Genomic DNA, 57,671 nt, shown 5'->3' on the forward strand with positions numbered 1-57,671 from the left:
TAGGTTCGAGGTGGAAGCATGGTGACATGTGGAGCTGACGAATACTAATAGATCGAGGACTTAACCATATAATATGAAGCAAATGTTATCTAGTTTTGAGAGAACATAAAAAACTTGTTGACTTTTAAAATCAATCAAGTATAATAATGTTTGTCTCAAGTGAATATAGTCTGGTAATGATGGCAGAGAGGTCACACCCGTTCCCATACCGAACACGGAAGTTAAGCTCTCTAGCGCCGATGGTAGTTGGGACCTTGTCCCTGTGAGAGTAGGACTAGGACGTTGCCAGGCTAATATTATTCCGCAGTAGCTCAGCGGTAGAGCTATCGGCTGTTAACCGATCGGTCGTAGGTTCGATTCCTACCTGCGGAGCCATTGGAGAGCTGTCCGAGTTGGCCGAAGGAGCACGATTGGAAATCGTGTATACGTCACAAGCGTATCAAGGGTTCGAATCCCTTGCTCTCCGCCATAATATTTTTGGCCCGTTGGTCAAGTGGTTAAGACACCGCCCTTTCACGGCGGTAACACGGGTTCGAATCCCGTACGGGTCACCAMTTTTGGAGGATTAGCTCAGCTGGGAGAGCACCTGCCTTACAAGCAGGGGGTCGGCGGTTCGATCCCGTCATCCTCCACCATATAAAATATTAAAATAGTATCGTCGCGGGGTGGAGCAGTCCGGTAGCTCGTCGGGCTCATAACCCGAAGGTCGCAGGTTCAAATCCTGTCCCCGCAACCAAATGGTCCCGTGGTGTAGTGGTTAACATGCCTGCCTGTCACGCAGGAGATCGCCGGTTCGACCCCGGTCGGGACCGCCATTTATTTATGGCTCGGTAGCTCAGTCGGTAGAGCAGAGGACTGAAAATCCTCGTGTCGGCGGTTCGATTCCGTCCCGAGCCACCATTTTAACTAAATACGCCGGCTTAGCTCAATTGGTAGAGCAACTGACTTGTAATCAGTAGGTTGGGGGTTCAAGTCCTCTAGCCGGCACCATGTAAGTTTCGGAGGGGTAGCGAAGTGGCTAAACGCGGCGGACTGTAAATCCGCTCCTTCGGGTTCGGCAGTTCGAATCTGCCCCCCTCCACCATTTACATTTTATATAGGGGTATAGTTTAAAGGTAGAACAGAGGTCTCCAAAACCTCCAGTGTGGGTTCAATTCCTACTACCCCTGCCAAACACAACATGGCGGTTGTGGCGAAGTGGTTAACGCACCGGATTGTGGCTCCGGCATTCGTGGGTTCGATTCCCATCAGTCGCCCCATTTTTATTTTTAAAATTTGTAAATAAAATAATAGATACTTACATATAATGAATTAAACCTTCGGTGGGCTATAGCCAAGCGGTAAGGCAACGGACTTTGACTCCGTCATGCGCTGGTTCGAATCCAGCTAGCCCAGCCATTTTGCGGAAGTAGTTCAGTGGTAGAATACAACCTTGCCAAGGTTGGGGTCGCGGGTTCGAATCCCGTCTTCCGCTCCACTTTAATTTCATATGGCGGCATAGCCAAGTGGTAAGGCAGAGGTCTGCAAAACCTTTACCACCGGTTCGAATCCGGTTGCCGCCTTTCTTATTATGCCGATGTGGCGGAATTGGCAGACGCGCACGACTCAAAATCGTGTTCCTTCGGGAGTGTCGGTTCGACCCCGACCATCGGTACTTGAAAAACGAGTTTACTCGTTTTTTTTATTTGTCTTTTATTATCAATCATTTGAAGAAATAGTGTGATATTAACGTGTATAAGCGTTCCTTACTTACAATAGTAAAGAACGCTTTTTTGTTCATACTATGTGTCATCATGTTAATTGAGGTATAATATAACTTGTTGAACCAATGTAATAGTTTTAATTCATATTATTTGCTAGTAATATGAAACTGTAATAAACTTCTTATAGTTAATTTGAAAAAATGTTGAATAAGCAGTGTATTTTATATTAATATTTTTATGTAGATTTAAAGTTGAAAGAGAGTGGAACAGTATGGGCCGTAAATGGAATAATATTAAAGACAAAAAGGCGTCAAAAGATGCAAATACAAGTCGTATATATGCAAAATTCGGACGTGAGATTTATGTAGCAGCAAAACAAGGTGAACCAGATCCAGAATCAAATCAGACGTTAAGAGTTGTACTAGAACGTGCAAAAACGTACAATGTACCAAAAACAATTATTGATCGTGCAATTGAAAAAGCAAAAGGTGGCTCAGAAGAGAATTATGATGAGCTTCGCTACGAAGGCTTTGGAACAAATGGATCAATGGTAATAGTGGATACACTTACAAATAACGTAAATCGTACTGCAGCGGATGTACGAGCTGCATTTAGTAAAAATAGTGGTAACATGGGTGTAAATGGATCGGTGGCATATATGTTTGATGCAACTGCTGTTATTGGCCTTGAAGGTAAAACAGCAGATGAAGTGCTTGAAATTTTAATGGAAGCAGATGTAGATGCTCGTGATATTCTAGAGGAAGAGGAAGCAGTTATCGTTTATGCTGAACCTGATCAGTTCCATGCGGTACAAGCAGCACTTAAGGATGCTGGTATTACTGAATTTACAGTTGCGGAATTAACAATGCTTGCACAAAATGATATAGAACTTCCAGAAGATGCACAAGTACAATTTGAAAAAATGATTGATGCATTAGAAGATTTAGAAGATGTGCAACAAGTTTACCACAATGTAGATTTAGGTGAATAGTATATGAAAAAAAGAGACCTTTTGTCCGACAAAAGGTCTCTTTTTTTCATACCAGGATAGCATAAAGGATATTCTTTGAAAGCTAATGAGTGGAAGAGACAACACGTAAGCACGTTATTGCAGTTTTAGTTTATTTAATAAACGAGCGTAATGAAGTACTTTTAGTGATAGAAATGTCTAATATACAGTTAGAGAGGTAAAACTAAGAGGAGTATATATTAGTGTAGACTCTATCTAAAAACAAAATTAAGTAATAGATATATGTATTGATTTTCGGAACGTTTGTTCGTTATAATAGTTATACGGTTTTAATAAAAAGTAAATTCGTATATCAATTCTTGAAGCATTGCCTGAAGAGGTAGGTTTGTTAGAAGCATAAAAAACTAAAAAAACATAAGATGGTATAATAAAAGAAGGATGGATGCTTCATATTTAAGTTTTCATAAAGATAGGAGCTTAACATGTATTGAGATAGAATATGTATTTCATAACTTACAACATTGTAAGGTATGTGTAAGAGAAATCGATTGGATATTGTGTTAAAAAACGATATTCTTAAGATAAGAATTAGATATGCTGTAGGGAAAAGAGGTGTATTAGATGAAAGAACGAGTATTGTCTAGAGTAAACTATCATCAAAAGGTTTCATTCAATCCAATTACAAAATTTCTTTATAGAGCTATTATTTTATTATTACTATTAAGTTGTGCATTATTATTTATCGGAAATGTAATGATTGAACGAAGTGATATTAGTAAGCTACATGTACCTACGAAATTAGAGGTACCTGAGTCTTTATCTCATGCATTTATTGCGACAGAAGATAAAAGGTTTTATCACCATAACGGTTTAGACTATATAGCAATTGTTCGAGCTTCTATTGAAAATATAAAAGCCGGTGGTGTTGTACAGGGCGGAAGTACAATTACGCAGCAACTTTCAAAAAATGCTTTTTTAACGAATGAACGTACATTTTCACGAAAGTGGAAAGAAATTTTTTATACAAAAAAAATTGAGCGTACATTTACTAAAAATGAGATTTTAAAATTATATGTGAGCAATATTTATTATGGAGAAGGTGCATGGGGAATCGAAAAAGCAGCACAGCAATACTTTGGTAAAAAGGTAAATCAATTAACATTGAGTGAAAGTGCAATGATGGCCGCTGTGGTAAAGGCACCTGCTTACTATTCACCTGCACAGAATTATGATAAGGCAGTAGAGAGACGAAATGTTGTTTTAAAATTAATGGAGCGAGAAGGATACATTAGTCATGATGAGTATATACAAGCAGTAAGTGAAAAGTTAGTTATTCGTCATAAGATTAAACAAGAACATTCCATGCAAAAAGCAGCACGTGAAAAAGCGGTAAGTTAAAAGAAGTTCCTGTATAGGAGCTTCTTTTTTTGAATAAAACGTGTAAAAAGGGGACACAATATTGTCACATTTGTCGTATTTTTGGAAATTATGTGAGCGTGTTCATTGCACGACCTGTATAAGTATTGATATTATGTGTAATGTGTACAAAAATGTATACAGAATATGAATTTAAAGAGGAATGTATATGAAATCATCGAACAAAATCATGGCTCTTGGTATTGTTTTTTCTATCGCAGTATTAATTGTAATTGGAACAATTGTGTACAGTATCATAAATGATAAAAAGGATAAAGGGAATGAGATGTTTGCTTATTCTACACAGCAATCTTTGGGAAAAGAAGATGCTCCTGTTAAGGTTGTTGAATTTGGAGATTTTAAATGTCCAGCTTGTCGAACATGGGATGCAACAGTATTACCCCGTTTAAAAGAAGAGTATATTAATAAAGGAAAAGTCCAGCTATATTTCATTAATTTTCCGTTTATTGGAAAAGACTCTGATTTAGGTGCTGCTGCGGGTGAAGCGATTTATAAACAGGATCAAGAATCTTTCTGGACATTTTATGATGAAATTTATCAAAGTCAAAAGAAAGATAATGAAGAATGGATTACAGAAGAACTGCTTCTTAATATAGTGAAGGAAAAACTCCCGAAAGTTAATGTAGAACAGTTTAAAAAAGATTTGCATAGTAAAGAAATCCAAGATAAAGTACGGAAGGATTCAGATCGTGCACAAAAACTGAAAGTACAAGGTGCTCCTTCAGTTTATGTAAATGGGAATCTTGCAAATCCTGATTATGATAGTATGAAGAAGGCAATCGATAAAGAATTGAAAAAGTGATGAGTATTCGTCACTTTTCGACTTTTTTCGATAAAAAATTATTGATTAGGTTTTTATTACATGCTATACTACTTTACATAAGTTATTCTAATAACTTATGTTTTTTCATATTTGCGGGTGTAGTTTAGTGGTAAAACAAGAGCCTTCCAAGCTCTGGTCGAGGGTTCGATTCCCTTCACCCGCTCCAAATCTCATTTCATATTCTCATAATAAATTGTGATCAACGCAGTGTTTCGTTTCTAAGATAAACGAGGCATTGCGTTTTTTAATGTTTGAAAATGATGATTTTATGCGAAAATAGAAGTAAATAATATGATTACGAAGTGAATTGCTAACCAACAGTAGGTGACTACTTGGTAGATGATATATATATTCATCGTAGAAGGAGGTTAAGCATGGATTTTGAACAATTGAAACAAGATGTAATAGCTTATAGTAAAACCATAGGAATAGATAAAATAGGATTTGCGAGTGCTTCACCGTTTGAGGAGTTAAAGCAGCGTTTAATTCAGCAACAACAATTGAATTATCAATCTGGTTTTGAAGAGCCAGATATTGAAAAGAGAACAAATCCACAATTGTTATTGCCTGGTGCAAAATCAATTATTGCAATTGCATTGGCGTACCCATCAAAGTTGAAAAATGCACCATTAAGTAAACGGGGGGAACGACGTGGTATCTTTTGCCGTGCGTCTTGGGGACAAGATTATCACCTTGTTTTGCGTGATCGTCTACAAAAATTAGAGGCATATTTAATTGAAAAGCTTCCAGATATAGAAGTGAAATCAATGGTGGATACAGGGGAACTGAGTGATCGTGCTGTTTCAGAAAGGGCAGGTATTGGGTGGAGCGGCAAGAATTGTGCTATTATTACACCTGAATTTGGTTCTTATGTGTATTTAGGAGAAATGATTACAAACGTACCATTTCCACCTGATCAGCCGATAGAAGATCAGTGTGGTAGCTGTACAAAGTGTATTGACATATGTCCAACGGGAGCACTTGTGCAAGGTGGACAATTAGATTCGAAAAAATGTATCGCATTTTTAACACAGACAAAAGGTTTTTTACCAGAAGAATATCGTGATAAGATTGGAAACCGTATATATGGATGTGATACGTGCCAAACAGTTTGTCCGAAAAATAGAGGTAAAGATTTTCATAATCACCCTGAGATGGAGCCAGATCCGGAACTTGTGAAGCCATTATTGTTACCACTTTTAACGATTAGTAATCGTGATTTTAAAGAGAAATATGGTATTATGTCGGGGGCATGGCGAGGAAAAAAACCACTGCAAAGAAATGCAATTTTAGCACTTGCACATTTTAAAGAAACAGCGGCAATCCCTGATTTAATTAGTGTTATGAAAGATGATCCAAGGCCCGTAATCCGAGGTACCGCAGCATGGGCGCTCGGGAAGATTGCTGGTGAAGGAGTAGGGGAAGCAATCGAAAAAGCGATGGAACGTGAGAAGGATGAGGAAGTCCTTCATGAAATGAATCGAGGACTTGAATTGTTGGCACAGAAAAAACAGTAGATAATGTCTCTTTTTTTCATATCGTAATATGGGAGGGAGAGACAATGTTAGTAAAACAAAAGCTTGAAAAACAGATGCAACAAATTTTAGCGTATATTACAAATAAACGTGTAAGCGTTGATGAAATTCCTACGGATTTACTACAAGTATTACAGCGAAAAAGAAATTTGTTTCAAAACCGTAGTGCCGAAATAGTAAAGGCAACAGCGGATATTTCTTTTATTAGGCAAATGAATAGTAGGCACTATCAAGAAGTTGATTATCAAGTGCATTTGAAATATTTAATTCATCATCGAGAATTATTTTACGTTGAAGAGGAACAATTAGAACGACGTGTCCGTCTGAAAGATGGATGTATTGTAGAAGATCATATTGTTGAACAGAAAGAAGTACAGCAAAATGATGGAACGCTAGAGCGAGAGGGAACAAAAAGCAAGTATGATTCATACCAGTATAATCGTTTAGAGGCTGTTAAATACGCAGAACGTTGGTGGGATGATCGGAATCCGGCATATCGTAATTTTCCGGATAATTGTACGAATTTTATTTCACAATGTCTTCATGCAGGAGAAACACCAATGACTGGATATCCTAATATTCGTAAAGGGTGGTGGCAAAGGGAAAATCAATGGAGCTGGAGCTGGGCAGTTGCTCACTCATTTTATTGGTATTTATCGGGAGCTACAACAGGGCTTCAAGCTAAAGCAGTAGAAAAACCAGAAGACCTTATACTTGGGGATGTAATTGCTTATGATTTTGAAGATGATGGTAGATGGAATCATACGACGATTGTGGTTGCAAAAGACGCTGATGATATGCCGCTGGTAAATGCTCATTCGGCTAACAGTCGCCGTCGTTATTGGAATTATGAGGATTCTAGTAAATATACGCCACAAATGAAATATAAATTTTTTCATATAATTAATGGGTAGAGATTTTTGACTCAAGTGGTATAATACGTAGTAGACAAAAGATTGAGGTGAATATCACGTGGGAGTACATGTTGTTTTATATCAACCAGAAATTCCAGCAAATACAGGGAACATTGCACGAACTTGTGCAGCAACTGGGGCAGAATTACATTTAATTCGACCGCTTGGATTTTCAACAGATGATAAAATGTTAAAACGTGCTGGTTTAGACTATTGGCAGCACGTGAAAATTACGTATTACGATTCAATTGAAGAGTTTTACGAAAAGAATAAAGACGGTGAATTTTTCTATTTAACAAAGTATGGTGAAAAGGCACATACGGCGTTTAATTATAGTAAGCCCGAGAAAGATTATTACTTTGTGTTTGGAAGAGAAACAAATGGATTACCAGCAAATATAATCGAAGAAAATTTCGATCATTGTTTACGTATTCCAATGACGGACAAAGTACGTTCGTTAAACTTATCAAATACAGCGGCAATCCTCATTTATGAAGCATTCCGCCAACAAAATTATCCTGGTTTAGATTTACAAATCGTGTACTAAGAGCCGTCATTTGACGGCTTTTTTTCATGGAGACAATAATATGCAATCATACATTTTTAAAAGGTGGCATATTCATATACAATGAGATATATGAATAAAATATAAGACAGGTTGAGACAGATATGACAGAAAAGTATAATAATCAAAAAAACTTTTTAAGTATGATAGATATGGATTTAATTCATCAAGGATTGTTACATGCAATTCAAGATTTGGTGTTCATCATGAAAGTAAATCGAAATCAAACATTTGAGTATGTGTATATGAATGAAAGAGGGATGAATTATTCGGGATTAGATGAAAGGTGTTATGGGAAAAATTTCGAAGAGGTATTACCCGCTGAAATAGCACAAATATTACAGCTACAATATGTAATGGTTATGAAAAAAAGAAAAGCGCATACCTTTTGTGATGTAGTGACATTACCTACAGGTGAAACCTTACATTATGAATCTTCATTAAATCCGATATGCGATGCAAATGATATATGCCAGTTTATCATTTGTATTACAAGGGATATTACAGCTCAAATACATGAAAAGGGGGAAATAGAGGAAAAGCAAATGTTATTTAAGTCATTGTTAGAATACAATGATGATTCTATTCTCTCTCTTGATCCTTCTGGGAAGATCATGTATGCTAATCCGGCTACTTATAAGATTTTTGGGTACCGAGATCAAGAATTGAAAAGTAACTTTATTTTTCAATTCTTGAATAAGCACTATGAGAAACCATTTCGAAATATATTTAAAGGAGCGTTAAAAGGAGAGGCGCAGCAATTTGTCGCTCAAAAATATATACATAAAGATGGATATGAACTTTATCTTTCTATCAAGACGGTTCCAATTATTATAAAGGGTGAAATTATTGGTGTATATATTGTTATGCGAGATGTTACGAAACAAGTATCGAATGAGTTGAAAACAGAGTATTTAGCTTATTATGATCAACTCACAGGTTTATTAAATCGTATTTCATGTAGCAATAAATTGAATGCGCTTTTAAACACTAAAAAGGAATTTGCACTTATTTTTATAGATTTAGATGAATTTCATCTTATTAATGATACGTTTGGTCACGAAATAGGAGACCGTGTATTAAAAAAAGTTACTAACAGGTTAAAGAATATATATGTAAAAGATATGTACTTGTTTAGAGAACACGATGATCAGTTTGTTATGTTAATAGAAAATATAAATAAGGATCAAGTGGAGGGAATTGTACAAACAACCTTAAAAAAAATCAATGATTGTTTTGTTATAAATGAAAAGACTGTATACTTGAACGCTTCAATTGGAATTGTTATGGTACCGGAAGATGGAACGGATGAGAAGACGTTATTTCAACGTGCTGATGGTGCATTAGAAAAAGCAAAAGAGAAAGGAAAAGGCAATTATCAATTTTATTGTAGTGGATTAAATGTTGAACGAGAGAAACAATTTATGATGGAAAATCGGTTACATCATGCATTAGAGAAAAATGAATTTTCATTATGTTATCAGCCACAAATTAATATTATGGCAGAAGAGATGGTCGGCATGGAGGCTTTGCTCAGGTGGAAAAATGAAGAATTAGGCTATATATCGCCAGGAGAATTTATTCCGCTTGCTGAGAGAACGGGATTTATTGTGAAAATTGATGAATGGGTATTAAATCAAGTTTGTAAGCAAATTCGAGAATGGATGAATAAAGGGTATAAAGTAGTACCTATTGCTGTTAATATTTCAGCTAAACATTTTCGTTCGGTTACATTAATAGAAGTAATTACAAGAGCTTTAGAGGCATATAACGTACCTCCTCACTTGTTAACGATAGAAATTACAGAGGGAGCGCTCATGCATAAAGATTTATCAAAGAATGTATTGCTGAGGTTAAAAGAAAAGCAATTAAAGATCCATTTAGATGATTTTGGAACAGGGTATTCTTCTTTAAGCTATTTAAAAACTTATCCAATTGATACATTGAAAATTGACCGATCTTTTATGAAAGAAGTACATGTAGATGTACGTGATGCGAATATTACAGCTGCGATTATCCATCTCGCCTACACACTGGGAGTAAATGTAATTGCAGAAGGTGTAGAAGAAGCAGAACAAATTCAATTTTTAAAAGAGAAGAATGTACTTTTAGCACAAGGATATTATTTTAATCCACCTCTTTCAGTAGATAAGGTAGAAAATATTTATTTTAAATAGTATATGTTTATGTTATTTTGTGTTAATTGAACATATAATGAAAAGCAGAAAATAAAAAGTGATGGGCCTAAGGCTCATCACTTTTTGTTTGTACCTGGTTTATCATTATATCCAGATGTGAAAATTGCAGTAAGAAATGTAAGTGAGACACCTAAAATTAATAATAATTTCATGAAAATTCCTCCCTTTTCGATATATTATTTTAAGTGATTTATGAAAATCTATGTAAGTTCTATGGAAGCAAAGAAGAAATATCTGTGAGAGCAAGAATAAAGAGTTCTTCTCATTGATATAATTATTATACCGAATTTTCTTTTAATTTTGGGGATGAAATTTATAAAGTTTGTGAGATATTTCGTTTGGATTTAAAGAATGTTTAAGGACATCCAGGCATACCTTTTATAATAATCCGATTGAACAAGGAGATGGGGGAGGAGCTATAATGGATATTCTAAAAAAAATTGAACAGCATCGAGAAGCAGAAGAACGTTTACAGTGGGAAGGTACGTTTGCGGAGTATTTGGAGCTTGTGAAAGAAAGACCATGGGTGGCTCAAACAGCACACTCTCGCATTTATAATATGATTAAAGATGCTGGTATCGAAGAAATAGAAGGTAGAAAAAAATATAACTTCTTTAGCAATCAACTATTTGGATTAGAAGATGCATTAGAGCGTCTTGTTGAAGAATATTTTCATCCATCTGCAAAACGTTTAGATGTTAGAAAGCGAATCTTATTATTAATGGGTCCAGTTAGTGGTGGGAAATCGACATTAGTTACTATATTAAAACGAGGATTAGAGGCGTATTCGCGTACAGATCGTGGAGCCATTTTTGCTATAAAAGGGTGTCCGATGCATGAAGATCCTTTGCATTTAATACCACATCATTTACGAAATGATTTTTATGATGAATATAATGTAAGAATTGAAGGGAATTTGTCACCATTAAATGTAATGCGCTTAGAAAAAGAATATGGTGGAAGAATTGAAGATGTAATTGTAGAGCGTATTTTCTTCTCTGAAGATCGTCGGACGGGAATTGGTACATTTAGCCCTTCTGATCCGAAGTCACAAGATATTGCGGATTTAACAGGAAGTATTGATTTTTCTACAATTGCAGAATATGGCTCTGAATCTGATCCACGTGCGTACCGTTTTGATGGGGAGCTAAATAAAGCAAATCGTGGCATGATGGAATTCCAAGAGATGTTAAAATGCGATGAGAAATTTTTATGGCATTTATTATCCCTTACTCAAGAAGGGAATTTTAAAGCGGGAAGATTTGCACTCATTTCAGCAGATGAATTGATTGTAGCTCATACGAATGAAACAGAGTATCGATCTTTTATCTCTAATAAGAAGAATGAAGCATTGCATTCAAGGATTATTGTGATGCCAGTTCCATATAATTTGCGTGCGAGTGAAGAAGAGCATATTTATGAGAAGATGATTCAAGAAAGTGATGTTTCTAATGTACACATTGCACCGCATACGCTTCGTGTTGCAGCTATGTTTACGATTTTAACACGTTTAAAAGATTCAAAGCGCCCAGATATCGATTTACTTAAGAAGATGCGTCTATATGATGGAGAGATGGTAGAAGGATATAACGTAATTGATGTAGAAGAACTACAGCGAGAATATCAAGATGAAGGCATGCATGGTATTGACCCACGTTACGTAATTAATCGTATATCATCAACTATTATTCGAAAAGAAGTGCCATCTATTAATGCGCTCGATGTATTACGCTCTTTAAAAGATGGATTAGATCAACATGCATCTATTAGTAATGAAGATAGAGAGCGTTATATGAATTTCATTTCACTTGCACGGAAAGAATATGATGAAATTGCGAAAAAAGAAGTTCAAAAAGCGTTCGTGTATTCATATGAAGAATCGGCTAAGACTCTTATGGATAATTATTTAGATAATGTTGAAGCGTACTGCAATAAATCAAAATTACGTGATTTATTAACAGGTGAAGAAATGAGTCCAGATGAAAAGCTTATGCGTTCCATTGAAGAACAAATTGGCATTTCAGAAAATGCCAAAAAAGCTTTCCGCGAAGAAATCTTAATTCGTATTTCTGCCTATGCTCGAAAAGGAAAACGTTTTGACTATAACTCACATGAACGTCTTCGTGAAGCAATCCAGAAAAAACTTTTTGCTGATTTGAAGGATGTTGTGAAAATTACAACATCGACCAAAACGCCAGATGAAAATCAACTTAAGAAAATTAATGAAGTTGTGGCTTGCTTAATTAATGATCATGGCTATAATTCTACATCAGCAAATGAATTGTTACGTTATGTAGGTAGCTTGCTGAATCGGTAATTTGATAATAAAACGCTGTCTCTTGTTAAACGAGGACAGCGTTTTTCTATCTTGTAGAATAAAATGTCGTAGGGGTTTCTTTATATAGGCTTGTCCAAACATAATAAATTAGGATGCAATTTCATGAATTAATTGTCAATTATTTTTACAATAAGCATATGATAGATTAACCAAACATTCATACAGAAAAAAGTCAACACAATACAATATGTTGCAGAGTAGAAAAATGTGCAACAATGCATTGTGTTTCTTTCTTATCAGCTAAAGAATATTTACTTGTATTACACGGGTGTTAAAACCTTTGTTGGTAATGTTCGGAGTAAGAGGTAACAGATTATGAGTATACGGATTATCTAATGAGTAGTTATGTTTCATCTAGCATGGTAGTCGTATCATGACTTCGAATTTTTATATTATTGCTTTTTAGAGGGGAATAAGGAAAATTATAGTAAGGAGGGAAAGGGATGGGCGAAGAAAATCAACCTAATTATACAATTTCACAGGAAAACTGGTCCCTCCATCGCAAAGGACATGACGATCAACAACGCCATCAAGAAAAGGTGCAAGATGCAATTAGGAATAACTTACCAGACCTTGTAACTGAGGAAAGTATTGTTATGTCTAATGGCAGGGATGTCGTAAAAATACCAATTCGTTCCTTGGATGAATATAAAATTAGATATAACTATGATAAGAACAAACATGTTGGGCAAGGAACTGGTGATAGTAAAGTTGGCGATGTGGTTGCAAGAGATGGATCCGGTGGTCAAAAGCAGAAGGGCCCAGGAAAAGGGCAAGGTGCTGGGGATGCAGCAGGAGAAGATTATTATGAAGCAGAGGTATCTATATTAGAATTGGAGCAAGCATTTTTTAAAGAATTAGAGCTTCCTAATCTAAAGAGAAAAGAAATGGATGAAAATCGGATTGAACACATTGAATTTAATGACATTAGAAAAACAGGACTATGGGGAAATATTGATAAAAAACGAACGATGATATCAGCTTATAAACGAAATGCAATGAGCGGGAAACCATCTTTCCACCCAATTCATCAAGAAGATTTGAAGTTTCGAACATGGAACGAAGTATTGAAACCAGAATCAAAAGCGGTTGTATTAGCAATGATGGATACAAGTGGATCAATGGGGATTTGGGAGAAATATATGGCGCGTAGTTTCTTCTTTTGGATGACACGATTCTTGCGTACAAAGTATGAAACTGTGGACATAGAGTTTATTGCTCATCATACAGAAGCGAAAGTTGTGACAGAAGAAGAATTTTTCTCAAAAGGAGAAAGTGGTGGAACGATATGTTCCTCTGTTTATAGAAAAGCACTTGAGTTAATAGATGGAAAATATTCACCAGAACGCTATAATATTTATCCATTTCATTTTTCAGATGGGGATAATTTAACATCAGATAATGCTCGGTGTGTGAAGCTTGTACAAGAATTGATGAAGGTATGTAACATGTTTGGTTATGGAGAAGTGAACCAGTATAATCGTCCATCATCTACCCTTTTTTCTGTTTATAAAAACATTGAGGATGAAAAGTTTAGGTATTATATATTGAAGAATAAGAAGGATGTTTTTGGTTGCCTAAAAACATTTTTCTTAAAAGAAAGTTAAAAAATAAATATCTTAGAAATAGAGAAATGACAAAGTGAAATTTCTAGCAATAGGAGTTTAATATCTATTAATGTAGAGTGAAACTAAGATAAACAGGTTTATTAAGGACGGAGAACCGTTCTTTTTTTATTTGCATGGAGAGATATCAAAGAAGTAGCTAGCAGTGGTGTTATTTTAGATATGGGGCACCCTGTATTAGATTTAATTGTTTGGTATTTCGTTTTTTTTATTGACGTGTGTGCATATATGTCTAACACTGTAAGACCAGATGTTAATTACGAAAATGAAGACGCAGCAATTCTTACGTTTAAAACAAATGGGGGGAGCACTAGGAAGCTTAAATCTATCAAGGGCTACTCAACCTAAAAAAGAAGAATTGTTCGTACATGGTTCTAAAGGTTTATTAAGTATCACTAGAACCAAATGTTCGAGCAATCTGTATTCTAAAGCTACATCAAGTATATGTAGTAGGCATAATTATTGAGTTATTTGGAGTTGGAATTGTCATTAAGCTAATTTTCTTTGATATACGTAATACCTCATCTAAAGTCGCTTGGATTACAGTTATTTTAGGTCTCCCAGTCATTGGAACAGGTTATTATTTATACTAGCGAATCAAGAAGCCTACCGTGATCAATACGTATCTTCTATATTAGAAGAAATGATTCAGCAGACTATCGATGCGCTTCTTGATACGTTTGTTCAGAAATGGTGAAAAAAGAAGAACTTGCATTCATGGTTGCGAACTATAATCCAACCCTTGAAAAACAAAATGGTGAGCCGAATTGATGTTGCTTTAAAATAAAGTTTAATCATTTTTGTAATTCTTATTCAATTAAAGTACCCTATAATGGAATAACTGATTAGCTTCAATTAGCTGTTTTAGTTTAAGTAGGGGTCCCGCCCACATTTTAACGAAAATATACGTTAAGCAAATTTCGACATAAAATGAGCCGGATTTTCTACTCTAAGAAAAATCCGGCTCTTATTTTTAGACTTGTTGTAAAGGACGAAGAGATTCTAACGTTGTAGTATCTTTCTTATTAAATCGGTACTCACCTAAAAAGTTGATATGCTCCCATCCTAGTGGTGAGATATGTTTTAATAATTCTTCGTTAAACCCATGCGTACTTCTTAACATCTCTACAGCCTTACTTAAATATACGGTGTTCCATATAATGATGGCATTAATGAGAATACTTAATACACTTGCTCGTTGTAATTGGTCTTGGAGAGCACGTTCACGGAATTCTCCGTGTTTCCCAAAAAATATTGCTCTTGCTAATGAATTCGTTGCTTCCCCTTTGTTTAATCCTCGTTGAACTTTTCTACGTAACGTCTTATCTGAAAGATAATCTAAAATAAAGATAGTCTTTTCAATTCTACCCATTTCCCTTAATGCCTTTGCTACCTTATTCTGGCGGGTATAAGAACCTAACTTGCCCATAATTAGTGCACCGGACACTTTTCCTTCTCGAATTGAATGGGCTATACGTAAAACGTCATCATAATTTTCATAGATCAATTTCATGTTCACTTGTCCCCGTATAAGACCTTCTATATTTGAAAAATCTTTAGGTGAACCAATTGTATATAATTTAGAACTCGATAGGTCCCTTAATCGAGGTGCAAAACGGAATCCTAACAGGTGAGTTAAGCCAAATACTTGATCGGTATAGCCGGCTGTATCCGTATAATGCTCTTCAATCATTAAATCAGATTCATGATGAAGTAGCCCATCAATCACATGTATAGCATCTCTTGCATTCGTGTTAATAACTTTTGTGTAAAAGGAAGAAAATTGATCACTTACGAATCTATATATAGTCGCTCCTTTGCCAGATCCATAGTGTGGATTCGAGCTAGCACTCAAAGAAGATACCCCAATTTGAACACGCATTCCATCCGATGATGAAGTAGTACCGTCACCCCAGTAAGAAGCCAAGGGTAGCTGATGTTGAAAATTAACCAATATTGCTTGTGCACGATTTAATGCATCATCGTACATACGCCACTGACTTGCATTAGCTAACTGATGATAAGAGATATCTGGTGTAGCCTCTGCCATTTTCGTAAGTCCAATATTTGTTCCCATAGCCATAAGTGAAGCAAGAGAAATAATGATTTCTTCCCCTTTAGGTGGTTTGTTTGTGGATGCATGAATAAATTGTTGCTCGAAGCCTGTCCAGTTCGCTACTTCTAGAAGTAGGTCTGTAAGCTTAACCCGAGGTAACATGTGATAGAGTTTGGCACTTAGTTGTTTGGCTTCCTCTGGAGTATCCTTTTCCAAACGCTGGAGGTGTAGGTTTCCCTTGTTAATATCAACTCCATCTAATGAGTGAACATTGTTAGAGAATGTTTCAATTCGCTTTAATAGAGTTTGTGTTCGTTCCGCTATATACTCATCGGCATGTGTAGCAACTGCTAAGCGTGTCCCTATTTCTTTACTATCAATCCAATCTTGAGATGGTATTAAGTATTCATCAAAATCTTTATGCTGCCGGCTTCCCACAATAGAAATATCTCCAGAACGTACATAATTCCGTAGTTCGGTAAATGCAGCTAATTCATAGAAATGTCGATTAATGTTTCCATCTTCGTCGTATATATGTTTTTGCCATCTGTTTGAAACAAAAGCTAATGGGGCTCCTTGTGATACTTTACGTTTTCCTGAGTATTTAGTTCACGGATGACGTCTAAAGCGTTTAATACAGACTTAGCATAATTTGTAGACTGAAATTCTAAGGCTCTAAGTAATGTAGGAGTATATTTTCGTAGGTAATTGTATCGGCTTTCTAATAAATCAAGATAATCATAATTTATAGGTCGAGACAGTTGTTTAGCTTCCTCTACAGAAGCTACAAATTTATCCCAGGGCATGACTGTTTCTAATACCACAAAAGGATTCACATTTTCTTCTTTAGCTTTAATTAATGCAGTTCCTAGGTCTGCATAATGAAGAATTTTTTCATTTAGCGCTTTTCCGTTTTTTTTATGGATCTCCTCTTGCTGCTTTCTTCCCTTTAATTGAAGATTCATCATTTGTTTATCATGAATCTCAAAAGCTTGATCAATTAAATCCTGAGTTAAATCGAATAGATAAGCCACCAATATGGCATACTTTTTTATCTCTTTAAATCTTCGAAATGAGAAAGCTTCATAGCGTGCTCCCATTCGAGATAGTTGTCGTAGTCGATTAGGATGTATCCCTTTTGTATTAATGTTTAACTGTAGTCCTTTTATGTATTTTAAGCGCTCAATAACCTTTAAAAAAGATTCTGGTGAAAATTGACCAGGTACTTCTTTTAACCAAGCTAAATAAGTTTTTGAAGAGTTAGGCATGAAATGGAGCAACCCACTTAGTTTTTCCTTTTGTGAAAAGGTTAGAGATGATGTTAGCATCTTAAATATGCTTTTCTCTGCTCGTTTACGTGTTTCCCATATTGCTCGTTCTATAATTGCCATCGAAGGAAGTATAATCTTCCAAGTACGGAGTTCTTGCAATGCTGTTTCAATGAGATATGTTGTATTTCCATTATTTAATGCATGTGGTTGAAGAAATTTAGATAACTTTCGATAGTCAGCAATTGTAAAGTTACGAAAACCGTATTCTTTTCGGATCTCTTCTATATGTTCATATCGTGTAGCGTCTCGTTGAGCATAGAGTCCCCAATCTTCTGTATTTACACCAATTTGTGTAGCTACAAATTCTAAAACGACATTCGGAATATCTCCTACATCAGATAAGGGCCATCCTGAATATCGTAAAACACTTAATTGAATAGCAAAACCTAGACGATTATAGTCCCTCCGATGGCGATTAATGATTTTGATATCATGCTGACTGAAAGAAAAGTATGTACTTAATATCCATTCGCTTATATCAGAGGGGATTTGCATATATTGCTTTCGTTCTTCTGCTGTAAGAAGTTCTCTTACTCTCACATACATTAGAAGTCATCCCCTTTGTATTTGTTATTTCGCCTTCTGCAGATATCGATACAATGTAGCTCTTGAAACACCTAAGGTTTTACATATATCTTCAGTAGAATAATTTGGATCCTTCATTAAAGATTTAGCCATAGAAACCTGGGTTGTATCCATCACTTTAGGTCTCCCACCCAGACGACCACGTGCACGAGCGGCTGACAATCCAGCTTGTGTACGTTCTTGAATCATTTCTCGTTCAAATTCAGCTAATGCTCCGAATACATGGAAAATGAGTTTCCCTCCACTTGTAGAAGTATCCATATTTTCTTGAAGACTTCGAAAGGCAATTCCTTCTTCATTTAATATATTGATGGTTTCAATAAGGTGCTTGAGGGAACGACCTAAGCGATCTAATTTCCAAACTACTAATGTATCACCCTCGCGTACGTAATCAAGAGCTTCATCTAATCCAGAGCGAGATGAGGTAGATCCACTTACTACATCAGTAAAAATCCGTTTGCACCCAGCTTGTATAAGAGCATCTTTCTGTAAGTCCAAATTTTGATCATGTGTGGATACACGAGCGTAGCCAATTAACAAATTATCACCCCCATATTCTTTTGTATTGTCTCATAACTCATAAGATAAAGAAATAATGAGATTTTGATTTTAAGACAAGTTTTGAGACTGGAAATATAGCATTCTTTCAATATCGAATAGAACACATAAAAAGTCTCAAAAACGGAGGTTTTTGAGACTTTTTTATGCTTTTTATAAGATTTGTAACAGAATAAATTCATGCCGTCTTTTTTTGCAAAGAAGACATCTTAAATAGTAACAAGAAATGAGCAGAAATTGAGATAGCAATTAAAATAAAGTTTAAACTAAAACTATTTGTTGATTCCATTATCTTACTTGCAACCGCTGGACCAAATGCCATACCTACAAAATTAGTTAAATTATATAACCCAAGACCAACCCCAATTTTGGCTGGATTTAATATTTTAGGTATAAAAGTATTCAGAGATACTTGAATTGCAGAGTAGCTCATAAACGTTAAAATAATCGCGATCAAAATAACAATTAGATTCGCACTTGGAATGATCCCTAAAACTAAGAAACCAATAATCATTACAATAGATGCTACATAAATCATTTTTATATTTCCGAATGTTGGTACAATTTTCCCTGTCAGAAAACTAGATAAAATTCCAAATAAAGACGCAACAAATATTACAATACCTATTACAAAAGGTGATAATCCATGTTTTCTTGCTAATAACAACGGAAGAAGCAACAGATTTGCGCATAATGCAACGTTCATAATGAAACCAATCGTGATTAAACGAAGAAATGGTGTGTTTTTAAATAATTCAATATCAATAAATGGATATTTAGCTTTTGTCATTCGAACCTTAAATAAAAATAAGAAAACGACTGAAAGAACAAAGAGCCCACTATTAATGCTTACTCCTAATAAAACAGTAGCAATTAATGCAAATAATAGCACAGCACCAAGAAAATCAAAATGGAATGGTTCATCTGTATGATGCATTTCTTCTTTTGGCATAAATTTCATAAGTAAGACCATACCAACAATTGAAATTACCATGAATAAGAATAGATAGGACCAACCAAGTGTATTCGTAATGGCACCACCAACTAAAGGTCCCATACCAACAGCTAATGCAATTGAAGAACTAATCATAGCCAATGCTCCCGGCTTTTCATCAGGCGCATACAGTTTCGCTACCGCAATCATACCAAGTGCAATGAAGGAAGCTCCTCCACTTGCTTGTAATAGCCTTGCAAAAATGACGATTCCATAGGATTGATTGCTAAAACCAACGATTGAACCCAGTATAAACAAAATAATTGAAATGATTAACAGTTTTTTCACACTAAAACGATCGGCTAGTTTTCCATAAATCATGGAACCGATTCCAACAACCAAGGAATAACCGACTACAATCCAACTTACTTTTGAAGGACTAATCGATAAATCTTTAGAAATATCCTCCAGAGCCACATTAAATAATACAGCATTCATAGGACCTAACAAAACAATAAAACACAACGTAAAAAGCAACCATTTTGAATGCTTACCTTTTTTTGTCCCCATAACTCACACCTCTTATTCTAATAGTTTTAAAACTTTCAAACTGATAATGAAAAATTAGGTTTTTTGGCACTCATAGTGTTGCCAAAAAACCTGGTAGGAATTCACTAAAAGTATCCTCCTTTATCGTAATGAATTTAAATTGACCATGACGTGCGACATGAATTAAGTCAGCCTCCAACAAAATCTTAAGATGATAGGAACGATTTGACTTATTCATGCCGAGTGATTCTTCTATCTCTCCACATGTATGTTTCTTGTTATCATGATACAGATAACGAAGAATTTCAATTCGTTTTACTTCCGCTAAAGCTTTAAAAATTTTCACACGTTTTTCATCTGGATTAAATTGTTTGATAGTCATGGAACTATCTTATTGCTAATTTTTCATTCTGTCAAGCATATAAATAAACAAAGTGAACTCGAATAGGCTTTTAAGTTTACTTTGTTTACGTTTTATTATACACTAATTCCGAATCTAGCCTAAGGGAGGAAAAATAATGATTATTCAAAGTTGCAACTAACGGATACAAGAAACAAACGATAAGCTAAATATGAAAAACAAGAAAATAATCTTTAACTTATGAAATGATTAAAAATATTTGGTAAGAGAGAACTTTATATAAAAACATGAAGCCCAAGGCTTTCAATTATAGGAGGATTATCATGAAGAAAAAAATGTTAGTTGTGTTAACAAGTGTGGAAAAATACCCAAACCTAAGTCGAGCTACTGGTTTATGGCTTGGAGAAGCAGTGCATTTTGTTAAGAAAGTAGAAGAAGCGGGATATGAAGTAGATTATGTTAGTCCACAAGGTGGATATACACCTATTGATCCACATAGCTTGGCAATGGCTGAAAATATTGATTGGGAATGGTATCAGAAAAAAGAATTCATGAATCGTCTAGGTTCTACACTTAAACCTAGCGAAGTAAATCCAGATGATTATGCTGTAATTTATTATGCAGGTGGGCATGGAGTAATTTGGGATTTCCCTGAAAACGAAGAACTTCAAAATATTAGTCAAAACATTTATGAAAATGGCGGAATTGTTTCTTCTGTTTGCCACGGTGCGGTTGGACTGTTGAATATTAAATTATCTAATGGTGAATACCTCATTAATGGAAAGAAAGTGACAGGTTTTTCAAATGAAGAAGAGAGACTGGTGGAGTTAGATCAATTTGTTCCATTCTTAACAGAAGATGAGTTGCTTAAAAAAGGTGCTATTTATCAAAAAGCTGAACAACCTTGGGAAGCTTATGCTATTGAAGATAATCGTCTTATAACTGGTCAAAATCCAGCTTCAGGCGGCCCTGTTGCAGAATTAGTATTAAAACAATTACAAAAAAACGCATAATTGCTTATTTATACAACAGAAACATCAAAAGCAGATTTTCCTATATAAAAGGAAAATCTGCTTTTTTATGAAATCATTTGTAAAATAGCAATAATTTCTTTTGCAATAATAGAATCATTAGCTGTATCTAAATATTGTGGTTTAAATAACTGATACTTTTTCAAATTATAAAAATCAATTAATGCTTGTTTTAACGTAATATCATACTGAATACAAAATGATTGATCCATAATCCTTCTTAAAACAACCTCATCTTGAACCATAAATAACTGCGCATTAATCTGGTTAAAAACCCCTTGCTGCATACCCGATTCAAAAAATACTTGTAAATTATGATTACGATTTTGTTGCGCGACAACCAATTGATCCCATAAATGCGGATAAGATTCCTTTAAATCCTGTAAAAACACATCAGAGATATATGTTACACATTTTAAAGAATGAATAAACGTTTTCTGAAAACGTTCCGCATAAGAAATCCCTTCATCTTGGTTATCCAAGTCCCCTTCAAGAAGATAATTTATATAATCTTCTACAACTGCTTGAATGATCTCATCTTTAGATGAAAAACGTTTATAAAGAGTAGCTTTACTAATATCCATATATTTTGCAATTTCATCTATCTTTAGTTGGCTAAAGCTTGTTTTTCTTATAATCGGTTTTATTTTGTTAATGTAAGTATTTGTACACGCTACTTTTCTCATTAAAAGGAGCCTCCTCTTTTATCCATAAAGAGTAGTATAACAAATTAAGTGACAATTATAAACAAAATAAAGTTTTTAAACTAAATGCACCTAATAAGTTTACTTTGTTTATTTTGTGTTATATACTTTTTGTTATCTCACAAGCCATAATTGGTTCAATATAAAACTGTAATAATGGGACATACTATCTCTCGATACAAATGTTAGGAGGGATAACAATGGCAAAGGTCTTAGCGGTATTATCAAGTGGATATAAAGACGAGAAAAACAATTATGAAACAGGATGGTGGGCTGAGGAATTATTTGCACCTATGCTTCTTTTAGAGGAGGCAGGTCATCGTATAGATTTAGCTTCACCCCTAGGTGGAAAACCTACAATTGATAAAACTAGTATTAGTAAAGACTATGATCCAAATGGTACGTATAAAGAATTATATGAATCCGGAAAAGCTGATAAAACATCAAAACTTTCAGATATTAATCCGAATGAGTATGACGCAGTTTTTATTGTTGGTGGACATGGTGCTATGTTTGACCTTGCTAAAAATGATGATTTACATCATATATTACGAACAATCTACCTGAACGGAAATATCGTTTCTGCTGTATGTCATGGACCATCTCCATTGGTTTGGACAAAACTCCCTAATGGAGAAAGCATTATAGCTGGTTTGAAAGTAACAGGGTTCCCAAACAGTGAAGAACCAGCGGCTATTGTAAGCCTTTTACCATATAGCTTAGAGGATGAAATGAGTAGAATTGCACAATATAGTGCAAATGAAAAAGTGATATGGGGAAATAAACAACTCTTAACAGGGCGTGATCCATTTGCATCTCAAAGCTTTGGAGAAGAATTAGTGAATGCTCTTCAAAATAAATAAGGTATATTTTCTTCATTATATAAAGTTTTAAAAACAATAAATTGTACAAAGGGAGAGAACAAAAATGACGATTCAAAATCAACAAATTGTTTTAGCAAAACGTCCAGAGGGTGTACCTACAGAAGATACATTTGAATTTCGTAACATTTCTATTGATGAACTAAAAGAAGGACAGGTACTCGTAAAAACCCTTTATTTGTCCGTAGACCCTTACATGAGAGGGCGAATGAATGCTGGAAAATCTTATGTGGCACCTTATGAAGTTAATCACCCTATTTCAGGAGGCATCATTGGAGAAGTCATTAAATCTCGTTCTGAGAAATTAAAAGCTGGAGATAAAGTGCAAGGGTCGTTACCGTGGCAACTTTATAATACGGTAGACGCTTTATCTATTCGTAAGATAGAAAATACAAATGTGCCACTGTCAGCTTATTTAAGTGTATTAGGTATGACAGGATTAACCGCTTATTTTGGATTACTTGATATCGGTCAACCGAAAAGAGGAGAAACAGTTGTTGTCTCTGGTGCTGCAGGAGCTGTTGGGTCTATCGTAGGTCAAATTGCAAAAATTAAAGGTGCAAGGGTCGTTGGTATTGCAGGTTCAGATGAAAAAATTGCACATTTAGAAAATGACCTTGGATTTGATAAAGGAATTAATTACAAAGCAACAGACGATTTACAAAAAGTCCTTGCAGAAGCATGTCCTGATGGTGTAGATGTTTATTTCGATAATGTAGGTGGTAAAGTTTCCGATGCAGTAATCAGTTTACTAAATGATTTTGCTCGCATACCATTATGCGGTGCAATTTCAGCTTATAATACAGCAGAAAATGAAGATATTGGACCACGTATTCAACCACAATTATTAAAAACACGTTCACTAATAAAAGGATTCATTGTTGGTGAATACAGCGAACGTTTTGATGAGGGGAGACGTGACATTGCTGAGTGGTTATCTCAAGGTAAAATTAAATATGAAGAAACGATTACACAAGGCTTTGAAAACGTGCCAAATGCTTTTTTCAATTTGTTTACAGGTAAAAATGTAGGTAAACAACTTGTAAAAGTAAGTTCTCCGTCTCGATAATGAAAAAAATCCTGCTCTCTTGATAGTTGGCAAGATTTTTCGTTGTTTCGTTCAAAATGAAAAATAACATTTATAAACACTGTTTAATGGTTTCTGCTATCTTTAAGCTAGATTGGGGATTTTGTCCTGTAATTAAATTTTCATCAACTACTACATGTGGTGTAAAAATAGGTGCTTTATAAAATAAAGCACCTTCATCTCTTAATCTACTTTCTAACAAGAAGGGTACCCTGTTTACAAGATGCACTGCCTTTTCTTCATGATTTGTATACCCTGTTATCTGTTTACCAGTACTAAAGAATGAACCATTCTCATTTTGCACATTTACTAAAGCACCTACTCCATGGCAAACAGCTGCAACAATACGTTTATTCCTATACATATTAAGAATTAAATTTGCTACATATGGATTATTTGGAAAATCTACTATAGCTCCGTGTCCACCACAAAATAGTACTGCATCATAATTGAAAAAATTAACAATTGATATTGGCTGGGTATCCTGTAACAATGGTATAATATGTTCAAATATACTAGGTACACCATTTGGAATAGACCATTTATCGATGGGTACTTTCCCTCCATTTATAGATACAATATCAACATCGAACCTAGATAGTATAAATAAAATATATGGAGTGGCTAACTCTTCAAGCCATAATCCAGTAGGATGTCCATTCATATTATCCGCATTTGTAGCAACTAATAATATTCTCCTCAACATGTTGGCCTCTCTTCATAAAAAAATATTTGTATTCATTTACATTAACATAGGGTACCCCTTTTGCCGATGACGTACTATATCATTTTATGATATGAAAACCTTTATAATTCATACGGCATTAAATAATTTCATAATACATTTTATGATTTCACCAAACTTAAAACAAAATCCTGATTTTTTTCAAGTGTAGAAAAATTGGTTTTTTATGTCGAAATTTGCTTAACGTATATTTTCGTTAAAATGTGGACGGTACCCCAAGTACTAATTTCACTATCCTTTACAATAGAAAAACGGTTTATCCCTTAGAAGAAACGGTCCTCATATTACCCTTTACAACAAGTGTTTTATTTAACCAATGCTATTGCTGTTTCCCATCATTAAGGCGTTGTTCTCCTATACGTTGAATCTTCTCATTTCCTCTTCAATCTTTTTTCAAAACATTCTCTTTCTATTTACCTTTGTATTAAAGTTATAGTGTTAATTAATCTAGCTCTTTTCAAAAATACAAGGTGTTTAGCCTGACAATAACTAAAATATTTTAAGCTAAATAACTGAACATACACCAACAGAAAAATTTTCTTTGTTGCCATCTCATTAAAAATACACTTTTAACCTAATCATCTGATTTTAAATTCGCATAACATAACGTGAATAATGAATAAAAAAATATTAAGGAGATGACCAAAATGTCTAGAGAAGAAATAATGCAACTTGTTAGCCATGCAACAAAAGATAAACTATTTTATAAAAAGTTAGTTTCTCAACCTAAGAAAACACTTCAAAATGCGGATTTTCTTAACCAGGAAACTAAGGATTCTATTGTAAAATTGAAGCCCGAACAAATACAAGATAGCCCTTCAATCAATCGAATTCCTACTTACTACTTATGCTGTGACTGGCCTTCTTGTCAAATTACAAAAATAGTTAACCCAGAATAAAGAAATTCAAAGGATAATCCTATTTTTTACCGATCTTTAAGGATCGGTTTTTTTATTTCCCCATTTGGATTTCTAAAAAATTAAAATCTTTAATCTAAATCTACGTTAACCTCTAAACCGATGAAAGCATAATATACGTCTAATAATTTTATTTATTCAGCTAAACCAATTGCTTGTGCACAGATAAGAAGTTCTACATTACAGCTAATGATGAAAGGAGTTAAACCGATGCATAAAAGTTACTTGTCTATTCTAGAGAATTTCAATCTTAAGCCTAATTTACGCTATCCCTGGGCGAGCATAGGTTATACGAATCAAGTGCAGGGATGGAAACTCCACTTATCAACTATCGAAACAGAAGCAATGTCATTACTTCAGTTAGTCATTCCATTTCTTCGTGATTCCAAGGTGAATTTTAAAATTGCGCAGAACGAAAAATTTCTAGGTTTATTAAATGAAGGAGCATTCGGGTCAAAACAGGTTGGGAAATTTATGACGATTTATCCTCATAATGATTCTGAAGCCAAACAACTTGCGGAAGGTTTAGTCAAAATTACATCAGGTTTCCATGGACCTATTATTCCTACAGATCTAAGGCTTGGGGATATTGTCTATACAAGATACGGGGGGATCAATCCAATTATAACCCGTGACCGTCTTGGGCAGACTTTCCAATCGATTTATGCACCAGATGGAACCTTACGCATTGATTCGTACGATGTACCTTTTAAATCTCCTGCTGATATTCCAAACCCGTTTCAGGAAATTTTGTCCAGATCGGGTACTTCCCCACTCCAGATTGAATCTTATGATTCAAGTGAACTCTTGGGACCAGGATATTTGGTTCTTGAAGTGATAAAGGCCGACTCAAAAGGTTCCGTCTTTTTATGCCTTGATTTACGTAATCAGGATGAGGTATGTCTTAAAATCATCAAACAAGGACGTCCATATTGTGTAAGTGATCAATATGGACGCGATGTCCGAACACGTTTACAACATCAAGAATCCCTTCATCGAATTTTATCTGGTGCAGTGCCTATACCAAATGTTGATCCCTATTTCGAGGTAAATGATTACGGTTATCTCCCGCTTGAATATATTGAAGGGGAAAATTTGAAAACGTTAATATTGAATTTCTATAAAAATGGGTCGTGGGATAGTATGAATGTTGATAAGCAACTTCAATTATTGACTTACCTACGCAAAATCATAAAGGCCATTAATCAGCTGCATGATAAAGGTTACATTCATCGCGACCTTACAGGATCTAATATTTGGATTGGAAAAGATGAACAAGTGTATTTAATTGATCTTGAACTAACTCATGCCATAGATGATGAATCTCCAGCATTCTGTCTCGGAACTCCTGGCTTTATGTCACCGGATCAAAATGAAAAAAAAACACCCACATTTGCTGACGATATATACGCTTTGGGTTGTGTAATGGTGTTACTCTTTACTGGACTTGATCCAAACCATGTTTTATTTGTGAATAAAAACGATCTAAAAAATCGTTTAAATGAATTGTTGAAAAGTGTACCTGATAATGTTATTGAAATGATAACAAATTGCCTTCATGATGATCCATTAATTCGTCCTAATTTAAAAAACATAAAATTAATCTTAGAAAGCTACATTTCAATATTAAATAGCAAGTTACAAACAACAAATAGCCCTATATCGATGATTTCCTATAATAAATCTGTCGATCAAAAAGATTTGAATAATATTATATTAAAAGGTCAACAGGGTTTACTCCATGATGTAGTTATCAATAAGGATTCAGGGCTATGGTTGTCTCCTCCTTATAAAAAAGATAATAAAATAAGTCCAACATCAGAGCCATTTGAGATGTTTCGTGATGCGAATAGAGGTATAGCAGGAGTAGTATATCTACTGGGACGGATGGCTCGATATGGTTATAAAACGAAAGAAATAAAGGAAAGAGTACAAAAAGCTATTCAATGGCTTCTTACAAGTGATTCTGGGGAGTCTTCACCCGGATTGCATTTTGGTGAGGCCGGTGTGGCTGTAGCTCTTGTTGAAGCGATTTCCGGCGGTTTAATTGAAAGGAATAGTGAAATTAATCATTTCCTGTTAAAAGCCCTGAATGGCAAACTTGATTGGCCTGACGTCACACACGGAGCAGCAGGCCAAGGTATATCTATACTTTATTGTGCAGATCGTCTGAATGATCGTCAATTGCTTGATTTTTCACATCGATGTGCCGATTTTCTGATTAAAAGTCAAAAAGATGACGGTTCTTGGGAAATGCCACCCGGTGTTGAAGGAATGAGTGGTGAAACACTGACAGGTTTTGCTCACGGGGTTGCCGGTATGGTTTATTTTTTGGCCGAATATTCTCGCCGTTTTGAAAATAATGAAGCGAATAGGGCATGGAAAGCGGGAGTGAATTGGCTCATTATTCAGTCGATTTCTGAAGACGACGGAAAGACTCTTGAATGGAAATACAGTGATAAAAACGAAGACCGATGGATATGGTGGTGTCACGGTTCTCCAGGAATCGCCCTCATGTTTCTGAGATTATTTGAACAGACCGGAAATTCTTTATACTCTCAAATGGCATCCAAGGCTTTGCACGTTCTTCCATCCGATCTTTACCATCATAATCTTAGTCAATGCCACGGTCTTAGTGGTCTTGGCGAAATATATCTAGAAGCTTTTCGAGTACTTGGTGACAAGGAATGGTTCAGAAGAGCGCAACAAATTGCACATACTCTTATCAACCTTCGTCATGAAACAGAATATGGTACTGCAAACTGGCTAGTGGAAGATCCTAACGCCGCTAGTGCGGATCTCATGGTTGGATCAGGAGGTGTCATACACTTTTTACTTAAATTTTTGTTAAATAATGAAAAAATTGGTTTCCCTTTGTTGTTGGAACCTATATTTTAATTAAAAAATTAACCCATTTAAATTACATTTTTAGTTTGGACTTTAACAAGGATTAAACCTTTGAATAAATTATATGGAGTTTTCGAAAAAGGAGGTATTTGTAAAATGTATTTTTTACCCTACAATTATTGCTACAATCAATCGATAAACTATGATTACTCGAGAGCTAATCATCATAAAGTCTATACCACATCCATTCCTATTTATATAAATGGTGAAAATATAAATAAACCCCCATATATAGCATTGAATTACCACCCTAATAGTGTACAACAACCAGTTGTATATGTTCCAATTACTCTATTTTCTAAAGTAGGAGCAACAGTTCATTGGGATGAGCCAACTCAAGTAATTAGTGTAGGTACTGATGAGTTTCTGGAAGATAAGCTTATTGCATTAAAAGCTCGGGTCATGGCTTATGAAGAACTTAGGAGAGCAGTTGGAATGCTTGGATATAGATATAATGGTATGGTGGATGGAAAATTTGTATTTAGTGGGACATGGTGGGATATATCAGACCCAAATGCAGATAAGACATCAATAGCGAATACTCTTACTGTAGGTAAGCATTACACTGGTTTCATGGACCTACCTACTTTTACGATAATTAATGACCACGGAGAAGAAATTGAATTTCAAAGGTCATATCACTCTCTCGTTGCAGAAGGTATCGCCGCTTTCCTTCCCTAGAAGTAAAATAAGAAAATTCTTTCCCGTTTAAACAGACCTATTTTGTGAGACGTACGCATCTGTGATAATGGTGAATTTCATACCCCATGTCCAGTGTGAACTGAACTCAAAAAGTTAGACACATATTTTAAACAACTAATAAGGATTAAACTCTGTATTGTACAGGGGATAATCCTTTTAATGTTGCTTTAATTCGTTTGTTATTGTAGATGTTGTTGTTTAGTGACAATAAATTTGTTTCATTTATAGTATAACCGTTTAAAGACTAATAAAGTTGTTTAAATTCATTCGAGAAAAGTAAAAAAAGAGTCCTATTAATTTAAGACTCTTTTTCGTTTTATGTAAGAAGATGTTTAGCATTTTAATTGATTATATGTTGAACTGAGTGCTCGATAATAAATAATTGCAATGATAGAAACAAGTAATGTGTAATTTTCACTTTGGAGTAATTATGAATGCTTAAGTTGATGGATGTGTGGCGATACCTCATGCCTAACAACTTAAGAATATTAACTCCCCCCAGGAATAGCATTTTTTCGTTATATGGATACAAAATTATTTTAACTTGATAGCTATGTGGTGCTATACCTATTAATGGCCTTTTTAGAGGATAGTCGTTTGGAAATAGATAATAATCGATATGAATAAATTCATTTCTTTTCACAAAAAATTCTAATGTATTAAAACAATTATTATATTAGGAGGTAAACTATGCCAGAACCAATAGTCCAATTTGAAACCAACGGAAAAGCGTCTATTCTGAACTATAACGTCCCCGAACCGACTTCTTATACTGGTAAAAATTGCATAAATATCGAATTAGATGGGGACATATTTATTCCGGGACCTAACATTACCGAACCGCCAGCAAGAGACAATGTTCTTGAAGATGGCGATGAAATCCAACAAGCGGTATCCAATGCCTTACAATCTGGATATTTTCCATCAAAATATTTTCCAAATGTGAAAATTGCGACGAACTCTTTAGCAATACACGCAACGGAATACAGTCCAGAAACTCTTTCCAAGACAGCATCTACCTCATTAGTTTCAATTGGAGATAAATTGCAGTTAAGAAATATTTTGGCTAAAATCGACCCTCCAGTTGTTTCGACTCGTATTAAAAACGGGGAACGATTGAACATCTATAAAAATATGTATGGTACATATGAGTATAATTTTATAACCCCACCGAAACAAGCGGATCCACGCCTAATGCTCGTCGAAATCTATAGACTAACTTCTTTCGCAGGAGATTATGGAGCTGGACGAACAATCAAAACGTTCTCGCTACTTCCAGGTGAACGAACAAAAATGACGATCAAAACGTATCGAAAAACTGAAACAGAAGAGAAACGTGCATCGAGTATTCTCGATTCTTTTACAGAAGAAAGTGCCAAATCTTTCGAGGATGCTGTTCAGTCTGAACAATCAGATAAGAGAAATTCTAGCGAGAATTTTGAGTATCATGTAGAAGCGGAAGCAAACGCTGCCTGGGGGTGGGGAAGCGCAAAAGTGTCGGGAGGTGTTAAAGGGGGCTCTAATTCTTCCAGAGAGGAATTTACAAAGAACGTTTCAAATGCCACACAAAAGCATTCTTCTAAAGCGTCGGCTAAACGTGATGTACAAATTAACACGAGTTATGAATCAAAAGTAACTACAGGTGAAGAAACCACGATTGAACGTCAGTTGGAAAACATTAATGTCAGCCGTACGCTAAATTTTGTTTTTAGACAGATGAACCAGGAGTTTATAACCTTACTTCACTTAGTAGATGTTCGTGTCGCATTTTTTAATGGATTCGCCGAATCACGTCGTGAATACCCACTCACTCAACTCGATGATTTACTAGAAGAAGTGGTTAAGGAAACAGAACGGAAAAAAGTACGGCAAATAATCATAGACGAACTAACAAACATTTTTGATTATCAAGATAATCTTCATTCAATAATTGAGCAAAAAAATTATCCGGAAAGTGAAAAGCACTATTATCGTGTGAAAAAAGATTTGAAGTCCACATATAAAGGTAAGACAGTATCTGGTATTATTTTGTCCGCAAAAGAAAACGTGATGAGAACGGATGGGGTTATTGTTGAAGCGTTGCTTGGTCAGGGAGATGCACTTGATGCTTATTCTCACGGACTACAAGATGAAACTGTACGAGAAAAGAAGTTGACAAACGAATTGGCTCAAGCAAAATTGCTTCGTGAACAATTGGCACAAAAGATTGTTAACACTAAAGACACCGAGGCTGCAAAATTGTATGAAAAAATATTTCCATGCTGCAAAAAGGACGGAGATGAACAATCATGAGCGGAGATAGCCGGGTTACTCCTATAACTCCGCTTGGTTCAATTCATCGGATATTAAATACGTCTATGATGAATTCACCAGTTTCCTCCTTGAGTTCTCTCGCAAAAACATGGGAAGCAAATAACGCTAGACTTCGTGCTCTGTTTAATCCGTTGCTAGCATCAGCCACACTGCCCCCCATCGATTCGTTGCCAATGACGTCGTTTGTGGAGATGCGGATACAGGGTACAAGCAGGTTTCACAACGCAGAACTGGGTGTCAACCCAAATTCGTGGAAACCATCGTTCGTGAACGCAACAGAGATTATTTTTCGCCTACGCCAGTCAGCGCGAGGTAAGTGGAAAGACTTTGAGGTTCATCAGGTAACAGCGGAAATGGCTCGAGAGAGATTCTTTTCCAATGGAGTCAATAGTTGGCAGTTGTCGAAAATTAGTAATAAACTTGTCGAGGATGCCCCGGATCCAGGACTACAATCTGCGGAACCAGTCGGCAACGTCGCAGAAGTAGCGTTTTACGATGCTCCAGGTCCTCAGTATAATGGCAAGGATCGGGTGATTAACCTTGGGAGTGGAGTTCTTTCTACGGATTATGGAAATATGCTCCTAATTCAACAAAACTTCCTCTGCTGGGTGGAGGCTCGCCCAAACGCGGGAGGTCCACTTAGACGCATTTCTCCGGTTTTTCCATGGCACAGCCGTCAGTGTCTGGCCTTTGATGAGCATGCAAACAAATGGGTACCTTATCATCTAGCGTTTCAGCAGCCAGGAGATGGACCTGGAACGTTTATGTTCAGTTCCCACATTGGTCCAGGGTTAGATGTCTAAAACATCCGAGGAACAAGATTTAAACAGGTAGTATATAATATGTCCTGTTTCCAGGGGGAGACACGGTAGCTGCCCTCAAGCCGAAGACTTGGGGCATAAGAAGGTGCCCTCGCTTACTGCTCGATTTTAAAATGGAAGCCGCCAGTGTGAAGTAACCCCATAAAGTTAGTGAGACAGGTTATTTCATAAAGAAACTTCTTAGGCATGGGCTGGATTATTGTATCAGGCTCATGCCTTTTAAGGGTAGAAGGAGCATCTGTGTCCAGAAGCATAAAGTAGATTCTAAATAAAGGGTAAAACATTATAATTGTCGATACAAGACCGTCTAGTGTCAGAAAATCTACACTTATTACAATGATTACTGGCTCAATTAAATCACCAGTAGGATAAATAAAGTGAATAGATTATATGAGAATGGATTGATAAAGGGAGAAAATGGAGAAAGAAGTAAACTTGATTATTTAGGTTTTGTTACTGATGGAAAAACAGTAAAGATACGTGAAAAGAGTTTGTTTAAATATCATACTTGTGCTTATAGAAAAGCAAGAGTATGTAGGAATGTTACTAACAAGTAGGGACTTTTGGAACATAAAGAATCAAAACCTAAGCTATGATTACTTATTTTTCAAGAAATAGATAGCTCAGATTTTGGGTTTCAATATTTATATTCTAGTGTATAATTCAACTACAAATTCATCTTTTCTTTGCCAACTTTTCTTTCTTAAATACGTTGCCTTTTCAAGAACTGATTTAAGAAGGCGATTTTTCTTTTCTATATCTTCAGTCGTATAGTATGCTTCTAATACGTTTTTAATTTTGGGAACAAATTCATATATATGTTTTTCTTTTTCTAATACACGCTTAATTTCGTACTCAAGTTGTTCTATTTCTTGTTGTGTAGTTTTTAAACGTATTACAATGGATTTCTGTCGTTCTAAAAAAGTTTCAATATTGTATATACCCTTCTCCAACAAATCATGGAGGTTATTTTTTTGCTTTTGTAAATCGTTAATTTGTTGCGATTTGTTCTCTAAAGCTTTTCGTTGTAGCAAAATGTTATTTTGGGGTTTCTTTTTTTGTACCATATTCTCCTGTATCTCAAAGCTTTCAATAATTTGTTTTAATCCATCAAGTATGCGCTGTTCAACAAGTATTAAGGATGCCCCTTTTTGAATTCCTTTACAAGATGGTTGTACACAACGCACTTGAGGATTGGGACGATCTTTCCGTGGTTGATAAAGCATGGAATGACCGCATAGTTCACATAATAAGATGCCTGCCAATGGATTAGAAAGTTTTTTTGTTTTGGTTGTTGGTGGTCTCCAGCGTTTACTATGTGCCATGTTGGCTTTTTGAAATAGTTCTTCCGATACAAGCGAAGGGTGAGCATGATTGTGTCGTTGCCATCTTTCTTTTGATACCTTTTTACGAATATATTTTCCATTTTGTTTAATATAACGTATTTTTCCCCAAATAATGTGACCAAGATATACTTCATTTTTGATAATAGATGAGATAGTTGAAGGATTCCAATACTCACCTTCAGGTGGAGAAATTCCTAGTCTATCTAGTTTTTGTGCAATTGCCTGTCTTCCCATTCCATCAGCCATGTATTCAAAAATTTTAGGTATCACCCAGCTTCTTTCAGAATCAGGATAAAGTTTTAAATTATCATCTCGTAAGTACCCATAAGGAGGAACACGAGAGATGGATTTTCCTTCTTTTGCAGAAGCCCTTCTACCACGCTGCATACGCTTAACAATTGTTTTCAACTCTTCTCGAGCAATCAAAGATTTTATACTGAAGGTTAACTCTTGATTTTCATCATTGGGGTTAATGACTTCTGTTGGTGTAATAATGAATGTTTCTGAATAGCGAAACACACGATAAATGGTTCCTTGGTCTACCATATCACCACGACCAAGGCGGTCTAAATCCATCACCAATACTGCATCAGCAATGCCAGTTTCCACTTCACGAAGAAGCTTTTGCATCATTGGCCTTTCAGATATATATTCACCCGAAACAACTTCTTCAAAAATATCGATAATATTGTGATGCTCCTTATGAGCGAGTTCTAATAACTGAGTTCGATGACGCTCAAGCGTATCGTAATGTTGTCCGTGTTCCATTGCCTTTTTTTCTTCTTCTAGGTCTTTTCGGCTTTTACGTAAATAGATAAAGACATCGAGTTCTTGTGGACGATACATTTGTTTCACCTACCAGCTTGTCTAGTATTATTGTTATGAATATGTATGGGTAGCTTGTCTTATGAAAATGATAGTTCGTCTTTTTCCTTGTTTTGCATACATATAGTGCAAGGGGGGATATGATGAAAGAATTTCAGTTTGGTAATACAAAAGTCATTATTCATTCGCCACTTGCATCAATGGAAAAAGAAGAACAAAAAGAGTGGTTTCAACAAGAATGGGAAAAGAGAAACCCAGTGTTAAAGTCGATAGTTGAAGCGGCAGTAAATTGTCAAGAAGAGGAAAAGTAAAAAGAGCATTCTCTTTTCTTAAGAGATATGCTCTTCTTTTTTTGTCAAATTATTCACTGACATAAATAATTATTTTTTATTGTGAATAGCTTCTTTAGTTCTGTAAATAATAATCTTGATCATTGCTATGTGGAGTAGGTGATGCTTGAGATAAATTAATTCCTCTTTCTAAAGTTTCTAATAAGTAATATCCGAATGCTTCATCTTGCTGGATCAAGTTATGTAGTAAAGTGCTTGCACGGGTGATTCTATATTTTGTCTCATCTTGTATTAATGAGAAGTTATCCATTGTAATGAGTTGAAGTTCATCTTGCAGTTTTTGTAGTAATGAAAGTTGAATGGTATCCGTCTTTCCAGTTTCAAGGTTACTTAAATAGGCTGGTGATACGCCAAGTTGCTTTGCAAAGGTGTTTAGTCCAATGCCTTTTTGAGTACGAAGTGTACGAATGTGTTTACCAAGTTCATGTAGCATACAATTAACCTCCAAGGATTTATTGAAAGGAATCAATAGAATGAAGAAACAAAAGAAAATTACAATTACATCAGTAAGTTATGTTCATGATCCAGAATCAGCTCAAAAGTGGTTTGAAGCATATGTCAAGATTGTTGAAAAAGAGTTAGTCAAAGTAATTAAAAAGGACTAGCCACTATTTTTGATACATACAGTGTAAATAGAACATCACGAGAGGAGGTCCTGAATTGAAGACAGTTGCATATTATAGAAGTTCAATTGATTCACAGGAAAACTCAATCGAAATGCAACAAAATTCAGTTCTTACTCGCTCCATTGATATGGCATTGATTATCGATGAAGAATATATTGATGAAGCGGTATCAGCCCGAAAAGTCAGTTTAAAAAAGCGTCCAGCCCTACAAAAATTACTACAAGATATCAACAATAATGATGTCGGAACCTTATTCTTATTTAAGCGAGATCGACTAGCTCGAAATGTGATGGAGTATTATGAAATTTATCAAATACTAAGAAACAAGAAAATAAATGTTATTTTAACTGCACCGAATGAGCCGCCAGTGTACTACACACCAATTGGTGAATATCTTGAATTAATTATGGCGGGTATGGCTCAACGTGAAGGCGAACAAATTATTGAACGCTTAAAACAAACATTAAAGTCAAATTTCCAAAGTGGAAAAAACCCAGGACATCTTCCGTATGGTTTCAAATGGAATAAAGAAACGAAAGAGATTGAATTGGTTGATAAACAAGTACAAATTGTTAAAAGGATTTATCAAGAACTTGTATCCGGAAAATATGAATCCTTGAAAGAGCTTTGTAGTGTATTAGGCTTGAAGGAAAACGGTAAGTCTTGGACTTCGTCCGATATAAGAAAAATTGCATTAAACCCGACATATATTGGATTGCGTACTATGAATATTTTTGGTGAAGATGTTACTAGTAAATATGAAAGACTGTCCATTATTGATAAAAATACATGGGAAAAAGCATGTAGTATTGTCACCATTTTATCTCCCAAAAAGACTCATCAAGATTATGTATTTGAACAAGTGTTATTTCCATTGAAAGACTTACTAATTTGTTCGAAATGTAATGAATCATTACAAAAAGTAAAGGCTAGAAAAAAAGAAAATTTAAAGTATAAATGTTTAAATCATTCTGCGGTTTATGTTCTGAAGAGTACAATTGAACCATTAATCTTCGAACGTTGTAAGGAATATTTTGATAGCTTACTTACTTCCCATTTTCATGAACTATTCGATCGATATGAACAAAATGCTAAAAAACAAATAAAACAGAAAATACAAACCATTGAAGAGAAAATCCAGCTTATGAATGAAAAGTTAATTACAAAAGTAGATACGTGGTATCACGAAACTGATGCGCCTTATAAGGATCAGAAAGAAGTCGAAATTATGGCGCTGTATGATGAGCTGGCAAAATATAAAAAACAAAAAGAACAGGTAACACAGGAATTAAGTGATGTAAAGCAATTACGTGAAAAGATAAGTAATTATCAATCCGCTATGTCGTTGTCCTATGACGAGATAAAGGAGAATCGACAGTTAGGTTCCTTTTTTCAAGATTTAATACAACAAGTTAAAACTGACGGAAAGAACTGCGAAATTGTTTTTAAACACCCATTCTTACGTACTCAAGAGGTGTTAACATCATGAAGCTTTCTCATATATTACAACCAAATATGAAGGCTGCTTTTTATGGCCGTCATTCTACGGATAAACAAGATATGGATATGCAATTGAATTCCGTTATGGAAGTGATTCGCAAATATGATTGTATTCATACTCATTCTTTTCTTGATAAGGCTGTTTCCGCTCGTAAAAATAAAATTACAAGTAGGAAAGAACTTGAAAATATGTTTGAAGCGGCAAAAAGAAAAGAATTTGATTTTGTCATTGTTTATAAAAGTGATCGCTTGGCCAGAGATCCTCTTGAGCATCAAACGATACGTATTGTCATGAAGACACTAGATATTCCCATCATTATTAGTTCAACCGAAAGTGTGTACAATACTGATACTGACTTGATTGTGCAACTTATGGAAGATGGTTTTACTAAATATGAAGTTGACACCATTATTGCAAGAACACAATCAGGATTAGAAAACAAAGCGAAACAAGGAAAATGGCTTGGTGGTAAACCACCGTTTGGTTACACATACGATAAAAATAATGGGCAGTTTATTGAACACCCCGACGAGCTTTGTTATGTAAAGGAAATCTTCAACTTGTATTTAAATGGTCACGGGTTTCAGTATATTGCTAATACATTTCCTAATGGTTCCCGCCGCGGAAAAGATTGGGGGAAAGAGAATGTAAAGGCGATTATACTCAATCCTTTTTATTGTGGTTTACTATCATGGCGACGACAAACAGATGGAAAATTAAATGCAAGGGATATTTGGATTGAAGCACCGAACCACTATGTGAAACCAATCATTTCGCGAACTACATGGGAATCATGTTGGTGTATATATTCAGAAAAACGTAGTGGCAACATGGTGCCTAAGCATTACAAAACAAGTTTTCTGCTGCAAGGACTGCTTTCTTGTGAAAAGTGTCAGGAACTCATGAAAGCAAAAAATCAACAGACAGTCAGTTCTACAAATAAAAAATATGGAGGGAAAATTTATTTCTGCTCCAACTGCAAATTAAGAATAGAGGCAGACCTCCTTCATGATAGAGTAGTGAATCAAACACTTACTGATGTAAAAATAAGTGGATTTCATAATGTGTATCATGCTATAGAACAAAAAATTCAGCATGAGATACAAGAACTGAATAACAATATTCAAAAGCATCAGTGCCTCTATGAAAACTACACCATCAAACTTCACAATATTACAGAAGAACTCAAACAGCGTATGAAAAATAATGATGATAAACGTTTTTTGAAGTCCTTAGCGATTTATCGTTTGGATGTACAGCGAAAGCTAGATGGTGTCACACAGCAAATCAATGACTTTAAACAGCAAATCACTCTCAAAGAAAAAGTCGAGAAAAGTAAAGAAACATGGTTACATACTTTGAATGAAGTATTTCAAGATGATGTCAAGCTTCAAGAAATATGCGATATGGATAAAAGACGATTTTTATTACCTCTCATTCAATCTGTATCCATTAAAGAAAATAAAAAACGTAACGAATATGATATTTCATTACAGTTACGAACGGATTTTTCAAAGCGTGATGTAAAAAATCAAATCAGCTTGATTTTGTAAAACAGCTATCGAGATTGATGGCTGTTTTTTTACTGTTTGTGATATCGGTTTTTAGGTTGAACTGTGGATAGAAAAATTTCTTTTACTCGGTGGTTAGGGGGGAGTGGTATACCACTCCCTCCTAATTACCGAGTCTGATGCTCTTGAGAAAGAGCACGTATCTTTAGGATAAAGGGTTTGTCTTTGTTTATTATTATGGACAGCAATTTGAGCAAATAAACACTTTCGGTAATTTAGCAAGGATAACACTTTTGCGTATTTTTTTTCTCGGTAATTAGAGATGTTATTATAATGTCTCCCCGGTTTATTTATTAAGTGAATACCATATTTTTTGAAAGTTGATACATCAATGTTAATATTATACAATTGTGATATAAATGGAGGTATAAGTATGGATTGGCATACTGAAGCAGAACTTGTACAAGCATTTGTGAATTCTGCTAATAAATTTGTTAAAGGACCAAGTCATGTACTAAGGGAAGTTCGTACGGGATATGGTATACCCGATATTTTGGTTATAGAATATGATTTAGATGTTATAAAGAAAAGAAAGCAAAAATTCAAAGAGGCACTTTCTGTTGATGCATCATATCTTATGGCTTATTTAGCTGAGAGAAGATGGGTGTCTATTGAAAAAATAGTAAAAGCATTAAATCTAAAAAGAACAACAGTGTTTAAAAATATTAGTGAGTTGTATGATAGGGAGCTTATAGAAATCAGTGGGAACTTAATAAAGGCACGTCCTCGTCATGAAATATTGGCTGTGAAGAGATTACTGGTGTTTGAAGCTAAGTTAAATCAATGGAAAGTGGCTATAGATCAAGCTGAAAGGAACCTATGGTTTACTAATGAATCATATATACTGTTGCCTTATAAGGATACAGGCCTTACATATAGTATTATTTGTGAATGTGAAAAACGGGGAATAGGACTTAGTTTTTTAAGTCCAGAGAGAATTTTGTCTATCAAAGTAAAACCATCAAAGAAAAGGCTAATAAATTCACCTTTGTTATGGACAATCAATGAAAAATTGTGGGGGGAAAACTAAAAGTGGATAATGTAACTTTAGAGAATTTAAGCAAAGCATTTCCGGACTTACAATTAGAAAAAGAGCTAGGGAAAGGTGGACAAAAAACAGTATATAAGGCTGAAACGAGTAATGGGGATGTAATAGCCTTAAAAATTATTCATCCTGATCAAGATATAGAACGAATTACTCGTGAGGTAAATGCTGTAGCTCAATTTAAATCAGAGTTTTTTCCTGAAATTTTTGATATAGGAAAAAGAACAATTGGTTCAAGAGAATTTGTTTTTGTGGTAGAAGAATTCTTGGAAGGACAGGATCTTAGAACCGTATTGAGAAGTGGAAAATTAAGCTTGAACGAAGCTATAGGAATAGGCGCACAATTATTACAAGCACTTATTGAAGTTTTTGAAAAGGACATGGTTCATAGAGATATTAAGCCTGAAAATATAATAATAGGACCGAATTCAAGAGTGGTTTTACTGGATTTTGGGATAGCTCGTCACTTATCTATGCAAAGTTTAACACAAGATTTAGCCATTTTTGGTCCATTTAGTCCAGGATATGGAGCACCTGAACAAATTAAGAATGAAAAAAGAAGCATTTCTTTTCGAACGGATTTATTTTCTTGGGCAGTTGTTATGTATGAAATGATTAGCGGAACTAATCCATTTATTGCTGGTTGTACAACTGGTGAGGAAATTATCAGAAAGACTTTAGGTTATGTCCCTCCTACTATTCCTGAATGCCCTAGTGACATTATGAAAATATTAAACTGGTGTTTAAATAAACCTTGTCATAGAAGGCCTCCGAATCCGTACATTGTTTTAGAGAAACTTAAGGAGGTATGTTATTAATGAATCGCTTTTATCTACAACAAGGACATGGCATGCTTGCATTAAATAGGGAATTTGTAGAAAAGAATTCAGAAGTAGGGATAATTTTATCACCTAGAAATTGCAAAAGGGAACAAATTGAAAAACATGCCAAGGAATTACATAAGAGAAATGCAGCTGTATTATTTGACCCACAATTTTATCAACCTCGTACGGAGAGAGAAAATATATTGAATTATCCTTATTGGAATGGAATCAGTTTTGAAACAGTGAGTTTTTTACAATCTGGATCTAGAGAACTATGTTCAGGTATAATACGTTATCAAGTTGAAGAACTGGAAGTGGATGAAGTTATTTTACCTGGTCGCTATACTAATGCAGTTAATGAAGAATGGTTAGAGATGCAATATTCTATTGTTAATACAGCAGCATCCATGAATTTAGATGAACTTGTATATACTACACTGGCCTTGGGACCAGATGTTATTGGACAAAAGCAAGTATTTGATCGAATTGTTAATGAGGTAATTCAATATCCTGTTGATGGAGTGTACATTGTTTTAAATACCCCATCATATTTAGTAAATGATGAGATATACATTTATAATTTATTAGATGGATTATTAAGTCTTAAACTTGCTGGCAAAAAGGTATTGGTAGGCTATGCCAATCAGCAAGCATTAATTTTTGCTGGTGTAGGAGTTTCTGGATTAGCAACTGGAAACTTTCGTAATGTTCGTAAATTTAATCCAGAAACATTTGATGTTCCATTAGAAGATAAAAAACCACAGAGAGCTACCTGGTATTATGATGGGCAAACATTGTCAGAATACCGTATTCCAGCGTTAGCATTAGCTTATCAAAGGGGATTAAAGGGGAACTTCGGACCATTAAGTCCCTATACTAAGGAGTTATTAGAGTCATCTAATCCTACACATATTAAATGGGGGGAGAGAGAAGCTTTTAGGCATTATTTAACTCTTATGAAACAGCAATGGGAGCAGGTTAATAAAAAACCAGTGAGTCAACGTATTCAAGAAGTTATAAAGTTATTAGAGGAAGCTGAAGAGAAATTGAATGGTTTAGTAGAAAATGCTTTTCGACCAGGTGAAAGATCTTTTATAAAATGTTTTGAACCTACATTAAATGCAATAACAGCGTTAAATGCTGATAGAGGATATGAGCTAGAATTATTGGATTAGTGTGCCTTTTTTATATTTGAGTACATCCCCGCCAACTAAACCAGTATAATCGCCACAGTACGCTTATGTCAGCATATAAAAATATTAAAGATGAGAACTTTAGATATTACATTTTAAAACAAAAGGCTGATGTATTTCATGCAATGAAAAGCTTTTTTAGAGAAGAATCAGGTGAGAAAATGGCATGACCCCTTTTTTAAGGGGTTTTTTTATTATGTGTAAAGAATAAGAAGGAATTGTATTAGAACAAAACCTATAAAAAGACAGGTTTTAAAGAAAAGTCTTGTTTAGAGTACTATACAATAAGTATGTATCCTGCTAATCGTGGGCAGTAAGACTCCTAAATCAAAATTCAGCGAATGCAAAGAAGTTAGGTGGGGAATCAATTGCCCGTAAAAGCCTGATTGGTGAGGGTTAATAATCAGTGGGGGATGAAGAAAATCTCGACTGATTAAAGTTTCACTTTATAGGTTGTTGATGATAAAAAAGAGCCTGATGAAATTTAAATTTCATCAGGCTCTTTAGTTTACTTTCCCGCCTTCTGTAATAACGGATTCAGGTTTTACTTGTGGACCAAACTCATCTTTTAAATGTGTCTCATATAGTTTATGAAGATAGTTTTCTTTTCCTAATGTTTCAAGTTCTTTATTTACCCAATCATATATTTCTTTATTTCCTTTTTTCACTGCAATTGCAATCTGTTCTTCGCCACCTAGTTTGTCTTTTAGTAAGTGGAAACCAGGATTTTTGTTTGCCCAAGAAAGAAGAACTAAGTTATCTTGTGCGTATGCATCAGCGCGACCGTCTTTTAGGGCTTGCAATGCTTCTGTATTTTTATCAAATTTAATTAATTCTACATTCTTCATGTTTTTTGTTAAATAAATATCTGCAGTTGTTCCTTTTGTCACGATAACTTTCTTACCTTCTAACTCTTTAACAGATTGAATAGGACTGCCGTCTTTAACAAGTACTTGAACAGCGACCTTTAAATGAGGATTTGTAAAATCGACTACTTTTTTTCGATCCTCTGTTGCAGTCATATTAGCTAAAACGAAATCAACTTTATCAGATTGTAAATAGGGAATACGACTGGCTGCTTCAACTGGAACAAATTTAACTTTAGATTCATCACCTAATAAATCTTTAGCAAATCGTTTTGCCATATCAATTTCGAAACCAATATTTTTTCCGTCTTTATCGATATAACCAAATGGTGGCTTATCAGTAAAGACAGCAACTACTAGTTCACCACGAGCTTTTATTTGCTCGATTTTTCCGCTTTCCTTTGAGGATGTTTTTTCGTTTTTTTTATCACTAGAACCACAAGCTACTAACAGAACTGAAAGTAATCCAATAACAATAAATAATAGCCACTTTCTAGCAATGGAGTTGTCATATTTTGTTCTCCTCTCAAACTTTAGTATTTAATCTATATCCATTTTGTTTCTAGTTTTCGAGACCACATGGATAATGGATAGCAAAGAAGAAAATAAAAGACAAACAAACAACCATAGATGAGGAATACTTCACCAGTTCGTTCTACAATTTGTTGCCCAGCTTTGATTACTTCTGTCACCCCAATTAAAACGGTTAAGGATGTTGTTTGAATAATACGGATAAAGATATTCATTGTAGCTGGAATCATCCGCCGTACTGCTTGTGGAAGAAGTACGTATCTATATAGTTTCCTTTTATTCATACCAATGGATTTACCGGCTTCTACCTGTCCTTTCGGTAAAGACTGCAAGGCACCCCTTACAATTTCTCCAATTTCTGTAATCCCCCATAATGATAATGCGATGACTGCTGCGAGAGTACTTGGAATATCTATTCCAAGAGCAAGCGGTAGACCAAAGAAAAAGAGAAATAACCAAACTAAGATCGGGATAGAACGAAATAATTCAATATAAGTTCTTGTAATGAAGCGAATTATACGGACTCTTGAAGTACGGAAAATTCCGAATATAATTCCTCCAGCAGTGCTAATCCCAATTGTATATAATGCAATTAGTAATGTTTGTTGTAATCCTTTTAGCAATTGGGGAAGGGATTGTATTAATAAATCAATGCCCGAACTGTCCATGTTGTGCTCTCCTTTCTATCCAAGATAGTAGAAATGATAGCGGCACAAAGAGAAAAATATAGGACGCCGTTAACATAATAAGCATCTCAGATGTTTTGTAATAAATGGATATTAAATTTGTTGTTGTATATAGTAATTCAGGAACAGCGATAGCAGAAACAATAGATGTTTCTTTTAATAAAAAGATAACGTTGGCAAATAAAGCTGGTGCTGAAATAGTGGTCGCCTGCGGTAAAACAACAAATCGAAATAGCTGCCATTTATTTAGCCCAATTGCATATCCTGACTCTACTTGATTTTTTGAAATAGACTCGAGACCAGAACGAATGACCTCTGTCATATATCCACCGCCTAAGAAGCACATTGCTAATAGAGCAATAGAGAAATTAGATAGTTTAATCCCAAGTGATGGTAATCCAAAATATAAGAAAAACAATTGGATAAGAAGCGGTGTATTACGCGCTATCTCTACATAAGCTCGCACAAATTTATGTAGTATCCGAATACGAAAGAACAAGATTAAACCATTTATACTGGCGATAAATAATGAAATAATAATAGCAATACCAGCAATTTTTAAGGTTAAAATGGCACTATCGATAAAAAGAGGAATCTGTTCTTTCATGAAGCCAATGTCTAGTTCCATACATATAACCTCCTTTCATCTGGATATAAAGAAAAAAAGATTTAATAAAAGGTAATTTGTGTAAAAGAATTCAATTTATTTCCTTTGTAATAGCACATAATTCCTATAAATCAAGTCGGTTATAAAAATAAAAAGAATTTTTCGGAATTTATTCTATTCTTATTCAAGGAGTAGTTCATTATATGTTCAAAGTATATTTAGAAATAATATGAAATATTGCATTTTATATTATTTTATAAAGATAATATGGTATTTTCTTGTTTGGAATATATAACTAGGAGGATTTACCATGAAAAAGAATATAAAGTTTAATCCACTAATTCTTGGTATCAGTACAATAGCGTTATCGCTGGGAGGATTGCAATCAGAAGCTTTCGCAGCAGAAAAAGAACCAAATAATGTGTTGCAGATGAAACCAATCGGGATAGAAACTTCAAAAGATGAAATTGTACATGCTACAAAAGAAGATGAAACACTATCTCTTGAAAAACGTTTAAAAGTAGGAGATTTTTCACAGCGGCCAGCTCCAATTATGAAACGAGCAGAAACAAAACAATTACAGCAAAATTATTCTATGACAGAGCTTAATAGAATGAGTAATGATGAATTAATTGATACGTTAGCTAATATTCGCTGGGATCAAATTACAGATTTGTTCCAATTTAATCAAGAAACGAAAGTGTTTTATCAAAATAAAGAGCGAATGCAGATTATTATTGATGAATTAGGTCATCGTGGAAGTACATTTACAAAAGAGGATACAAAAGGTATTGAAACGTTTGTTGAAGTATTACGTTCAGCTTTTTATGTTGGATTTTATAATAAAGAGTTAAGTTATTTAAATGAGAGAAGTTTTCAGGATAAATGCTTACCAGCATTAAAAGCAATTGCAAAAAATCCGAATTTTAAACTTGGTACAGCTGAACAAGATAAAGTAGTATCTGCGTATGGAAAATTAATTAGTAATGCTTCTAGTGATGCTGAAACAGTGCAGTATGCGGCAAATATTTTAAAACAGTATAATGATAATTTCTCTACATATGTAAGTGATCGTATGAAGGGACAAGCTGTATATGATCTCATGCAAGGGATTGATTATGACATGCAGTCTTATTTGTATGATACGCGTAAAGAACCTAATGCAACAATGTGGTTTGGAAAGATTGATAACTTTATAAATGAGGTTAGTAGAATCGCACTCATACGAAATGTAACAACTGAAAATAGTTGGTTAATTAATAACGGTATTTATTATGCAGGACGTTTAGGGAAATTTCATAGTAATCCAAATAAAGGGTTGGAAGTTATTACACAAGCAATGCATATGTACCCTCGTTTAAGTGAAGCTTATTTTGGAGCAGTAGAGCAAATTACAACAAATTATGGTGGGAAAGACTCTAGTGGGAATACAATTGATTTAGAGAAAGTACGTGAAGAAGGTAAACAGCAGTATTTACCGAAAACGTATAAATTTGATGATGGATCTATTGTATTTAAAACAGGAGATAAAGTAACAGAAGAGAAAGTTAAGAGATTATATTGGGCTGCCAAGGAAGTAAAAGCACAATACCATCGTGTAATTGGAAATGATAAAGCACTAGAACAAGGAAATGCGGATGATGTATTGACAATAGTGATTTATAATAATCCAGATGAATATCAGTTAAATAGACAATTATATGGATATGAAACAAATAATGGCGGGATTTATATCGAAGAGAAAGGCACTTTCTTTACATATGAGCGCACGCCGGAACAAAGTATTTATAGTTTAGAAGAGTTATTCCGTCATGAGTTTACTCATTACCTACAAGGAAGATACGAAGTTCCTGGTTTATTTGGAAGAGGGGACATGTATCAAAATGAGAGATTAACTTGGTTCCAAGAAGGAAATGCAGAATTTTTTGCAGGATCTACGCGCACTAATAATGTTGTTCCACGGAAAAGTATAATTAGCGGGTTGTCATCTGATCCTGCGAGTCGTTATACAGCGGAGCGAACGTTGTTTGCGAAATATGGATCATGGGATTTCTATAATTATTCTTTTGCATTACAGTCCTATTTATATAATCATCAATTTGAGACTTTCGATAAGATTCAAGATTTAATCCGAGCAAATGATGTAAAGAATTATGATGTATATCGTGAAACTTTAAGTAAGGATTCGAAGTTAAATAAAGAATACCAAGCATATATGCAACAATTGATTGATAATCAAGAGAAATATAATGTACCACAAGTATCGGATGATTATTTAGTAAAACACGCACCAAAGGCGTTAGCTGAAGTGAAAAAAGAAATTGTAGATGTTACGAATGTAAAAAATGCAAAAATTACAAAACATAAATCTCAATTCTTTAACACATTTACAATAGAAGGCACGTACACAGGTGGTGCATCAAAAGGTGAATCTGAAGATTGGAAAATGATGAGTAAGCAAATGAATCAAGTGTTGAAACAGCTATCACAAAAAGAATGGAGCGGCTACAAAACAGTTACAGCGTATTTTGTTAATCATCGTGTGAATGCGGAAAATCAGTTCCAATATGATATTGTGTTACATGGTATTGCAACGGATGAGGGAGAGAATCAAGTACCGAATGTAAATATAAATGGCCCATATAATGGAACTGTAAATACAGCAATTCAGTTCAAGAGTGATGGTTCAAAAGGTGAGGATGGAAAAATAGTCTCTTACTTATGGGATTTTGGAGATAGAAAAACAAGTACGGAACCTAACCCTATCCATGCATATGAGAAGGAAGGAACTTATACGGCAACGCTAACAGTAAAAGATGATAAAGGAAGAGAAAATAAAGAACAAACATTAGTCACTGTAAAACAAGATACACAGACAGATATAAGATCTGAAGAAGGGAAGAAAATTTCCTTTAATACAATTGTAAAAGGAAAGCTTGTTGTCCCTAATCAGACAGACATTTACACGTTCGAGGTTACATCACCAAAAGAACTAAATATTTCGGTTATAAATGAACAGCAAATTGGGATGACCTGGGTACTTCATCACGAATCAGATATGCAAAATTATGTTGCTTATGGTCAAGCTGATGGAAATGTTATAAAAGGACAATACGAAGCGAAACCAGGAAAGTATTATTTATATGTATATAAATTTGATAATGGAAATGGAGCATATTCATTATTAGTAAAATAAATCCATTTCCGATGTATATATAACTTTACTTTTTGTGGGAAATAGTATATTATATAGATATACAATATAACAGTTATTTTCTAGGAGGAGCCTGTCACTATAGGTTCCTCCTGTTCTTTTTTAGGAAGCCTGTCATACAGGTTTTTCTTTAAAGTTTAAATAACTGAAAATTATGAAATATAATTCTTGAAAGAGGTGAGGCATACATATAAGAAGGGAGTATTGAGAAAAAGGGGGATAAGGTATGACATTGTTGGGTTATCCACTTGAAACAATTTATTTATATGGATTTATTATTGCTACCGTGCTTACCGTTATTTATATCTTTTTTGGTGATATATTTGAATCAATATTTAGCTTCGGAGGTGGATCTACATCTATTGTCACGGTACTACTTAGTTTCTTCGCCATGCTCTGTGGTTTTAGTTATATAGGGGAATATTTATTTACATGGAATAGTGTTGTTATTTTTAGTTTTTCTTTCGGCATATCTTTTATTGGCGTGTTTCTGATGAAGATATTGATTTTAAAACCGATTGCAGAAGCTGAGCAAAATACAGTGCAACGTATGGATGAGTTTGTTGGTTGCAAGGGAGAAGTAATTATTACAATCCCAAAGGAAGGCTTTGGAGAAGTATTGGTTTCTTCGCAATTTGGAAATAATGCTATACCAGCTAAGACGATTGGAAAGAAAGATATTGTGCAAGGCACACAAGTCATTATTGAGGAAGTTCAAGATGGTGTTTTGCTTGTACAAAACATCGCTTATTCTTTAAAAAAACCAAAACTATAAGGGGGAATTTGAATGATTCCATTAATTATCGGTGGTGTATTACTCGCGATCTTACTTTTACTTATTTTGGTATTTATTACAAAATACCGCACAGTTGGTCCAGATGAAGCGTTGATTGTAACGGGAAACTGGCTCGGTGGCGGGAAGAACGTTGTTACAACAGATGACGGAAAGAAAATTAAAATTATTCGCGGTGGTGGTACTTTTGTTGTTCCAATTATGCAAAGAGGAGAACCTCTTAGTTTATTAAACTATAAGTTAGAAGTTGGAACACGTGATACGTATACGAAGCAAGGGGTACCAGTTACAGTAAACGGTGTTTCCATTATTAAAGTAGGTTCGACAATTGAGGAAGTATCTACAGCAGCAGAGCAGTACCTAGGAAAAGAAACGGAAGAACTAAAAGTGGAAGCAAAAGAAGTATTAGAAGGCCATTTACGTGCTATTTTATCTTCAATGACGGTAGAAGATGCTTATAGTAATAGAGAGCAATTTGCACAAAAGGTACATGAAGTGGCTTCGACTGATTTGAAAAAAATGGGCCTTCGTATCGTTTCCTTTACCATTAAAGAAATCATGGACAAAAATGGTTATTTAGATGCACTTGGTCAACCACAAATTGCAACGGTTAAGCGTGATGCAACAATTGCGAATGCGGAGCGTGAAAAAGAGGCACGTATTGAAAAAGCACGTGCAGAGAAAGAAGCAAAAGCAGCTGAGTATCAACGTGATGCACAAATTGCTGAAGCTGAAAAGCACAAAGAATTAAAAGTGCAAGCATATAAAAGAGAGCAAGAACAAGCCCGTGCCGATGCAGATCTTTCTTATGAATTACAACAAGCAAAAGCGCAACAAGGTGTTACAGAAGAACAAATGCGCGTTAAAATTATTGAACGTGAAAAGCAAATTGAATTAGAAGAAAAAGAAATTGCACGCCGTGAAAAACAATATGACGCAGAAGTGAAGAAAAAAGCTGATGCAGATCGCTATGCAGTTGAGCAATCAGCGGAAGCAGAAAAAGTGAGACAAATGAAAAAAGCCGATGCAGATCAATATAAAATTGAAGCAGAAGCAAAAGCCCGTGCAGAAGAAGTACGTGTAGAAGGTTTAGCAAAAGCTGAAATTGAAAAAGCACAAGGGCAAGCAAAAGCAGAAGTTCAAAAAGCACAAGGTACAGCGGAAGCGGATGTTATCAGATTAAAAGGTTTAGCAGAAGCAGAAGCAAAACAAAAAATTGCAGAAGCATTTGAATTGTACGGGCAAGCAGCAATTATGGATATGGTTCTTAAAATGCTACCAAGCTATGCAAAAGAACTTGCAAGCCCACTTAGTAATATTGATAAAATTACTGTCGTTGATACAGGCGGCGGTGGAAAAAATAGCGGTGCTGGAAAGGTTGCAGGGTATGCGACTGATTTAATGGCAACGATGCAAGAAACATTAAAGGCATCCTCGGGCATTGACTTAAAAGAGTTATTAGAAGGTTTTGCTGGAAAAGGTGCAGTCCAGCAGGTAGTGAGTGAAAAACCTGTAGTGCAAGTGGTGGAAGAGAAGGAAAAGAGTAAAGAGTAATGAAGAAAGGCCCCTAGTATTAGGGGCCTTTTTTTACATACGTTCTTACTGTATAGGTATCTCAAGTTCATTTTCTGCTAATCTCTCTAATACCCTTCTTTTCTTATAAAGCATTTTTCCTACTTCTGCAATTTCTTCAATTGTTTTTCTGTTTAAATAAGCGCCAAAAATCATTCCAGCAACAGGGATGATCTGAAAGAGCTTTTTCCAACCGTAATTATCGCGGTATACAGTAAACACTTCACGCCATGATTTAATTTGTGACATACTGTCATCATGATTAGCACGAGTATTAAAATATTTTAACTCATGTAGAATGGTTTGTTTTCCTACAATATCAGATGAAGAGAATTGTAAGCATTTTACGATAAAGAGTCTCTCTTGAATATCTTCAGGATTATAGCCATAGCAAATTGCGATTTCTTGTAAAACGTTTAATGACATACCTAAAACAGCTGGAATATCGATTGCTAGAGTGAAAATACCACCAAATCCAGTTGTGGCACCTTGTGCAGTTGCCATCGATTTTCTATTTTCGATGATTTTATCAACGATTGTATCCATCTCAAGTAAAGGGAAGTTCTGGACATCTTCTAAAGAAGTTGCGTTCTCAAATTTTTTTATTGTTGTTTGTGGACGAATTAAATATTTACTTCCGGAGTTGAGGTATTGAATGAGCTCATCTAGTAAAATATTGATTTTGTTATGGATAAACTTTGGAGTTAATTTATCAAGAATTGCAAACGGAATTTTTCCCCATTTTTCAAAGAACCATAGATCCTCTTGATCTTTCTCCCATTTTTCAATAGTTGCAATTTCGTTTAATAAAAATTCTGTGGACTCCATTTCCGACCTACTTTCGTATACTTGTTTCTTTTTATTTTACTGAATTTTTCAGAAATAACAAATAGAATAGAGCGTTCAGTATATGGAATAAGCTTGATATATGAAAATAAATAATGATGAATGTAATTTATTTTTTTAATCATTTTCGGTGATGTTTTTTATGTAAGACGTTCATATTTTATCTGATTTTTGATATAAATATGCATTCTATAAAGAAGTATGAAGTTAGATTTCATAGAAATAAAGTATTACAAGATTTATAATTATAATATAAGTTATTAGTGTTAAGAAAGGAATACTATAGAAATAAAAGACTGTATATTCTTGAAATTTATCTTTATCTAATGTAAGGGGAAAGGTTTTGAAATTTAAACAATTAAAATTACAACCAAGAATTACATTAACCATTGGTACACTCATTCTCGTTGTTCTTGTTTTAACGAGTGTTCTTTTTTACTATATCTTATCTGAAACGGTGGAGGAGCAAATTGGAAAAAGAGCGTTACATGTTGCTAAAACCGTTGCTGCTATACCTGAAATTCAGGAAGCGTTTCAGAAAGAAAATCCATCTGCTATTATTCAGCCGATTGTGGAGAAGGTTAGATTAGAAACAGATGCTGATTTTATTGTGGTGGGGAATAAAGAAGGGATTCGTTATGCGCATCCTGTTCGAGATAGAATTGGAGAAGAGATGGTTGGGGGCGATAACGAAGGTGTTTTAGTAGGTGGAAAATCCTATATTTCAAAAGCAAACGGGACATTAGGTCCTTCATTGCGTGGGAAAGTGCCAATTCGTGATTCCGATAATCGAATTATTGGAGTTGTATCTGTTGGATTTTCGATGGAAGATATCTATGAAGTGGCGGAAGCATATGGAAATAGAGTGTTTTGGATTGCTACATTGGGGGTAGTAATTGGGATAGTGGGTTCCATATATTTAGCACGCAGTATAAAAAAACTAATGTTTGGTTTTGAACCAGAAGAGATTTCATCTTTATATGAGGAACATAGCGCTGTTATTCAATCTGTACGTGAAGGAATTATGGTAATAGATAAAGATGGTCGTATTGGTTTAGTGAACCAAGCTGCTTATGAGATTCTTTCATTGGAAAAAAATCAATCTATAATTGGAGAATCTATTATAAACATTATTCCTAGTTCTTCTATATTAGAGGTGCTTCGAACTGGTGAAGAACAATTTGATCGCCATTTAGATATAAAGGGACAAGCTGTTATTGCGAACCGATTACCTATTAAAGTAAAGAACGTGGTAATTGGAGTCGTTTCTAGCTTTCGTTTAAAGGCGGAGATGGATCAACTGACAGAAGAATTATCTCAATCGAAGCGTTATACAGAGGCACTTCGAGCACAGACTCATGAGTATAACAATCTTTTGTATACGCTCTCAGGTCTTATTCAATTAGAATCATATGATGAAGCATTAGACCTCATACATAAAGAGACTTCAGTATACCAAGATTTTGTTCAGTTTATTATGAAACGTATACAAAATCCTTGGTTAGGTGGCATTTTAATTGGGTTTTATAATAGAGCTAGGGAGCTGAAAATTGATTTTATTTTAGATCGTGAGAGTAGTTTACAGAAGTTGGCTTCTCATATTGATAGTAATCATGTTGTTTCTATTTTAGGAAACTTAATTACGAATGCATTCGAGGCGGTGGAACATAATCTAGAGAATCATAGAGAAGTTCGACTGTTTGTAACAGATATTGGAGAAGAAATTATAATTGAGATTGAGGATACAGGTCTTGGAGTGGAAGATACAGTAATTACATATATATTTAACAGGGGATTCTCTACGAAGCTAGGAGACAAGCGAGGTTATGGATTAGCTAAGGTAAAAGAATTAGTTGAAGATTTAAATGGAAGCATTACGATTGAAAAAGGGGATCTAGGTGGTGCGTTATTTATTGTAGCATTGCCAAAGGAAAGAGGGGAATTGTAGTGTCTGAGGGGATTGAAGTATTAATTGTTGAAGATGATATTCGCATCGCAGAGATTCATCGTCGGTTCACGGAAAAAGTGAAAGGTTTCAAGGTAATTGGGACTGCAACAACGGGGGAACAAGCGAAAGAGTGGCTAGATCTTGTTAAACCGCAACTTGTGTTACTAGATGTGTATTTACCTGATATGCAAGGAACGGAACTGGTTACATATATTCGTCGTAATCTACATGATACGGATATAATTATGATTACCGCTGCATCGGAAGTTGAAGTTGTTCGACATGCTTTACGAGGCGGTGTATCGGATTATATTGTAAAACCACTTATGTTCGATCGGTTTAGAAGAAGTTTAGAAAACTATCAAAACAAAATACAGCAATTAAAACAAAATCAGCAATTGTCGTTAGAACAAATTGAACATTTATGGTTCAAAGGAAATGTGGAAATGAATCAAGATGGATATGCTCCAAAAGGTATAGATCCGTTAACGTTAACTAAAGTTAGAAAGTATGTATCAAAGGTTGGACAAGAAGGTATTACAGCAGAAGTACTAAGCTCAGAAGTCGGAGTAAGTCGATCGACAGCAAGACGCTACTTAGAGTATTTAATTTCTGAAAAGAAGATTTATGCAGAGCTTATATATGGGAATGTTGGAAGACCAGAACGAAGATATTTTCAATTTTCTTCATGAATATGTGATATAAAAAGTAGAGACTGGTATGATCTCTACTTTTTATCGGAAAGAATATCTATTCACTGTATACTCACTGTAAAAACGAAATACCTTTCAAAGAAAGTTCGTCATATCAATCCCTTTAAGGCTATATTGGAATGATGCCTGTAATAATACCAACAAATAGCATCACTAGTGTTGTTCCGACTGCCCAGAGTAAAGTGAAGCGTTGGTGTTCACCAAAATCAACTTTTGCCATTCCAACTAATAAATAAGTAGATGGAACGAGTGGACTTAATAAGTGAACAGGTTGTCCAAGTAGAGAGGCACGACCCATTTCAGCGGCACTAATTCCATAAGTTGCTGCAGCTTTCGTCAAAATTGGCAATACCCCAAAATAAAAAGCGTCGTTGGACATAAAGAATGTGAAAGGCATACTTATAATAGCTGTAATAATAGGAAGTTGCGGACCCAGTGCATCGGGAATAAGGGCAACTAAGCTTTGAGCCATTGCATCTACCATTTTTGTCCCGGATAAAATTCCTGTGAAAATTCCAGCGGCAAATACTAAAGAAACAACCGCGAGCACGTTTCCAGCGTGAGAAGCAATACGCTCTTTTTGTTCCTCTAAACTTGGATAATTAATCATAACAGCAATAGCAAAAGCAACTGTAAACAAAACAGGAAGAGGCATGATCTCCATAATCAAACAAACGAGAAGAGCTACTGTTAATAAGAAGTTAATCCATAATAATTTTGGCCGTTTATAGCTTGGAACTTCTAAAGTTGCAGCTTGTTCATCTATTATTGCCTGTTCTTTTTTTGTATATTGTATATTAACAATGCCTAAGCGCTTTCTCTCTTTTTTTCCAAGGAAGTAAGCAACAAAAATCACCCATATTGCTCCGCCAATCATTGCTGGAATAAGCGGTGTAAATAGCTGTGAAGCTTCAAGACCAAGTGCGCTCATAACCCTAGCTGTAGGTCCGCCCCAAGGCGTAAGATTAGTAACCCCAGCTCCTAACATAACAACTCCGGCTAATATAAGCGGATTCATTTCGAGACGTTTATATAGTGGGTACATTGCAGAAATCGTGATCATATATGTTGTTGTACCATCGCCATCTAGCGAAACAACAATAGTAAGAATGGCTGTACCAACCACAATTTTTAATGGATCACCTTTGACAATTTTTAAGATTTTACTAATAATTGGATCAAATAATCCACTATCAATCATAATTCCGAAATATAAAATGGCAAACATGAGCATAATACCAGTCGGTGCTAATTTCTTAATCCCATCTAGCATCATGGGTCCTACATTTGCATAAAACCCCCCAATTAATGCAAAAATAATAGGAATTAATATTAATGCAACTAACGCTGACATGCGCTTTGTCATAATTAAAAACATAAAGACGAATACCATTATAAATCCTAGTGCAGCTAACATGTAATTTCCCCCTCTAAAAATGATTGCGCTTTCATAAAGTGTCAAAAATTCAGAAAAAACTTTTTTGTTTATCATAAACGATGGGATATGGATGGTAAATAATTAGAAAAATAACGTTATTAAATGCATAATTTTCATTTTGCTCATTTTGTTCACGAGTGTTAGTTTGAATTTTTAAAAATATAATTTGTTTATTACAGGAGTGATAGAATAGATGAGAAAATAGAGAAGAGTGAAGTAGGGAGTAGATTTTGAATGAAAGCAATGATTGAAGAGATTTATAGCCCGTGTAAAGGGAAAGTAGAAGAAATTTTTGTTGATGAATCATCTTACGTATATGAATGGGAAAAACTAATGATGATTCAAAAAAACGATGGTACGGTAGAAGAAATCAAGGTTGGTATAAGTGGACATATACGATCTGTAAATATAGAGATTGGTCAGGAAATTGATGTAGATACATTGTTACTTAAGTTAGAAGATGATTTGTTAATTACTGGATGTGAATGAGAGAAGATGTGTAGAAATTGCTACACATCTTTTTTTATTAAAGGAAATACCATTTATTACAAAAAACACATTATTTTTTCACAAATCTCACACAACTCTTTGATATTCTTCTAAATGAGTAAGTTAATAGAATTTGATAGAGAAGGGAATTACATATGAAAATGATTCGATTTTCTTTTCTCTTATTTTTTGGATTACTCTGTATCCCATTTAGTAGTCATGCTGAAGTGACAATACAATCACAAATTGATGATGCTCCTGTATATGGAACTGTAAAGTTAAAAGATGGTACGTATAATGAAATGATTGAAATATCAAAACCTATTACGTTGGAAGGAGAGAAAAATACGAAGGTTCGTTTTTGTGGTAATAAACCTATTATTGCATTAAAAGGAGAAAATATTACCGTTAAACGAATAAAAGTAGAGCAGTGTAAGAATAAAGAAGGAACAGTCGCTATATATGTTGCGGGAGCTGGGCATAATTTAACTGATTTAGACATTCGTACACAACAAATTGGAATTAAGTTGGAAGATGCTCGGAATACGAAAATCCAGAATAGTAGTATTCAAGGAAAATCTAATGGTAATGGAATTGATTTATGGAAGTCCCATTGGAATCAAATTGACAATATTCGAATGAAAGATGTACGAGATGGGATTTATTTAGAGCAAAGTGATAATAATCAAATCGTGAAAAATTCCATTAGGCAATCTCGTTATGGTATTCATCTTATGTATTCTGATGGTACGACTGTGGTCGATAATTTATCGCAACATAATATAACGGGTGCGATGATTATGGGCACAAAAAAAACGACTATAAAAGGAAATCAATTTATAAATAATAGAAGAAATGTTCATGCGCAAGGATTACTCTTGTATGATTCGATAGAAACGGAAGTTATGCAAAATCAAATTGCTAACAATAGAGTGGGAATTTATGTTGAAAAGTCGAAAGACAATCAGATTATAAACAACGAAGTCATAAATAACTTTATTGGATTGCAATTTAAAAATACGAATGGGAATAAAATATCCGAAAATACCTTTTTAGGTAATGTCAATGAATCACAAGCTACGAAAAGTAAAAATAATGTAATCCATCATAATTATTGGGATGATGCTTTGAAAGTAGATCTAAATCATACAGGCGTCAGTGCATTACCTTATAAGGCTGATTCATTTTTTTTAGTTTTAACGCAAGATGTTCCTGAATATCAGTTATTTTTTCAAGCACCAGGGATGCTTGTTTTACAAAATTTAATAAAAATTCCAGATGAATCGATGTTAATTGATGATAAACCAAGTATGAGTATGCAGTTTTCGAAGATAGCAAGAGCTACAGTAAGTCAATTTGGAGCTTGGATGATTAGTTTAAGTATGTTGCTAGTGGGGAGTATATTGTTCTTTTTAGGGAGGAAGTATTGATGAGGATAAAACATATTGTATTCGTTATGTGTATGTGTGTAGTATTTGCAGTAGTAGGGTGTGGAAAGAAAGATGTTGAACCAGTTGCAATTGATGAAAAAAATGATAAGTGTGATGTTTGTAATATGGCAGTAATGGATAATCAATTTGCGACAGAAGTAATTTTGGAAAATGGACAAGCTTTGAAATTTGATGATATTGGTTGTATGCATAAATGGATGGACGAAAATAAAAATGAAAAAACAAAAGAAAAATTTGTCCGAGATTATAATACAAAGGGTTGGGTTTCATTAGATAAAGCTACTTATGTATACGATAAAACAATTAAAACGCCAATGACGTACAATGTAATTTCTTTTAAAGAGAAAAAAGATGCTGAAAGCTTTGTAGCTAAACATACTGGAAAAGTTATTTCGTATAAAGAGTTAGCCGATCATAAGTGGGAAATGAATAAAGAAATGATGGGGAAAATGAAGAAAGAACATGGGAAAGAGGGCAGCACGGGGCACTCCCATTAATATGAATCATGGGATTATAGCTTACAAATAAGTTGGATAAAAGGCAACCTTAGGCGGTTGTCTTTTTCTATAAAAAGGGTGATGATATGTGGAATATATTATATTCAGAGTGGCGTAGTACAGTAAGAGAAAAGTCTGCATATACATTT

The 57,671-nt window shown here is 34.7% G+C and carries 46 protein-coding genes, 16 tRNA genes, 1 rRNA gene and 3 pseudogenes (1 of these 66 running past the window's edge); 52 read left to right on the plus strand and 14 right to left on the minus strand.

Features of this window, described 5'->3' with window-relative positions; translation table 11 throughout:
- Nucleotides 1–169 precede the first annotated feature (169 nt).
- From rrf to AZF08_RS28500, 27 genes and pseudogenes are all read left to right on the plus strand, one after another.
- Nucleotides 170–291, plus strand: a 5S ribosomal RNA gene (gene rrf, locus AZF08_RS08500).
- Between the two features lie 9 nt (nt 292–300).
- A tRNA-Asn gene (locus tag AZF08_RS08505) sits at nt 301–375 on the plus strand.
- A 2-nt stretch (nt 376–377) separates the two neighbouring features.
- Nucleotides 378–469 (plus strand) — tRNA-Ser (locus tag AZF08_RS08510).
- A gap of 10 nt (nt 470–479) precedes the next feature.
- Nucleotides 480–554, plus strand: a tRNA-Glu gene (locus AZF08_RS08515).
- A gap of 5 nt (nt 555–559) precedes the next feature.
- Nucleotides 560–635: transfer RNA gene (locus AZF08_RS08520), tRNA-Val, on the plus strand.
- A gap of 24 nt (nt 636–659) precedes the next feature.
- Nucleotides 660–736: transfer RNA gene (locus tag AZF08_RS08525), tRNA-Met, on the plus strand.
- 3 nt (nt 737–739) lie between these two features.
- Nucleotides 740–815: transfer RNA gene (locus AZF08_RS08530), tRNA-Asp, on the plus strand.
- A gap of 9 nt (nt 816–824) precedes the next feature.
- Nucleotides 825–900, plus strand: a tRNA-Phe gene (locus tag AZF08_RS08535).
- A gap of 14 nt (nt 901–914) precedes the next feature.
- Nucleotides 915–990, plus strand: a tRNA-Thr gene (locus AZF08_RS08540).
- A gap of 10 nt (nt 991–1,000) precedes the next feature.
- A tRNA-Tyr gene (locus AZF08_RS08545) sits at nt 1,001–1,084 on the plus strand.
- Between the two features lie 14 nt (nt 1,085–1,098).
- A tRNA-Trp gene (locus AZF08_RS08550) sits at nt 1,099–1,172 on the plus strand.
- An 11-nt stretch (nt 1,173–1,183) separates the two neighbouring features.
- Nucleotides 1,184–1,259: transfer RNA gene (locus tag AZF08_RS08555), tRNA-His, on the plus strand.
- Nucleotides 1,260–1,323: 64 nt separating this feature from the next.
- A tRNA-Gln gene (locus AZF08_RS08560) sits at nt 1,324–1,398 on the plus strand.
- A gap of 4 nt (nt 1,399–1,402) precedes the next feature.
- Nucleotides 1,403–1,477: transfer RNA gene (locus tag AZF08_RS08565), tRNA-Gly, on the plus strand.
- A gap of 14 nt (nt 1,478–1,491) precedes the next feature.
- Nucleotides 1,492–1,562, plus strand: a tRNA-Cys gene (locus AZF08_RS08570).
- Between the two features lie 10 nt (nt 1,563–1,572).
- Nucleotides 1,573–1,654, plus strand: a tRNA-Leu gene (locus AZF08_RS08575).
- A gap of 320 nt (nt 1,655–1,974) precedes the next feature.
- Entirely contained in the window at nt 1,975–2,694 is a 720-nt protein-coding gene (locus AZF08_RS08580; RefSeq protein ID WP_033675786.1) for a YebC/PmpR family DNA-binding transcriptional regulator, read from the plus strand.
- Between the two features lie 600 nt (nt 2,695–3,294).
- Entirely contained in the window at nt 3,295–4,071 is a 777-nt protein-coding gene (locus AZF08_RS08585) for a transglycosylase domain-containing protein (protein ID WP_033675784.1), read from the plus strand.
- 187 nt (nt 4,072–4,258) lie between these two features.
- On the plus strand, nt 4,259–4,912 hold the full coding sequence (locus AZF08_RS08590) for a DsbA family protein (RefSeq protein WP_033675782.1): 654 nt from the start codon (nt 4,259–4,261) through the stop codon (nt 4,910–4,912).
- A gap of 113 nt (nt 4,913–5,025) precedes the next feature.
- A tRNA-Gly gene (locus AZF08_RS08595) sits at nt 5,026–5,099 on the plus strand.
- 208 nt (nt 5,100–5,307) lie between these two features.
- The gene (queG, locus tag AZF08_RS08600; RefSeq protein WP_033675779.1) at nt 5,308–6,450 is read left to right on the plus strand and encodes a tRNA epoxyqueuosine(34) reductase QueG; all 1,143 of its coding nucleotides are present in this window, start codon (nt 5,308–5,310) and stop codon (nt 6,448–6,450) included.
- A 44-nt stretch (nt 6,451–6,494) separates the two neighbouring features.
- Entirely contained in the window at nt 6,495–7,382 is an 888-nt protein-coding gene (locus AZF08_RS08605; protein ID WP_033675777.1) for an amidase domain-containing protein, read from the plus strand.
- 58 nt (nt 7,383–7,440) lie between these two features.
- On the plus strand, nt 7,441–7,929 hold the full coding sequence (gene trmL / locus AZF08_RS08610) for a tRNA (uridine(34)/cytosine(34)/5-carboxymethylaminomethyluridine(34)-2'-O)-methyltransferase TrmL (RefSeq protein ID WP_033675776.1): 489 nt from the start codon (nt 7,441–7,443) through the stop codon (nt 7,927–7,929).
- Nucleotides 7,930–8,051: 122 nt separating this feature from the next.
- Nucleotides 8,052–10,124 carry a sensor domain-containing protein gene (locus AZF08_RS08615; RefSeq protein ID WP_033675774.1) on the plus strand — a complete coding sequence of 691 codons (2,073 nt, stop codon included), beginning with the start codon at nt 8,052–8,054 and terminating at the stop codon, nt 10,122–10,124.
- Between the two features lie 442 nt (nt 10,125–10,566).
- Complete coding sequence (locus AZF08_RS08620; RefSeq protein ID WP_033675772.1) at nt 10,567–12,462, plus strand: PrkA family serine protein kinase; 1,896 nt, start codon at nt 10,567–10,569, stop codon at nt 12,460–12,462.
- A gap of 464 nt (nt 12,463–12,926) precedes the next feature.
- Nucleotides 12,927–14,090 (plus strand): sporulation protein YhbH, encoded by a 1,164-nt coding sequence (yhbH, locus tag AZF08_RS08625; RefSeq protein WP_033675770.1) that lies wholly within the window; start codon nt 12,927–12,929, stop codon nt 14,088–14,090.
- A 476-nt stretch (nt 14,091–14,566) separates the two neighbouring features.
- Nucleotides 14,567–14,695 (plus strand): annotated as a pseudogene (locus AZF08_RS28500) (PLDc N-terminal domain-containing protein); the annotation flags it as partial.
- 386 nt (nt 14,696–15,081) lie between these two features.
- Here AZF08_RS28500 and AZF08_RS08630 read toward each other — a convergent pair.
- The 4 genes and pseudogenes from AZF08_RS08630 to AZF08_RS08645 all read right to left on the minus strand — a co-directional run bounded on the left by AZF08_RS08630 (nt 15,082) and on the right by AZF08_RS08645 (nt 20,503).
- Nucleotides 15,082–18,041 (minus strand): annotated as a pseudogene (locus AZF08_RS08630) (Tn3 family transposase).
- A gap of 24 nt (nt 18,042–18,065) precedes the next feature.
- On the minus strand, nt 18,066–18,620 hold the full coding sequence (locus AZF08_RS08635) for a recombinase family protein (protein WP_033675769.1): 555 nt from the start codon (nt 18,618–18,620) through the stop codon (nt 18,066–18,068).
- Between the two features lie 196 nt (nt 18,621–18,816).
- Nucleotides 18,817–20,142, minus strand: a complete 1,326-nt coding sequence (locus AZF08_RS08640) for an MFS transporter (protein WP_033675767.1) — start codon at nt 20,140–20,142, stop codon at nt 18,817–18,819.
- A gap of 70 nt (nt 20,143–20,212) precedes the next feature.
- A complete protein-coding gene (locus AZF08_RS08645; RefSeq protein ID WP_033675765.1) occupies nt 20,213–20,503 on the minus strand; it encodes an ArsR/SmtB family transcription factor in 291 nt (96 codons plus the stop codon).
- Nucleotides 20,504–20,805: 302 nt separating this feature from the next.
- On the opposite strand from AZF08_RS08645, the gene AZF08_RS08650 reads away from it, so the two are divergent.
- Nucleotides 20,806–21,495 carry a type 1 glutamine amidotransferase domain-containing protein gene (locus AZF08_RS08650; protein WP_033675763.1) on the plus strand — a complete coding sequence of 230 codons (690 nt, stop codon included), beginning with the start codon at nt 20,806–20,808 and terminating at the stop codon, nt 21,493–21,495.
- Between the two features lie 65 nt (nt 21,496–21,560).
- Here the strand turns inward: AZF08_RS08650 and AZF08_RS08655 are convergent, their stop codons facing one another.
- Nucleotides 21,561–22,199, minus strand: coding sequence for a TetR/AcrR family transcriptional regulator (locus tag AZF08_RS08655; protein ID WP_033675761.1), 639 nt, complete (start codon nt 22,197–22,199; stop codon nt 21,561–21,563).
- A gap of 218 nt (nt 22,200–22,417) precedes the next feature.
- Here AZF08_RS08655 and AZF08_RS08660 point away from each other — a divergent pair, with 218 nt between their 5' ends.
- Together AZF08_RS08660 and AZF08_RS08665 are read left to right on the plus strand one after the other, a co-directional pair.
- The gene (locus tag AZF08_RS08660; RefSeq protein ID WP_033675759.1) at nt 22,418–23,080 is read left to right on the plus strand and encodes a type 1 glutamine amidotransferase domain-containing protein; all 663 of its coding nucleotides are present in this window, start codon (nt 22,418–22,420) and stop codon (nt 23,078–23,080) included.
- A gap of 64 nt (nt 23,081–23,144) precedes the next feature.
- The gene (locus AZF08_RS08665; protein WP_033675757.1) at nt 23,145–24,167 is read left to right on the plus strand and encodes an NADP-dependent oxidoreductase; all 1,023 of its coding nucleotides are present in this window, start codon (nt 23,145–23,147) and stop codon (nt 24,165–24,167) included.
- Nucleotides 24,168–24,237: 70 nt separating this feature from the next.
- Here AZF08_RS08665 and AZF08_RS08670 read toward each other — a convergent pair whose 3' ends face one another.
- Nucleotides 24,238–24,891, minus strand: coding sequence for a type 1 glutamine amidotransferase domain-containing protein (locus AZF08_RS08670; RefSeq protein ID WP_033675756.1), 654 nt, complete (start codon nt 24,889–24,891; stop codon nt 24,238–24,240).
- Nucleotides 24,892–25,577: 686 nt separating this feature from the next.
- Here AZF08_RS08670 and AZF08_RS08675 point away from each other — a divergent pair.
- From AZF08_RS08675 to AZF08_RS08685, 3 genes are all read left to right on the plus strand, one after another.
- Nucleotides 25,578–25,829 (plus strand): hypothetical protein, encoded by a 252-nt coding sequence (locus tag AZF08_RS08675; protein WP_033675753.1) that lies wholly within the window; start codon nt 25,578–25,580, stop codon nt 25,827–25,829.
- A 228-nt stretch (nt 25,830–26,057) separates the two neighbouring features.
- Nucleotides 26,058–28,745 (plus strand): lanthionine synthetase LanC family protein, encoded by a 2,688-nt coding sequence (locus AZF08_RS08680; RefSeq protein ID WP_051725818.1) that lies wholly within the window; start codon nt 26,058–26,060, stop codon nt 28,743–28,745.
- A gap of 60 nt (nt 28,746–28,805) precedes the next feature.
- On the plus strand, nt 28,806–29,435 hold the full coding sequence (locus AZF08_RS08685; RefSeq protein ID WP_153019501.1) for a hypothetical protein: 630 nt from the start codon (nt 28,806–28,808) through the stop codon (nt 29,433–29,435).
- Nucleotides 29,436–29,580: 145 nt separating this feature from the next.
- Here AZF08_RS08685 and AZF08_RS28505 read toward each other — a convergent pair whose 3' ends face one another.
- Nucleotides 29,581–29,664, minus strand: a complete 84-nt coding sequence (locus AZF08_RS28505) for an IS3 family transposase (RefSeq protein ID WP_407639469.1) — start codon at nt 29,662–29,664, stop codon at nt 29,581–29,583.
- 482 nt (nt 29,665–30,146) lie between these two features.
- On the opposite strand from AZF08_RS28505, the gene AZF08_RS08690 reads away from it, so the two are divergent.
- Together AZF08_RS08690 and AZF08_RS08695 are read left to right on the plus strand one after the other, a co-directional pair.
- Nucleotides 30,147–31,748, plus strand: a complete 1,602-nt coding sequence (locus AZF08_RS08690) for a hypothetical protein (protein ID WP_033675750.1) — start codon at nt 30,147–30,149, stop codon at nt 31,746–31,748.
- The gene (locus AZF08_RS08695) at nt 31,745–32,572 is read left to right on the plus strand and encodes a hypothetical protein (RefSeq protein ID WP_033675749.1); all 828 of its coding nucleotides are present in this window, start codon (nt 31,745–31,747) and stop codon (nt 32,570–32,572) included. The genes AZF08_RS08690 and AZF08_RS08695 overlap by 4 nt, the downstream gene beginning before the upstream one ends.
- Nucleotides 32,573–33,234: 662 nt before the next feature.
- Here AZF08_RS08695 and AZF08_RS08705 read toward each other — a convergent pair.
- Entirely contained in the window at nt 33,235–34,782 is a 1,548-nt protein-coding gene (locus AZF08_RS08705; protein ID WP_033675746.1) for a recombinase family protein, read from the minus strand.
- Between the two features lie 122 nt (nt 34,783–34,904).
- On the opposite strand from AZF08_RS08705, the gene AZF08_RS30715 reads away from it, so the two are divergent.
- On the plus strand, nt 34,905–35,072 hold the full coding sequence (locus AZF08_RS30715; RefSeq protein ID WP_167332923.1) for a hypothetical protein: 168 nt from the start codon (nt 34,905–34,907) through the stop codon (nt 35,070–35,072).
- Nucleotides 35,073–35,166: 94 nt separating this feature from the next.
- On the opposite strand, the gene AZF08_RS08710 is transcribed toward AZF08_RS30715, so the two are convergent.
- A complete protein-coding gene (locus tag AZF08_RS08710; RefSeq protein WP_033675745.1) occupies nt 35,167–35,544 on the minus strand; it encodes a helix-turn-helix domain-containing protein in 378 nt (125 codons plus the stop codon).
- Nucleotides 35,545–35,584: 40 nt separating this feature from the next.
- Here AZF08_RS08710 and AZF08_RS31735 point away from each other — a divergent pair, with 40 nt between their 5' ends.
- The 7 genes and pseudogenes from AZF08_RS31735 to AZF08_RS29750 form a co-directional block, all read left to right on the plus strand.
- The gene (locus tag AZF08_RS31735; RefSeq protein ID WP_265182914.1) at nt 35,585–35,716 is read left to right on the plus strand and encodes a hypothetical protein; all 132 of its coding nucleotides are present in this window, start codon (nt 35,585–35,587) and stop codon (nt 35,714–35,716) included.
- Between the two features lie 55 nt (nt 35,717–35,771).
- Nucleotides 35,772–37,226, plus strand: coding sequence for a recombinase family protein (locus AZF08_RS08715; protein ID WP_033675743.1), 1,455 nt, complete (start codon nt 35,772–35,774; stop codon nt 37,224–37,226).
- Nucleotides 37,223–38,791, plus strand: a complete 1,569-nt coding sequence (locus AZF08_RS08720) for a recombinase family protein (RefSeq protein WP_033675742.1) — start codon at nt 37,223–37,225, stop codon at nt 38,789–38,791. Before AZF08_RS08715 ends, AZF08_RS08720 begins: the two co-directional genes overlap by 4 nt.
- A 391-nt stretch (nt 38,792–39,182) precedes the next feature.
- Nucleotides 39,183–39,839 (plus strand): hypothetical protein, encoded by a 657-nt coding sequence (locus AZF08_RS08725; RefSeq protein WP_033675740.1) that lies wholly within the window; start codon nt 39,183–39,185, stop codon nt 39,837–39,839.
- 2 nt (nt 39,840–39,841) lie between these two features.
- Nucleotides 39,842–40,672 (plus strand): serine/threonine protein kinase, encoded by an 831-nt coding sequence (locus AZF08_RS08730; protein ID WP_153019502.1) that lies wholly within the window; start codon nt 39,842–39,844, stop codon nt 40,670–40,672.
- A complete protein-coding gene (locus AZF08_RS08735) occupies nt 40,672–41,853 on the plus strand; it encodes a hypothetical protein (RefSeq protein ID WP_033675737.1) in 1,182 nt (393 codons plus the stop codon). The genes AZF08_RS08730 and AZF08_RS08735 overlap by 1 nt, the downstream gene beginning before the upstream one ends.
- A 32-nt stretch (nt 41,854–41,885) precedes the next feature.
- Nucleotides 41,886–42,041: pseudogene (locus tag AZF08_RS29750) on the plus strand (sporulation protein YhbH); the annotation flags it as partial.
- A gap of 333 nt (nt 42,042–42,374) precedes the next feature.
- Here AZF08_RS29750 and AZF08_RS08740 read toward each other — a convergent pair.
- From AZF08_RS08740 to AZF08_RS08750, 3 genes are read right to left on the minus strand one after another with little or no spacing between them, the layout of a single operon-like run.
- Nucleotides 42,375–43,238: a transporter substrate-binding domain-containing protein gene (locus tag AZF08_RS08740; RefSeq protein ID WP_033675736.1), complete on the minus strand. Its 864-nt coding sequence runs from the start codon at nt 43,236–43,238 to the stop codon at nt 42,375–42,377.
- 44 nt (nt 43,239–43,282) lie between these two features.
- Nucleotides 43,283–43,936 (minus strand): amino acid ABC transporter permease, encoded by a 654-nt coding sequence (locus AZF08_RS08745; protein WP_033675734.1) that lies wholly within the window; start codon nt 43,934–43,936, stop codon nt 43,283–43,285.
- Nucleotides 43,917–44,582 carry an amino acid ABC transporter permease gene (locus tag AZF08_RS08750; RefSeq protein ID WP_033675733.1) on the minus strand — a complete coding sequence of 222 codons (666 nt, stop codon included), beginning with the start codon at nt 44,580–44,582 and terminating at the stop codon, nt 43,917–43,919. Before AZF08_RS08750 ends, AZF08_RS08745 begins: the two co-directional genes overlap by 20 nt.
- Nucleotides 44,583–44,871: 289 nt before the next feature.
- Between AZF08_RS08750 and colA the strand changes: the two genes are divergently transcribed.
- The 3 genes from colA to AZF08_RS08765 all read left to right on the plus strand — a co-directional run bounded on the left by colA (nt 44,872) and on the right by AZF08_RS08765 (nt 50,122).
- Nucleotides 44,872–47,757: a collagenase ColA gene (gene colA / locus AZF08_RS08755; RefSeq protein WP_033675732.1), complete on the plus strand. Its 2,886-nt coding sequence runs from the start codon at nt 44,872–44,874 to the stop codon at nt 47,755–47,757.
- Nucleotides 47,758–48,001: 244 nt separating this feature from the next.
- Nucleotides 48,002–48,550: an NfeD family protein gene (locus AZF08_RS08760; RefSeq protein ID WP_033675731.1), complete on the plus strand. Its 549-nt coding sequence runs from the start codon at nt 48,002–48,004 to the stop codon at nt 48,548–48,550.
- A 12-nt stretch (nt 48,551–48,562) separates the two neighbouring features.
- A complete protein-coding gene (locus tag AZF08_RS08765) occupies nt 48,563–50,122 on the plus strand; it encodes a flotillin family protein (protein ID WP_033675730.1) in 1,560 nt (519 codons plus the stop codon).
- Nucleotides 50,123–50,167: 45 nt separating this feature from the next.
- Here AZF08_RS08765 and AZF08_RS08770 read toward each other — a convergent pair whose 3' ends face one another.
- Nucleotides 50,168–50,968, minus strand: a complete 801-nt coding sequence (locus tag AZF08_RS08770) for an EcsC family protein (protein ID WP_033675729.1) — start codon at nt 50,966–50,968, stop codon at nt 50,168–50,170.
- 361 nt (nt 50,969–51,329) lie between these two features.
- Here AZF08_RS08770 and AZF08_RS08775 point away from each other — a divergent pair, with 361 nt between their 5' ends.
- Together AZF08_RS08775 and AZF08_RS08780 are read left to right on the plus strand one after the other, a co-directional pair.
- On the plus strand, nt 51,330–52,934 hold the full coding sequence (locus tag AZF08_RS08775) for an ATP-binding protein (protein WP_033675728.1): 1,605 nt from the start codon (nt 51,330–51,332) through the stop codon (nt 52,932–52,934).
- The gene (locus AZF08_RS08780; protein ID WP_033675727.1) at nt 52,934–53,626 is read left to right on the plus strand and encodes a response regulator; all 693 of its coding nucleotides are present in this window, start codon (nt 52,934–52,936) and stop codon (nt 53,624–53,626) included. Before AZF08_RS08775 ends, AZF08_RS08780 begins: the two co-directional genes overlap by 1 nt.
- A gap of 130 nt (nt 53,627–53,756) precedes the next feature.
- Here AZF08_RS08780 and AZF08_RS08785 read toward each other — a convergent pair whose 3' ends face one another.
- Nucleotides 53,757–55,064 (minus strand): CitMHS family transporter, encoded by a 1,308-nt coding sequence (locus AZF08_RS08785; RefSeq protein WP_033675726.1) that lies wholly within the window; start codon nt 55,062–55,064, stop codon nt 53,757–53,759.
- A gap of 255 nt (nt 55,065–55,319) precedes the next feature.
- Here AZF08_RS08785 and AZF08_RS08790 point away from each other — a divergent pair, with 255 nt between their 5' ends.
- From AZF08_RS08790 to AZF08_RS08805, 4 genes are all read left to right on the plus strand, one after another.
- Nucleotides 55,320–55,574, plus strand: coding sequence for a hypothetical protein (locus AZF08_RS08790; RefSeq protein WP_033675725.1), 255 nt, complete (start codon nt 55,320–55,322; stop codon nt 55,572–55,574).
- Between the two features lie 155 nt (nt 55,575–55,729).
- On the plus strand, nt 55,730–57,004 hold the full coding sequence (locus AZF08_RS08795) for a right-handed parallel beta-helix repeat-containing protein (RefSeq protein ID WP_033675724.1): 1,275 nt from the start codon (nt 55,730–55,732) through the stop codon (nt 57,002–57,004).
- Nucleotides 57,004–57,522 (plus strand): nitrous oxide reductase accessory protein NosL, encoded by a 519-nt coding sequence (locus AZF08_RS08800; RefSeq protein WP_033675723.1) that lies wholly within the window; start codon nt 57,004–57,006, stop codon nt 57,520–57,522. Before AZF08_RS08795 ends, AZF08_RS08800 begins: the two co-directional genes overlap by 1 nt.
- A gap of 86 nt (nt 57,523–57,608) precedes the next feature.
- Nucleotides 57,609–57,671: the 5' portion of an ABC transporter permease gene (locus tag AZF08_RS08805; RefSeq protein ID WP_033675721.1), read on the plus strand. 750 nt of this gene lie beyond the right edge of the window; the window shows 63 of its 813 coding nt (coding positions 1–63); the start codon lies at nt 57,609–57,611; its stop codon lies off the right edge, out of view.

Source organism: Bacillus gaemokensis (genome assembly GCF_001590835.1).
In the GTDB taxonomy this organism is placed as follows: Bacteria; Bacillota; Bacilli; order Bacillales; family Bacillaceae_G; genus Bacillus_A; species Bacillus_A gaemokensis.

Bases quoted from the DNA above. Each gene is read 5' to 3' on its own strand.
- AZF08_RS08580 (WP_033675786.1), top strand. From the start codon at position 1,975: ATGGGCCGTAAATGGAATAATATTAAAGACAAAAAGGCGTCAAAAGAT.
- AZF08_RS08585 (WP_033675784.1), top strand. From the start codon at position 3,295: ATGAAAGAACGAGTATTGTCTAGAGTAAACTATCATCAAAAGGTTTCA.
- AZF08_RS08590 (WP_033675782.1), top strand. From the start codon at position 4,259: ATGAAATCATCGAACAAAATCATGGCTCTTGGTATTGTTTTTTCTATC.
- queG (WP_033675779.1), top strand. From the start codon at position 5,308: ATGGATTTTGAACAATTGAAACAAGATGTAATAGCTTATAGTAAAACC.
- AZF08_RS08605 (WP_033675777.1), top strand. From the start codon at position 6,495: ATGTTAGTAAAACAAAAGCTTGAAAAACAGATGCAACAAATTTTAGCG.
- AZF08_RS08615 (WP_033675774.1), top strand. From the start codon at position 8,052: ATGACAGAAAAGTATAATAATCAAAAAAACTTTTTAAGTATGATAGAT.
- AZF08_RS08620 (WP_033675772.1), top strand. From the start codon at position 10,567: ATGGATATTCTAAAAAAAATTGAACAGCATCGAGAAGCAGAAGAACGT.
- yhbH (WP_033675770.1), top strand. From the start codon at position 12,927: ATGGGCGAAGAAAATCAACCTAATTATACAATTTCACAGGAAAACTGG.
- AZF08_RS08640 (WP_033675767.1), bottom strand. From the start codon at position 20,142: ATGGGGACAAAAAAAGGTAAGCATTCAAAATGGTTGCTTTTTACGTTG.
- AZF08_RS08645 (WP_033675765.1), bottom strand. From the start codon at position 20,503: ATGACTATCAAACAATTTAATCCAGATGAAAAACGTGTGAAAATTTTT.
- AZF08_RS08650 (WP_033675763.1), top strand. From the start codon at position 20,806: ATGAAGAAAAAAATGTTAGTTGTGTTAACAAGTGTGGAAAAATACCCA.
- AZF08_RS08655 (WP_033675761.1), bottom strand. From the start codon at position 22,199: ATGAGAAAAGTAGCGTGTACAAATACTTACATTAACAAAATAAAACCG.
- AZF08_RS08660 (WP_033675759.1), top strand. From the start codon at position 22,418: ATGGCAAAGGTCTTAGCGGTATTATCAAGTGGATATAAAGACGAGAAA.
- AZF08_RS08665 (WP_033675757.1), top strand. From the start codon at position 23,145: ATGACGATTCAAAATCAACAAATTGTTTTAGCAAAACGTCCAGAGGGT.
- AZF08_RS08670 (WP_033675756.1), bottom strand. From the start codon at position 24,891: ATGTTGAGGAGAATATTATTAGTTGCTACAAATGCGGATAATATGAAT.
- AZF08_RS08675 (WP_033675753.1), top strand. From the start codon at position 25,578: ATGTCTAGAGAAGAAATAATGCAACTTGTTAGCCATGCAACAAAAGAT.
- AZF08_RS08680 (WP_051725818.1), top strand. From the start codon at position 26,058: ATGCATAAAAGTTACTTGTCTATTCTAGAGAATTTCAATCTTAAGCCT.
- AZF08_RS08690 (WP_033675750.1), top strand. From the start codon at position 30,147: ATGCCAGAACCAATAGTCCAATTTGAAACCAACGGAAAAGCGTCTATT.
- AZF08_RS08695 (WP_033675749.1), top strand. From the start codon at position 31,745: ATGAGCGGAGATAGCCGGGTTACTCCTATAACTCCGCTTGGTTCAATT.
- AZF08_RS08705 (WP_033675746.1), bottom strand. From the start codon at position 34,782: ATGTATCGTCCACAAGAACTCGATGTCTTTATCTATTTACGTAAAAGC.
- AZF08_RS30715 (WP_167332923.1), top strand. From the start codon at position 34,905: ATGAAAGAATTTCAGTTTGGTAATACAAAAGTCATTATTCATTCGCCA.
- AZF08_RS08710 (WP_033675745.1), bottom strand. From the start codon at position 35,544: ATGCTACATGAACTTGGTAAACACATTCGTACACTTCGTACTCAAAAA.
- AZF08_RS31735 (WP_265182914.1), top strand. From the start codon at position 35,585: ATGAAGAAACAAAAGAAAATTACAATTACATCAGTAAGTTATGTTCAT.
- AZF08_RS08720 (WP_033675742.1), top strand. From the start codon at position 37,223: ATGAAGCTTTCTCATATATTACAACCAAATATGAAGGCTGCTTTTTAT.
- AZF08_RS08725 (WP_033675740.1), top strand. From the start codon at position 39,183: ATGGATTGGCATACTGAAGCAGAACTTGTACAAGCATTTGTGAATTCT.
- AZF08_RS08735 (WP_033675737.1), top strand. From the start codon at position 40,672: ATGAATCGCTTTTATCTACAACAAGGACATGGCATGCTTGCATTAAAT.
- AZF08_RS08745 (WP_033675734.1), bottom strand. From the start codon at position 43,936: ATGGACAGTTCGGGCATTGATTTATTAATACAATCCCTTCCCCAATTG.
- AZF08_RS08750 (WP_033675733.1), bottom strand. From the start codon at position 44,582: ATGGAACTAGACATTGGCTTCATGAAAGAACAGATTCCTCTTTTTATC.
- colA (WP_033675732.1), top strand. From the start codon at position 44,872: ATGAAAAAGAATATAAAGTTTAATCCACTAATTCTTGGTATCAGTACA.
- AZF08_RS08760 (WP_033675731.1), top strand. From the start codon at position 48,002: ATGACATTGTTGGGTTATCCACTTGAAACAATTTATTTATATGGATTT.
- AZF08_RS08765 (WP_033675730.1), top strand. From the start codon at position 48,563: ATGATTCCATTAATTATCGGTGGTGTATTACTCGCGATCTTACTTTTA.
- AZF08_RS08770 (WP_033675729.1), bottom strand. From the start codon at position 50,968: ATGGAGTCCACAGAATTTTTATTAAACGAAATTGCAACTATTGAAAAA.
- AZF08_RS08785 (WP_033675726.1), bottom strand. From the start codon at position 55,064: ATGTTAGCTGCACTAGGATTTATAATGGTATTCGTCTTTATGTTTTTA.
- AZF08_RS08790 (WP_033675725.1), top strand. From the start codon at position 55,320: ATGAAAGCAATGATTGAAGAGATTTATAGCCCGTGTAAAGGGAAAGTA.
- AZF08_RS08795 (WP_033675724.1), top strand. From the start codon at position 55,730: ATGAAAATGATTCGATTTTCTTTTCTCTTATTTTTTGGATTACTCTGT.
- AZF08_RS08800 (WP_033675723.1), top strand. From the start codon at position 57,004: ATGAGGATAAAACATATTGTATTCGTTATGTGTATGTGTGTAGTATTT.